Origin of the sequence: Megasphaera indica (assembly GCF_046614755.1) — a bacterium.
GTDB classification, from domain to species: Bacteria; Bacillota; Negativicutes; order Veillonellales; family Megasphaeraceae; genus Megasphaera; species Megasphaera intestinihominis.
On record NZ_JBKKJR010000019.1, the window covers coordinates 1 to 54,285 of the forward strand.

Consider the following 54,285-nt stretch of genomic DNA (forward strand, 5'->3'; position numbering starts at 1 on the left):
TAATGAATTCATCGCGTAACTCCTTTGAGATGATGTGTTTTAGCAGATTCATTATACTTCAAAGGTGTGGTTACGCGATATTTATTTGTTCAAAAAGTTGTAAACTGCTGTTTCATCATATAAGTAAAGCATTTTTGCTATTTTATTTTGACATATGACAAAACAATATGTATCATCATTTCAATCCATACCGTTCCATCGGGTCCTGGATGTTCTTGATCGGCGTCGACGTCAGGATGATGTCATCGACATAGGGCTCGTTGTGACGCACGACGATGACCAGGGACACGCCTTTCTGATAGGGACTGTCATAGTAATAGGCGTCGACGGATTTTTCTTTGTCCGGTCCCCATTCGACGCGGTCCGGCCGGCCATATAAGGCCAGGATCGTCGAGACGTGATAACCCAGGGTCGCCCCGCGGCCAGTATAGGCGTTATTCGTCAAGAGGAAGACTTTCTGCACGATATTGCGCCGGTCCACTTCGACGCCGTAATCGCCATAGAGCCAGAAGTTGCTGTTATTGCGCTTGACCAGGTTGGTCCACATGTTGTACTTGTTCGGCTCGAAAGGCTGGTTGAGACCGAAACCCATGAGGGTAAAGTCACGTTCGCCCAGTTTCATGCGGTCCGCCGGTTCGTCCCCCGTAATGTACGGCGGCCGCACGGGCATGAGGGCCACGCGTTCGATACGGCGGTTGCCGATGGCAAAGACGTACATGACATCTTTCCGCGGACTTTCATAAGTGAAGTAATAGACATTGGCATCGGCATCGCGCAGGACCGAATCGGGCAGGCCATATTGGCGCAGCAGCACTTCGGCCGGATATTTCAGGCGTACGTCCCGGCCGATTAGGATGTTCGTCCCAGCCGACAGGAACATCGATTCCGCACCGGGCAGGACGGCTTTGCGCGTATCGGCACTGTGGCGCAGGCTGTCAGCCGTCTTGTTGCGGAAAGTAAAGCGCATTTTCAAGTCCTTGTCGTTGTACTGCATGGTCGTATAGTGGGTGCTGCGGGAAAACTTCGCCGGCGGCCCAAAAATGCGCTTGACCTTGGCCGGGCTGTCGCCGTGATGGATGCTGCCGATGTAGAAATCACTGGCCTGCAGGGGCGGAATGGTCAGCGTATCCAGCGAATCGAGGAGGACGCAGTCATCATCCGTCGGTACATGGGCCATTTCTTTTTTGCTGTCTTTATTCTCTTTGCCGTCTTTATCGGATTTATCCGCTTTGCCGGTTTTGTCATCGGACTGGGGCGCGACGGCCTTGATGGCCTTATCGGCGTCCTTCTGGACAGACGGAACGGTCCCGGCTTTCCCGCCGGCATCCACTGCGGCTGCAGCGGCAGTCCCGGTCAGGGCCTTTTCCGGCTTTTCAGCTGGTGCCGCCCCCGTTGCCGGCCCCCAGGCCAGGCAGGCAGCGAAGACCAGCGCAGCCATGGCTGTACATTTCATAGCGTTCCTCCTTCGTAGGATTGAGAAAACGGAGCTGTCCAATGAAGACAGCTCCGTTTTACGTTGGTCGCAGGCCGTTCATCGTTTGTCGCAAGGGAGCAAAAATAACAAGCCATCGCGATGAACGATGAACGACGAACGAAAAACTTTTAAGTCAAAGGAATCGTGCATGATGGCAGAAACCTTCATGGAACCGTCCTTGTCTTATTTATGCTGTTCCGGGCGGCTCAACGGGAAGAGGAGAACGTCGCGGATAGACGGGCTGTTGGTCAGGAACATGACCAGTCGGTCAATGCCGATGCCCAGGCCGCCTGTCGGAGGCAGGCCATATTCCAGTGCGCGGCAGTAGTCTTCGTCCATCTGATGCGCTTCGTCATCGCCGCGTTCCCGTTCCTTCATCTGTTCGATGAAGCGGTTGCGCTGGTCGATGGGGTCATTCAATTCCGAGAAGCCATTGGCCAGTTCGCGGCCATAGATGAAGGCTTCAAAACGATAGGTCAAGAGCGGATTGTCCCGGTCCTGTTTGGTGAGCGGCGAGATTTCCAGGGGATGACCGGTGATGATCGTCGGCTGGATGAGGTTTTCTTCGACGAATTTTTCAAAGAAAGCGTTGATGATCTTGCCGACGCCATCGTACTGGCCGTATTCGACGTCGTGTTCGTCAGCCATCTTGCGGGCCGTTTCGACATCGGTAATGCCTTCAAAGTCAGCACCGTTGAATTTCTTGACGGCTTCGATCATGGTCATGCGGTCCCACGGCGGCGTGAGGTCGATTTCCTTGTCGATATAGGTCAATTTCATCGTGCCATAGAGCATTTCTGCCAGTTTGGAGACCATGTCTTCCGTAATGTTGATGACGTCTTCCAAGTCGCCATAAGCCTGGTACAATTCGACCGTCGTGAATTCCGGGTTATGCCGTGTATCGATGCCTTCGTTGCGGAAGCAGCGGTTCATTTCATAAACCCGTTCCAAGCCGCCGACGAGGAGGCGTTTGAGGTGGAGTTCCGGTGCGATACGCAGGTAGATGTCCATATCGAGGGCGTTGTGATGTGTCTTGAACGGACGGGCTGCAGCGCCGCCGGCGATGGTATGGAGCATCGGTGTTTCGACTTCCAGGAAGTGGCGGTCATCGAGGTATTTGCGGATGCCCTTGATGATCTTCGACCGTTTGATGAACGTGTCTTTGACTTCCGGATTGACGATGAGGTCGAGGTAGCGCTGGCGATACCGCGTTTCCTTATCGGTCAGGCCATGGAATTTTTCCGGCAGCGGACGGAGCGATTTGGACAAGAGGGTCCATTTTTCGACGCGGATCGTCGTTTCGCCCGTATGGGTGACGAAGACTGTCCCTTCGACGCCGACGATATCACCGATATCGAGGAGCTTGAATAAATTGTACGATTCTTCACCGAGTACGTCTTTGCGGAAATAGAGCTGGATTTCGCCGCTCAAGTCGCGGAGGACGCAGAATGCAGTCTTGCCGTGGCGGCGGATGGCCATGAGGCGGCCGGCGACGCTGACGACGATTTCATTCTTTTCCAGTTCAACGGCGTCATCTTTGACTTCCTGTGCATGATGATCCCAGTTGTATTTCTGACCGAAGGGATAGACGCCGGCGTCGATGAATTCCTGCATCTTTTCGCGGCGGACCTTCATTTGGTCATTCAATTTTTCTTCTTCAATAATGGGCGTTTCTTTTTCTTTCGTGTCCGACATGATATTCCTCCTAGGATTTATTCTGCATCAGGCGGCAAGATGCGGTATTTGATTTCACCTGCCGGTGCTTTGACGGTAACGATAGCCGGATTGGCAGCATCGATGACCTGGCCGAGGATGGCTTTCCCTACAGGAGATTCATTGGAAATGCGGCCGTTGAACGGATCGGCTTCTGCCGTACCGACGACGGTGTAATCGAAGCGGTCCCCCGTTTCGGCATCTTCCAGGATGACTTTGGAACCGAGGCGGACTTTATCCGAGCCATCATCAGTTTCCTTGATGATCTTAGCCGTGCGGATTTTGGCTTCCAATTCGGCAATACGGCCTTCGATGATGCCCTGTTCATTCTTGGCGGCATCGTATTCGGCGTTTTCGCTCAAGTCACCGAGGGCGATAGCTTCTTTGATGCGCTGAGAAATTTCAATGCGGCGGACCGATTTCAGTTCATTCAATTCATCTTTTAATTTCTGTAACCCTTCCTGGGTAATCAGCGTTTCGTTGGTCATGATATTCCTGCTCCTCCTGCGATATAATCACGTTTCAATATTATATCTTTAATTTATACCGTACTCTTAATTATATGCACATCCGTCCCTTGTGTCAATAAAACAGCTATGTCCCTGCCCGGCGCGCCTTGTCCATCATGTCGCGGACGATGGCTCGGAATTCGTCAGCCGAACCGGCCCGGTTGATGCGTTCGCGCAGGGCCGCCGAGCCATAGAGGCCGTGGGTATACCACGAGGCGTGGGAGCGCATCTCCCGGACGCCGATGTATTCGCCTTTATAGGCCAGCAGGGCTTCAAAATGGGACAGCATCTGTTCATAACGTTCCATGGCCGTCGGCGGCGGCAGGACTTCGCCCGTCGCCAAATAATGGCGTATCTGCGGGAAAATCCAGGGATTGCCCTGAGCGCCGCGGCCGACCATGACGGCACCGCAGCCGGTCTGTTCCATCAGGGCTGCCGCCGACGGGCCGTCGACGACGTCGCCGTTGCCGATGACCGGGATGGATACGGCATCGACGACGGCTTTGATTTTCTGCCAGTCCGCCTTGCCGCTATAGAACTGTTCCCGCGTCCGTCCGTGGACGGTGACGGCAGCGGCACCAGCCGCCTCAGCCCGTTTGGCCAGCTCCGGCGCCGTAAAAGAGGCGTCATCCCAGCCGGTGCGCATCTTGACCGTGACCGGGATGGACACGGCGCCGACGACGGCACGGATGACTTTTTCTGCCAGGGGCAGGTTCTTCATCAAGGCCGAGCCGTCGCCGTTCTTGACGACTTTCTTGACGGGACAGCCCATATTGATATCGACGATATCGGCACCGGCTTCTTCGACGACGGCCGCTGCCTGGGCCATGACGTCCGGGTCCGAGCCGAAAATCTGCATGGACAGGGGGTGTTCCCCATCTTCGATGTGCAGCAGTTCTTCCGTATGCTGGTTGCGGTAGCGGATGCCCTGGGAACTGACCATTTCCGCGCAGACCAGGGCCGCTCCATAGCGGTGGGCGATGACCCGGTACGGCGCATCGCAGACGCCGGCCATAGGGGCCAGGATGACCGGGGCATCGAGCTCGACCGTGCCGATGGCAAAGGGCTTAATGGTTGCGGTCATAAATGATTCTCAACCCTTCCAGGGTCAGCATGGGTTCGACGACGTCAATGGCATCCGTAGCCGGAGCGACGATGACGGCCAGGCCGCCCGTAGCGACGACTTTAGCCTTGCATCCCAGTTCCTTGCGCATACGGGCGACGATGCCGTCGACTTGGCCGACGAAGCCATAGAAGACACCGGCCTGCATACTTTCGATGGTATTGCGGCAGATGACCTTATCCGTGCGGACGACTTCGATACGCGGCAGTTTCGCCGTGCGCTGGACCAGGGCGTCTGTAGAGATGCCGATGCCCGGGCAGATGGCGCCGCCGAGGTAATTTCCTTTCTTGTCGACGGCACAGAAGGTCGTCGCCGTGCCGAAGTCGATGATGATGACCGGGCCGCCGAATTTTTCATACGCTGCAACGGCGTTGACGATGCGGTCGGCACCGACTTCACGGGGATTGTCGTATTTGATGTCCATGCCCGTCTTGACACCCGGTCCGATGATCAGCGGTGTCAGGCCGAAATAGCGCTGGCACATGCGTTCCAGCGTGGGCATGACCGGCGGTACGACCGACGAAATGATGATGGCATCGATTTCATCGGAGTTGACGCCGTTCAAATAAAAGAGGTTGCGAATGAGGACGCCGTATTCATCGGTCGTCCGGAGGCGGTTCGTCGATACGCGCCAGTGGTCCATGAGCTCTTTTCCCTTGAAAATGCCCAGGACAATATTTGTATTCCCTACATCAATGACTAATAGCATAACTTTATCTCCTGCCTACTTTAAGTTGATAATACGCCTATTATAATAACAGAGTTTGCCTGTCTTGAATAGTCTTTACGGCTAAATTAAGCCGGACGGACATGAATATCCCCTGCCATGACGACTTCCACGCCTTCTGGCGTCGCAACGAGGAGATTGCCGTTCTCATCGATATCGACGGCTTTGCCGGAAAAGGTCTTGTCGATGGATGTGACCGTTACGTCCTGGCCCAATATGCAGGACAGGGCCCGCCATTCGGCCAGGATCGGTGCGAACCCCTCACGGCAGACGGTCTGGTACAGCCCTTCGATTTCCTTCAGCAGCGTTTCCAGCAGGGCCAGCCGGCTGACGCGGACGCCTTCGCGGGCAAAACTGGTGACGATGGACTGCAAATCCTTAGGCAGGTCCTCGGCGGTGATGCCCGTATTGACGCCGATGCCCATGATGATGTAGTTGACCTTTTCTGCCGAACCGTTGAGTTCGGTCAGGATGCCCACCATCTTGCGGCCCTTGACCAGGATGTCGTTAGGCCACTTGATGCCGCAGTCCGTCAGGCCGTGATGGCGGATGGCCCGGGCCACGGCGACGGCAGCCATGAGGGTCATCTTGGAGACTTCCATAGGCGGGATGTTAGGCCGCAGAATCAGGGAGAACCAGACGCCCTTGGCAAAAGGCGACAAGAACGAGCGGTTAATGCGTCCCCGGCCTCCGGTCTGTTCTTCGGCGACGACGATGGTCCCTTCCGGGGCGCTTTCATCGGCCAGCTTCTTGGCGACATTATTCGTCGAATCGACGCGTTCCCGGTAGACGATATGACGTCCCACGACTTTCGTCGAAAGCCCTTCTTCGATAGCCTGTTCCGACAGCAGTTCCGGTGCTTCGCGCAGACAATACCCTTTCTTGGTATACGACTCGATGACATAGCCCCGCTGTTTGAGGACGCGGATATGCTTCCATACGGCCGTCCGGGAAATCCCGAGCTGCTCAGAAATCTGCTGGCCCGATACGAATTCGTCCTTGTGCTGTATCAAAAAATCGAGAATGTCTTGTCTCATAGCAATCACCTCTGCCGCTGCCCCTGGCAGCATCCATTCAAAAAAAAGCGCTACTCCCTAGCGCATAACTCACCTATTCTATGTAGAAATTGTAACATAAACGATAACCCTGTCAAGGGGAGGTTAGGGGTTAGGGGTTGGGGGTTGGGGGTTAGGGGTTAGGGGCTAGGGGCTAGGGGCTAACTGCTAACTGCTAAAAAAGCTTGCCGCACATGCGACAAGCTTTTTTCACTCTCTATTTTTCTTCGTCAGCCTTTTTTTCTTCTTCGTCCTTATCGGTCAGGCCTGTGGTCAGGCCGCCTTTGGGGACAGGGTTTCCCCAGGGGCTGATCTGTACTTCTGTCTGTTCGGCTTTGGGAGCTGCCGGTGCAGGTGCTTCTTCCTTGGCTGTCGGAGCGGCTTCGGAAACGGCTGCTGTGTCCGGTGTTTCGGCTTCTGCCGTTTCTGCCGGTATTTCAGCAGCTTCTTTTTTAGCGTCCTGCGGCCCTTCCAAGGTGCCGTATTTGACCAGGTTATCGACTTGCTGATGATTGATCGTTTCGACTTCCATCAGGGCATTGGCCATATTTTTCAGCGTATCCAGGTGTTCCCGCAGCATGTGGAGCACGTCGGCATAGGCTTCCGATACGGTGTCGTGCATTTCCTTGTCGATGAGTTCGGCTACGCTTTCGCCGTAGTTGCGTTCGTGGCCCAGGCTCTTGCCGAGGAAGACCTGGTCCTGCTGTTCGCCAAAGACCATGGGGCCCAGTTTCGGGCTCATGCCCAGGCGGGTGATCATCTGGCGGGCGATACGGGTGACGCTCTGAAGGTCACCGGAAGCGCCGCTGCTGATTTCGTTGAAGACGATTTCTTCAGCAGCCCGGCCACCGAGAGCGACGCGGATCTGGGCCAGGTAGTACGACTTCGTTTCATACGACCGGTCTTCTTCCGGCAGCATCATGGTATAGCCGCCAGCCCGGCCGCGGGGGATGATGGTGACCTTGTGGACCGGGTCGGCATCAGGCAGGAGATAGGCGATGAGGGCGTGGCCCGATTCGTGGACTGCCGTCAGGCGCTTTTCCTTATCGCTGATGACATGGCTGCGGCGTTCCGGACCGAAGCAGACTTTTTCGCTGGCTTCTTCCAGTTCAGCCATGTTGATGACTTTCTTATTAGCCCGGGCAGCCAGGAGGGCTGCTTCGTTGAGCAGGTTGCCCAAGTCGGCACCGGTGAAGCCCGGCGTCTTCTTGGCGATGACGTCGAGGTCGACATCCTTGCCGAGAGGCTTGCCTTTGGCGTGGACGTCGAGGATAGCCCGGCGGCCGCGCAGGTCCGGCCGGTCGACGGTAATCTGCCGGTCGAAACGGCCTGGACGGAGGAGCGCCGGGTCGAGGATATCCGGACGGTTGGTCGCAGCGATGGTGATGATGCCTTCGTTGGAACCGAAGCCATCCATTTCGACCAGGAGCTGGTTCAATGTCTGTTCCCGTTCGTCATGACCACCGCCAAGGCCAGCACCGCGCTGGCGGCCGACGGCATCAATTTCGTCGATGAAGACGATGCAGGGCGCATTCTTCTTGGCCTGTGTGAACAAATCACGGACACGGGAGGCACCGACGCCGACGAACATTTCGACGAAGTCGGAACCGCTGATGCTGAAGAAGGGGACACCGGCTTCGCCGGCTACGGCACGAGCCAGGAGGGTCTTGCCGGTCCCCGGAGGACCGAAGAGGAGCACCCCTTTGGGTATCTTGGCGCCAATGGCATTATACTTGCTGGGGTTGCGCAGGAATTCGACGATTTCCGCCAGTTCCTCCTTCGCTTCGTCTTCACCAGCAACGTCTTTAAAGGTAACCTTGATCTTACCTTCCCCGTGCATCTTGGCATGGCTCTTGCCAAAGTTCATGACCCGGCCGCCGCCGCCTTGGGTCTGCTGCATGATGAAGAACCAGACGGCAATGAGGACCAGGATCGGCAGGACTGCTGTCAGCATGTTCATCCACCACGAAGGCTGTTCGGGCGGTTTGGCGATGATGTTGACATCAGCATCGCGCAGTGCCGGCAAGAGTGCCGAATCGGTCGGGGCATAAGAAGTAAAAGAGGTTCCGTCTTTCAGCTGTCCGACGATAGCGTGGTCGGCTGTGATCTGGACGGCATCGACTTTTTTCTGCTGCACCTGACTCATGAAATTCGTGTAAGAAATTTCCGATTTATCTGTCTTACTGCTGGTAAAGGCATCTATAATCGATACGGCGACGATGATGATGAGTAAGTATAAACTTACATTCCGCACAAATTTACTCAAAATATGGCTCCTTTCACTTAGTTTATGATAATGCTTTTTTATTCCAACCAATACAGTCTTATATTACCACACTTCTTCTAAAGCAACAACTACTTGGAATATACTTCTTCTTTCAAAATGCCAATGTACGGCAGGTTGCGGTAGCGGCTGTCGTAGTCGAGGCCATAGCCGACGACGAAGGCATCGGGGATTTCAAAGCCGTTGTAATCGACAGGGACTTCGACCTGGCGGCGGGCCGGCTTGCTGAGGAGGGTTGCCAATTTGACCGAGCGGGCCCCCCGTTCCTGGAGCATGGGGACGAGATGGCTCAAGGTGACGCCCGTGTCGATGATGTCTTCGACGATGAGGACATCTTTATCCTTGACATCGTTATCGAGGTCCTTGCGGATCTTGAGGACACCTGACGACGTCGTCGACGAACCGTAGCTGGAGCAGCTCATGAAATCGAAGTAGACCGGGCCGTCGATGCAGCGGGCCAGGTCGGTGAAAAAGGTGACGGCCCCTTTGAGGATGCCGCACATGAGGATGGTCTTGCCGGCATAATCTTTAGTGATCTGCGCACCCAGTTCGCGGACGCGGGCAGCAATCTGTTCTTCTGTAAATAAAATTTCTTTGATATCCTGATGCATCTTGTTTTCCTCCGTGAAAAAGTGAATTACCCCTGCCGTCCCCTGCGGGGAACGGCAGGACCCAGGCAGAGGGCTGTCCGGGTCGTATAAGCACAGGCCCGGCCGCACTGGAACTGTTTTCCAGCTCCTTTGGCGGCCAGGTCCCGTATCGTTTCAACATAATGAAAAGGCAGGTCCTGACGAGAGCCCGTCGCCTCCTGCCACAAGCGGCGGATGAGGCGCCGCTGCATAGCCAGCGGCTGGGCCAGCAAGCGCTTCTTGTCTAAAGCCGGTACGTCTTCGGGAAGGACGAGCTGCCCATAGAGTGTTTCGGCAGCGTCGTCCAGAAAGGCTTCGTCGGCCCTGACGATATCGGCTAGGCGGTTCAGGTCCGCCGTAATGGCCGGGTTATAAGCCTGCAGCTGCGGCAGCAGGTCCAGGCGTATCCGGTTGCGGCTGTAGCGCCGGCTGTCATTGGTTTCGTCGTGACAGACCGGAAGGTCCCGGGCCGCGGCATAGGCTGCCAGCTCCGCCTTGGTCACCATAAGCAGCGGCCGGATGATGTCGCCCCGCCTGGGCGCCATGCCGCAGAGGCCGTCGAGGCCGCTGCCGCGCAGGAGATGGAGCAATACCGTTTCGGCCTGATCATCGGCGTGATGGGCCACGGCAATGCGTTCGGCCCCGCAGGCCCGGGCCGTTTCCCGCAGGATGCGGTAGCGTTCGCGCCGGCCTACGGTTTCTTCCGACGCCTTTTCCCGCCGGGCCAGGGCCGGCACGTCGACGTACTGCCAGGCAAAACCGCAATGGCGGCGCACGGCTTCGCGCCGTACCAGGCCGACTTCTTCATCGGCCGCCCGGCGGATGCCGTGGTGGACGTAGCAGGCCGTCAAGGTCAGCCTATATAACGGGGCCAGGCGGCTCAGTATATCCAGCAGGGCCAGCGAATCGGGCCCGCCGGAGCAGGCGACGACCAGGGCCCTTCCCGGCTGCCACAGGCCGTGCTGCCTGCCGTAAGCGTCTACGCGGTCGACGAGGTTCACGACTGGCGGTCCCGGGAGTTCCAGGCCGCATCATGGAAGGAATGGCGGAAAAAGACGCCTTCCATGAGATCCCGTTCGCTGACGGTGATGGCCGGGATGTGATAGCGCTGGAGAAAGGACTTGGCAATGAGCAGGCCGGCGACGATGATGTCGCTGCGCTTGGGCTGCAGGCCCGGTACGTGGCGCCGTTCTTCCGGCGTCATGGCCTGGAGGCGTTCGATATGACCGCACAGGGCATCATAGGAAACGCGATGGCCTTCGACTTTCTCTGCATCGTAGACGGCCAGCTGCAAGTCCATGGCCGCCAGAGTCGTCAGCGTCCCGCCGACGCCGATGAGCAGGTCCGGCTGGACCTGCATGGGCAGCCATTCCTGATAGCAGCGGTTTTCCAGATGGGCGACGGCCTGATGGCTCATAACTTCGCCCCGTGTAAAGCGTACCGCCCCCATGGGGTAGCTGTGGGACCAGCACAGGTCACCGCCGCGGCCGACGGCGACTTCACTGCTGCCGCCGCCGATGTCGATGACGGCTGCCGTCACATCGGGGCTGAGCGAGGCCGTAGCTCCAGTGAAGCTGAGCGACGCTTCTTCCAGGCCCGAAATGGCCCGGCAGTGCCAGCCGAAACGGGCCCGCACTTCTGCCAGGAAGGCCTGGCCGTCGATAGCTTCGCGGACGGCACTGGTGGCGACGGCACAGACCGGTACGCCTGTCAGCTGTTCTTTCCAGCCTTCCATGGCCGCAAAGGACGCTTCCATCCCTGCCGGTGACAAATGGTGTGTTTCATCGATATCTTTCCCCAGCCGCGTCGTCGCCAGTTCTTTCGGCGAAAAGATCCACGTGCCCGGGACTTCCTGCCAGCCCGTCATGAGTCGCAGGGAGTTGGAGCCGATGTCGATGACTGCATACTTCTGATACTCCATATCTGCTCCTTCCTGTAAACGTAAAAAGGCGCTGTCTTTGTGCAACAGCGCCCTTCTTTTTTACCTTCCGCTATTCAATACGCACTCAATCAGCATGGCGCGCACCGCGGCCGCCGCGTTTCGATTCCGTATTGCGCTTCAAATCCATCAGGCGTTCATCGCTTTCCTTCAGGAATTTGCTGAGCCGGTCTTCAAAAGACAGCGAGCCCGACGAACGGCGCGAATCAAAGCCGTTATGCTGGCGGAATTCATGTTTCTGCCGAAAATCGCGTTTCGGACGGAATTCTTTCTTTTCCGGCGCCGGCTGGGTCTGTTTGATAGACAGGGCGATTTTTCCCTTATCGTCTACAGACAACACTTTGACGTTGACCTTGTCTCGAACTTTCAAAAAATCATTTACATCTTTGACATACTCATTAGCGACTTCAGAAATATGTACAAGACCTACCTTCTTATCCGGAAGCTCTACGAATGCGCCAAATTTTGTGATTCCTGTAACGGTACCTTCCATCACACTGCCTATTTCGATTGTCATGCTGTTTTGATTTCCTCCTTGTAATATCAGCATTACTGCTAAACGTATAAAGCCATTATACTCATAAATGCCAAAAAATTCAATCATCAAAATACAAAATATAGGGAATCACGGCTTATAGGGAATTTCATCGGGCTTGGCCAGGCCGAACTGTTCGCGCGCTTCCCGGGCGATTTCATCGGGATCATTCAGCTTGTCACGCCGTTCGCGAAGGCGAAGATTTTCGTCCCGCAAGGTCTGTTCCTGCTGCAGGGTCCGGTTCATGTCGTCATGGATTTCCCACAGCCTGTAGAGGCGGACGCCGATGAGATAGAAGCCGGCGACGATGATGGCCACGAGAATAAGATTGTACCAGCTCATCTGCCGGAGCCGGATGAGCAGCCCTGTACGGCGCTTCCGGGGGACCTTACGGCGCTTCTTTCGGCGCCGGGGCTGGCGATACTGCTTGGTTTCCACCCAATCACCCTTTCTAAGAACAAGAGACTGAAAAAGTCTTACCCTATAGTATACCGTGCTTTGCTGGCAAGATAAAGTTTTTTTGTAAAATTCCTTTTAAAATGGGCGGCAGTTATATATAATAGAGGCACGACATTTTGTATCTTATCCGAGGGGGAACACGTATGCACTATGAAAAAATAACGACAGAAATCCTGGAAAAATTAAAGGCCATCGTCGGCCCGAAAGACGTCGTCACCGACGCCGACGCCATGCAGCCTTATTCCCATGACGAAGTGACCGACCCGGCTTACCATCACATGCCCGAAGCCGTCGTCTTTGCCGAAACGGCCCAGCAGGTCAGCGCCATCATCAAGCTGGCCAATGCCTGCCACTTCCCTGTCGTCCCCCGCGGGGCCGGCACGGGTCTGGCCTGCGGCGCCGTCCCGGAATACGGCGGCATCGTCTTGTCGCTGGAAAAGATGAACAAGATACTGGAAATCAATGAAGACGGCCTCTATGCCGTCGTCGAACCGGGTGTACGCACGTCGGACCTGCAGGAAGCGGCCGAAAAGAAAGGCCTCTTCTACGCTGGCGACCCGTGCAGCGGCGACTCGTGCTTCATCGGCGGCAACATCGCCACCAACGCCGGCGGCAACCGGGCCGTCAAATACGGGACGACGCGCCACCAGGTCTACAGCGTGGAAGTCGTCAACCCGACAGGGCGCATCGTCAACCTCGGCGCGCGCCTGCAGAAACAGTCGACAGGCTATTCCCTGGACCAGCTGGTCATCGGCTCCGAAGGGACCCTGGGCATCATCACCAAGGCGACGCTGAAGCTCCTGCCCAAGCCGAAGTACGCCCTCGACCTGCTGGCCATCTTCGACGACCGCCGCCAGGCCATGGGCGTCGTCACCAAAATCATCAAGGCCGGCATCACGCCGACGTGCGTCGAATTCATGGACAACATCACCATCAAGTCCGTCGAAAAATACCTCAATGAAAATCTCCAGGGCAGCGACAACGGCAACTACGTCATCGTCGAAGTCGAAGGGACCAGCGAAGACGACCTGGACGACAAGGCCGTCATCCTCGACGAAGTCTGCACGGAAAACGGCGCGTCGTCAGTCCTCGTCGCTGACCACAATAAGATCTGGCAGGCCCGCAAGGCCTTTGCCGAAGCCGTCCGCGCCGAAAGCCTCATCGTCTGCAAAGAAGACGTCGTCGTCCCTGTCGACCAGGAAGCGGCCCTCCTCGATGAAATCCTGCGCCTGGCCAAGAAATACAACCTGGTCACACGTATCGCCAGCCACGCCGGCGACGGCAACATTCACTTGAACATCCTCAAGAATGAAGATGCCACCTACGAAGACTGGGACCAGCGGGTCAAGGCCAACCAGCAGGAACTGTACAAATTCATTTATGCCCACGGCGGCCGCCTGTCCGGCGAACACGGCATCGGCTACAAGCGCAAGCATTTGATGGAAGAATTCACCGATCCCGGCGAACTGGAAATGATGAAGGCCATCAAGAAAGCCCTTGACCCGAACGACATCCTCAACCCGGGGAAAATCTTCGACGTCGACTAACTTGCAAAAATGAAAGTTACCGTGTATAATACATAACAGAACTGAATAAAACGTATATCTTCAGGGCAGGGTGAAATTCCCGATCGGCGGTATAGTCCGCGAACGCTACGGCGTAGGAGCCATTGGCTCGTGATTTGGTGCGATTCCAAAACCGACAGTATAGTCTGGATGGAAGAAGATGTGGCGTGCTGTTTCTGCAGCGTGCCTTTCCTTGCATGTCAAAGCCCTGTGCCTCATCGCCAGGGCTTTTTGAGTACCACCAACTATGGACAATACAGACTTTAAGGAGGTCTTTATTTTGACTACAGAAAAACGCAAATTCAACACTATCGAAGAAGCATTGGAAGAATTACAGGCCGGCCACGTCATCATCGTTACCGACGACCCGGACCGCGAAAACGAAGGCGACTTCATCTGCGCCGCCCAGTACTGCACGACAGAAAACATGAACTTCATGGCCAGCCACGGCAAGGGCCTGATCTGCATGCCCATGAGCATCGAATATGCCCATAAGCTCGGCCTGCCCCAGATGGTCAGCGAAAATACAGATAACCACGAAACGGCCTTCACTGTTTCCATCGACTACGTCGACACGACGACGGGCATCTCGGCTGTCGAACGCGCCCTGACGGCCCGCAAATGCGCTGAAGAATCGGCCCGTCCCGAAGACTTCCGCCGTCCTGGCCACAACTTCCCCCTCGTCGCCAAACGCGGCGGTGTCCTGACCCGCAACGGCCACACGGAAGCCACGGTCGACCTCATGCGCCTGGCCGGGCTCAAACAGGTCGGCCTGTGCTGCGAAATCATGGCAGACGACGGCACGATGATGCGCACGCCGGACCTCTGGAAAATCGCCGACGAATACGGCCTGAAATTCATCACCATCCACGATCTCCAGAACTACTGCCGCCGCCACGACAAACACGTCATCCGCGAAGCCGTCGCCAAGATGCCGACGAAATACGGCGATTTCAAGATCTACGGCTACATCAACGACCTGACGGGCGAACATCACGTCGCTCTGGTCAAAGGCGAAATCGGCGACGGCAAGAACCTCCTGTGCCGCGTCCATTCCGAATGCCTTACAGGCGACGTCTTCGGCTCCCGCCGCTGCGACTGCGGTGAACAGCTGGCCGCTGCCCTGACACAGATCAACGCCGAAGGCCGGGGCATCCTCCTCTACATGCGCCAGGAAGGCCGTGGCATCGGCCTCATCAATAAGCTCAAAGCCTACGTCCTCCAGGAACAGGGCTACGATACAGTCGAAGCCAATGAAAAACTCGGCTTCGCTCCGGACCTTCGCGAATACTGGATCGGTGCCCAGATTCTCCAGGACATGGGCGCTAAAGAAATCCGCCTGCTCACGAACAACCCGGAAAAAGTCTACGGCCTCGAAGGCTTCGGCGTCGAAATCGTAGAACGCGTCCCCATCGAAATGAAACCCCAGAAATTCGACGAATTCTACTTGGAAACGAAAAAGAATAAAATGGGCCACATCCTCCCCCATCTGCATTAAAAGCGAGTAAAAAAGGCGCTGTCGCATGAAGACAGCGCCTTTTTTAGCAGTGGCTCGTGGCTCGTGGCTCGTAGGGGTCGCCACGTGGGCGACCCGCCGGGTATTGGGCAACATTATCCCCAAGCTGGAAAATCACTCATATTCTGAAGCGGGCTTGCCACGTGCAAGCCCCTACAGATGTGACGCCTCGGGAATTTCTTTTTTAGTAGTCAGTGGTTCGTGGCTCGTGGTTCGTAAGGGCCGTCCTGAAAGCCTTTCTGGCCCACCAGGTACCGATTAGCGGGAGGCGCAGGGTAGCTGCCAGAACGGACAGCTTAGCTGGCGGCCCGCCGATTTCCTTAATGTTCCTGCAGCAAGGTGAATTTGTCCTTGTGGTAATCGATGAGGCCTTCTTTTTTCATCTTGCTCAGTTCGGCCGATAAGGCGCTGCGGTCGACGGAGAGGAAGTCGGCCATCTGCTGGCGGTTGAAAGGCAGGACGAAGGTGGCCTTCCCTTTTTGCCGGGCCATGTCGGACAGGTAGAGCATGATTTTCTGGCGCGTCGAGCGCTGGGTCAGGTAGCGCATCTTTTCCGTAAGGAGGCGGTTCTTTTCGGCCATCAGGCCCAGGAGGTTGCCTGTAAAACGAGCCTGGTCCGGCGTCAGGACCTGACCGGCATGGAGGATATTGCCGACATAGACCTGCATGATGACCGCATCCGAGGCAGCGACGACGTCGACCGTTGCCGGCGCGTCGGGCAGACAGGCAAAGGCTTCGCCGAAAAAGAAGCCAGCCGGGATCTGGGACAGGATATTGCGGTTCCCCCAGTAATCTTCCTGGATGATGTGGACCGCCCCTTCCAGGACCAGTCCGATATAGGGGACGGCATCGCCGGAATAAAAGAGGAATTCCCCTTTTTCATACTTCTTCTTGCGTACCTTCAAGCGCTGCAAGAGCGGCAGGACATCGGCTTCGGCGACGCCGTGGAAGAGCGGCGACGTTTCAATGAGGGAAAGATATTGTTCCATGGAAAGACCTCCAAAAAAAAGATGATAGTTGGAAAAACAACAGCTTATTTTTGCTCCATCGACTATACTTAGACCATAAAGGTCCCAAACCAGTTTGATGCATATACCACGATGGAGGAAATTATGATACGTAAAATTATACAGATTGATTCGAAAAAATGCAATGGCTGCGGCGCCTGCGCCACGGCCTGTCACGAAGGAGCTATCGCCATGGTCGACGGCAAGGCCCGCCTCATGCGCGATGACTACTGCGACGGCCTGGGCGACTGCCTGCCCCATTGCCCGACGGATGCCATCACCTTTGTCGAACGCGAAGCAGCTGCCTATGATGAAGAAGCCGTGAAACAGCACATGGCCGCCCAGGGACGGACCTACACCGGCCGCTGTCCCGGCAGCCAGGCCCGCAGCCTCGGCGAAACGCAGAAAAGGGCTGACGACGTTCCTGCCGGGCCGTCCATCTCCCGCCTGAGCCAGTGGCCGGTCCAGCTCAAGCTCGTACCGCCCCATACGCCTTATTTCAACGGTGCCAGCCTGCTCATCGCGGCCGACTGTACGGCTTATGCCTACGCCCGCTTCCACGAAGATTTCATCAAGGGCCGCATCACCCTCATCGGCTGCCCTAAACTCGACGACATCGACTACGCCGAAAAATTGACAGAAATCCTCCGCCAGAACGACATCCACGACGTCACCCTGGTACGCATGGAAGTCCCGTGCTGCGGCGGCCTGGAAATGGCTGCCAAAAGAGCCCTCGCACAGAGCGGCAAAGATATCCCCTTCGAGGTACGCATCATCAGCCTCGACGGGAAGATAAAAGGATAGTAAAAAGGTTTGCCGCGTAGCGGCAAGCCTTTTTATCGTAGGGGCCGTCCCAAAGGGCGGCCCGTTCTGGTTAGTTGTTAGCGGATGGTTTTAAATTTAAAAGTCTTCACTAAAAACTACAAACTGCAAACTTAACACTCAAAAAGAGGCTGTCTTAATGCGACAGCCTCTTTTGAGTTGTTAGCGGTTCGTCAATGTCTGCGGGGCGCCCTTTGGGCGTCCCCTACGAATACGAGCCACGACGCTCTTTACACATTCCATTCTTCTTTGAGTGTCGACAGGCACATGAAGGTCTGGGACGAGGCGACCGTCGGGATTTCGTTCAATACCTGCATGAGGAAGTGTTCCAGGTCATCCGGTGTCTTGACCAGCACTTTGAGCAAGTAGTCAAAGGCGCCGACGACGTGGTGACATTCCAGGACTTCCGGGTACTGGACGATTTTCGAGCGGAATTCTTCAACATCGCCAGAGCGTTCGAGATTGACCATAATGAAAGCCGTCACGTTGTAACCGGTCTTACGGCGGCTGATTTTGGCACCGTAGCCTTCGATGATGCCGTTGTGTTCCATCTTGCGGATGCGTTCGGCAACAGCCGGAATGGACAAGCCGACGACCTTGCTGATTTCCGTAGCCGAATCTTTGCCATTGTGTTTGAGTATCGTTAAAATTTTGTCATCGATATGATCCATATGTAGATACTACCCTCCATAATTTCTAAAATTTACATATCTATTATCTTACAAACGAATGAAAAAGTAAATAGACTTAAAGATATTAATTTTTTTTCTGCTATACTTTTTGCTTCTATGGAGGCTGGTTTATTCCGAATCGGAAAGATGGAAATCACTATTCAAGTCAGAGAAATTATCGGCAAAGCCCTGGGTCATGTAGACGGCATTGTCACTGCCTGTAATTTCACAGTTGACGCCTTCCATGCTGCTTGCCAGTTCCATCCCCTTCTGCGGTCCCAGGACGAAGACGATAGTCGTCATCATGTCACTGAGCATGCCTGCATGAGGTACGGAGCCGTCGATGACGACGGAGTCGCTCATGACGCCGGACCGGGCGGGATAGCCCGTGCGGGGGTCGAAGATATGGTGGTAGCGGACGCCATCCTGGATGAAATAGCGTTCATAGTCGCCTGATGTGGACAGGGCCTGGTTCTCAATGGATACGATGCCCAGGAAGCTCTTGTCATCGTCAGAGCGGGGATGTTTGATACCGATGCGCCAGGGCTTGCCCTTGGTCGTCTTGCCGACGGCATACATCGAGCTGGCGCCGAGGTTGATGAGGCCGCTTTCGATGTGGTGTTTTTCATAAATCTTGCGGATTTCATCGACAGCATAGCCTTTGGCCACGCCGCCCAGGTCGATGGCCATGCCCGGTTTAGCCAGCATGACGCTGTGGTCTTCCGGCCGCAGGAGGATGTCCTTATAGTTGACCTTCATCAGGGCCTGGGAAATCTCATCGGCTGACGGCACGTGCTGGTCGTCGTTGCCGATGCGCCATAAATTGGTCATGACGCCGACGGTGATGTCCCATTCGCCCTGGCTCTTGGCCGAATAATCCTTGGCGTATTCAATCATTTCATAAATGGCCGGGTCGACCTGGACGTATGCTTTGCCGGCAGCGGCATTGATACGGCTTACGTCGCTGTCTTCATTCTGTCCTGCCAGTTTGTCCAGCTGATTCAGGCGTTCAAAGCCTTCATCGACTGCTTCTTTGGCTTCTTTCCCGGACGCCCGCAGGGAGACCGTCGTATCCATGGCGACACCGCTCCTATCAAAAGAAGACTCCGGATGCAGACTGCATCCGGAGCAACTAAGGATGATGAGGAACGCCATGGTGAGAAGAACCCATACATACCGTTTCTTATCCATGTATTAACCTACGTTTTCTTCTTTCTTGAAAGAGCCTTTGATCATTTCGTTGATGGCACCAGTCGGGCACTTGGTCAGGCAGGTAGCATTGTCACAGGTGTGGCAGATGTCCTGGTTGACGACGGCCAGATGGTCGATGATCTTGATAGCCCCTTCTTCCTGGTGCGAGCAGTTACGCATGCAGGAACCGCAGCCGAGGCACAGGGCCTTGCAGTTCTTCATAGCCGGAGCGCCGAAATCTTTGGAGCTGCAGCTGATGCTGACTTTGGCACTGATCGGCAGGAGTTCGATGACGTGGTTCGGGCAGACAGAAGCGCATTTACCGCAGCCTGTGCAGAGCGTCTTGTTGACGACAGGCAGGCCATTTTCGCCCATGCTCATAGCACCGAACGGGCAGGCACGCGTGCAGTTACCGAAGCCGAGACAGCCGAATTTACAGAATTTCGGGCCCTGCTGGACAATCTTAGCAGCCGCGCAGTCATGAACACCTTTGTATTCATAAGCCAGTTTGGCAATGCCATTGCCGCCGCGGCATTTGATGTGAGCGTATTTCGGTTCCGTAGCTTCAGCGACTTTGCCTGTCAACTTAGCGACGACAGCAGCGACTTCAGCTTTACCAGGAACACAGAGGTTAGGCGGAACGTTCGGGTCGAGGACGACGGCTTCCGCATATTTTGCACAGCCGGCGAAACCGCAGGCACCGCACTGGCCCTGAGGAAGTGCTTCTTTTACTTCGCCGATGAGCGGATTTTCTTCCATGGCAAATTTCTTATCAGCACTTGCAAGGATAAAGCCGAAGACGATACCGATGCAAACCATGACGCCGACAGCATACATAGCTATCGTTGTATAATCGTACATAATCTAATTCACTCCTTTGCCTTAAATCATACCGGAGAAGCCGAGGAAGGCCAGGGACATCATACCGGCGACGATGAAAGCGATTGGTGTGCCTTTCAGAGCGTGGGGAACAGCGGCATAGTCCAATTTTTCACGGCAGCTTGCCATGAGAATCAGAGCTACGGCGAAGCCGAGGCCTGCGCCAACAGCAAAGACGATGTTTTCCAAGAAGTTATAACCGCTGGTGACACTGATGACCGGGACGGACAGGACGATACAGTTCGTAGCGATCAGCATGAGGTAAATGCCCCACATGTTATACAAGGTCGGCGATTCTTTCTTGATGACAATTTCCAGCAGCTGTACGAAACTTGCGATCAAGATAACGAAGGAAATCGTACGCAGGAATTCCAAATGAAGCGGTACCAGGACTAAGTTGTACAGGCACCATGCCAGGATAGTACTCATAGTGATGACGGCAGTGACGGCGAAGCCCATGCCGACAGAGGCGTTCAGGTTCTTGGAAACGCCGAAGAAGATACACAAACCGAGGAACTTGGTCAATACGAAGTTGTTAATCAAGACAGCCCCGATGAACAGCGTAAAGTATTCCATTATCCTTCACTCCCTTTCAGTTGTCTCTGTCTTTCAACATGTTCATTCCAGATTTTGAAACCAGCCATGATGAAACCGATGAGCATGAAGGCTCCAGGCGGCAAGGCCATGATCAGAGCCGGCTGATAGGACGGACCGAAGACAGGGATACCAAAGAAGGTACCGTTGCCGAGGATTTCACGGACGAAGGAAATGAGGAACATAGCAATGGTAAAGCCAATGCCCATGCCCATGCCGTCGAGGAAGGAAACGACGACGCCGTTTTTCGATGCAACCGATTCAGCACGAGCCAGGATGATAGCAAATACGACGACCAAGTCGAGGTATACGCCCAGGGCTTTGTACAGATCCGGAGCAAAAGCCTGTAAGAACAGCTGTACGCACGTTACGATAGTAGCGATACAGGTGATGTAAACAGGGATACGGACTTTTTTGTTGATCAGCTTGTGAATGATGGAAACGACCGTATTGTTAGCCGTGATGACGAACCATACTGTGCAGCCCATGGTCAGGCCATTGACGATGCTTGTCGTAACGGCAAGGCCCGGGCACAGGCTCAAGGCCAGGACGAAGTACGGGTTTTCTTCAATAATGCCTCTAGTAAATACTTTCCAAAGATTCATTATTATTTACCCCCTAACTCTGCTGCTTTCTGAACAGCCTGTTTAACGCCCAAAGTGAAAGCACGGGAAGAAATGGTAGCACCGGTCATGGCCTGGATTTTATCCTTTTCGCTAGCACTCTTGGTGACTTCCAAGTTTTCCAGTTTTTTGCCTTTGAACTGATCTTTAAACGGAGATTTAGCACCTCTGTCGCCGAGGCCCGGAGTTTCGTTGGCTTCGAGGACCGTGTAGTCCATAACTGTGCCATCCATGGAAACAGCCGTCAGCATCTTGATAGCGCCGCCGTAACCTTTCGGAGCCGTCGGAATGATATAAGCAACTTTCTTGCCGCCCTGTTCAGCGACGAAGGTATCTTTTTCGCCAGGGACGGGATCGAATTTTTCAGCCTGCGGAACGAGGGATTTCATGGAATCCTGTTTCATCTGTTCAGCTTTTTCATAGGCAATCTTGCCAGTAGCAGCATAGACGACGCCGATGATACAGCCGGAAACCAGGCAGGTCAGGATAAGGTTCATCGCAACCTTGAAGATTCCGCTTTCGTTTTTGTCTGCCATTTTATTTAGCCCCCTTTTTTACTGCGCCAAAGACGGTCGGTTTGACCAGACGGTCGATGAGCGGAGTCAAGGTATTCATGAGCAAGATGGAGTAGCAAACCCCTTCCGGATAACCGCCAAGGGTACGGATGAGGACCGTAATCAGGCCGCAGCCCAATGCGAAGATCATCTGGCCTTTCAGGGTAATCGGAGCCGTGACCATATCGGTTGCCATGAAGAAGGCGCCGATGATGAGGCCGCCAGCCATCATTTCAAAGATTGCAACGTTGACGCCATAGAAAGCACCCATGAGGACGCCGACGGTAGCAATCATGATGACCGGAACCTGCCAGTTGATGTAGCCTTTGTAGATCAGCCACAGACCACCGAGGATGAGGAGGACTGTCGACGTTTCGCCGAGGGAACCGTTGCGGAACCCGAAGAATAAGCTCTGATAAATCGTGCCCCAATCGTTGGTACCGAAGAGATTGAAGAGAGCATCTACGCCGCCGTGTTTGAAGACGTTCAGCGGTGTAGCCCCAGCGACACCGTCGATGACGGTCCCATTGAGCTGGGTCCAGGTCGTCATGGCGATCGGCCAGGAAACCATCAAACCAGCACGGCCGACGTGAGCCGGGTTGAAGATGTTGTAGCCAAGGCCGCCCATGGCCTGTTTACAAACGACGATAGCCAGGAAGGAACCGATGATGCTCATCCACCAGGGAAGGCTCGGCGGGCAGCACATAGCCAGGAGAAGGCCTGTGATGACGGCAGAACCATCTTTGATGGTGACGCGTTTGTGCATCATTTTTTCCCATAAGAATTCAAATACAACTGCCGAGACAATTGCGACGATGATATTGACGAGAGCATTGACACCGAAATAGTAGACGCCGAACGCAGCAGCCGGTACAAGGGCGGCGACGACATTCCACATAATCTTAGGAATGGTTTCGTTACAGCGAACATGCGGTGAAGATGCTACGGTAAGTTTAAATTCCTGCATGTCTTTAGCATCCTTTCCATTTGTTTGTCCTTTAGCTTCTGGACTCATGATATCCCTTCTTCCAATTAGTTCTTGGCTTTCTGTGCTTCAGCTTTAGCCTGCGCTGCGCGCTGGATAGCTTTGCACTGGCCTTTCGCATTGCGGATATACTGGACAATGTTACGTTTTGCCGGGCAGGTATAAACACAGCTGCCACATTCGACACAGTTCATGACGCCGTATTCCATGCATTTATCCCATGCCTGGCAGGACGAGAAGATGCTGAGCTGGCTCGGAATGAGGCCCATGGGACATGCTTCTACGCAACGGCCGCAGCGGATGCACGGAGATTCTTCGCCGACCTGGCATTTTTCCGGAGAGAGAGCCAGGATACCGGAAGCGCCTTTGGTGATCGGCACATCGAGCTGATACTGGGCCAGACCCATCATCGGGCCGCCGGCAATCAGGCGATCCGGCTGTTTGGAGAAGCCGCCGCAGTAGTCGATGGCTTCCTGGAAAGTCGTACCGATACGGAGACGGAGGTTCTTCGGTTCTTTGATGCAGTCACCGGTAACGGTCGTAAGGCGTTCGATGAAGGGGATGCCCTGGCAGACAGCATCGGTGATGGCAATGACCGTACCGACGTTGCTGACGACGCAGCCGACGTTCATAGGAAGTCCACCCGGTTCGACCTGACGGCCTGTGCAAGCTTCGATCATCATCTTTTCAGCACCCTGGGGGTACTTCGTCTTACAAGCGAGAACCGTAACTTCAGGAATATCTTTGAAAGCTTCGGTCAGGTTCTGGATGGCTTCCGGCTTGTTGTCTTCAATGCCGATGAAGGCCTTCTTGACGCCGAGGACTTTCATGCAGATCTGGACGCCCGTGACGAGTTTGTCCGTCGTTTCCTTTTCGACCATGGCACGATAGTCACAAGTCAGATACGGTTCACATTCGGCACCGTTGACGATGAACGTATCGACCGGTTTGTTCGGAGCCAATTTGACGTGAGCCGGGAAAGTAGCACCGCCGCAGCCGACGACGCCGGCTTTCTTGATGAGTTCCAAGATTTCCTTGCTGTCGAGCTGTTTCCAGTCGTGAGCCTGGGGAATCCCTTCTGCCCATTCATCTTTGCCATCTGCTTCGATGACGACAGCCATGCATTTGACCATCATGTTGTGCGGCATAGGCGCAACTTTGATGACTTTGCCGGACGTAGATGCATGGATGTCGGCATGCAAGAATGCGTCACTCGTCCCGATAAGCTGGCCTTTCTTGACCAGGTCACCGACTTTGACGGTCGGCGTACAAGGCGCACCAAAGTGCTGGCTCATGGGAATGACGACTTGAGCCGGTACTGCCGGGGTTTCTATGGCTTTGTCTTTTGCATAGATCTTGCCATCGTCAGGATGGACCCCACCTCTTTTAAAGGTATTCAACATCAAAAATCACCTCATTATTATATAATGAAAAATAATAAAAACATGAATCATGCTTTCAATCGCTTACATTATATCATTATGTAGCATATTATTCAATGTGAAAATCAGAGCAAAGTTACACATTTAACTTATTTTTATGACCTGCCGGGCGCAGGAAAAAGAAGTCAAAAATTGTCCGGATACAAAGAGATAACGTAGTTTACATTTCCGTATACGTCACCCGTTTTGTATAGTATAAAGGCCGTTCTTACCCTATTTTATAAGGATGCATAATAACAAAAAATAGTTTATCTTTCATGTCGCCATAACTAACTTTTATCGTATTTTGACGGCTCTAGAACAACTTGCCATACGTTCAATAAATCACATATATATGCATCCTATATGCGTCTGCTGCATAGACGTGAAAAAGGCGCTGTCTTATGACAGCGCCTTTGGGAGTATTAAGTTTGCAGTTTGTAGTTTTTAGTGAAGGTTTTTAAATTTAAAGCCATCTTCTACAAACTCCGTACTACAAACTATAAATTAAAAGGGGCCTTGCATGATGGCAGAACCCTTCATGCGGCGGCCCCCACTAATTATTCCCCTTTCAATTCCAAAGCCGTTTTGATCAGGCCTTTGAATAACGGATGGGCTTTGGTCGGGCGAGATTTGAATTCCGGATGGAACTGGCAGCCTACGAACCAGGGGTGATCCTTGAGTTCGACGATTTCTACCAGGCGGTCGTCCGGCGATGTGCCGGAGAGGACGAGGCCGGCGTTGACCATTTCCGTGCGGTATTTGTTGTTGAATTCCCAGCGATGGCGATGGCGTTCGTAAATGAGGTTGGTGCCATAGACTTCATGGGCCTTCGTGCCTTCGGTCAGCTTGCAGGGATAGAGGCCGAGGCGCATGGTGCCGCCTTTATCGGAGATGTCGACCTGGTCGGGCATGAGGTCGATGACCGGGAATTTGGCATCTTCATGGAATTCCGACGACGTAGCGCCTTCGAGGCCGACGACGTGGCGGGCGAATTCCATGACAGCGCACTGCATACCCAGGCAGAGGCCGAGGTAAGGCACGTTGTTTTCACGGGCATACTGGACGGCGCGGATCTTGCCTTCGACGCCGCGGTTGCCGAAGCCGCCGGGGACGACGATGCCGTCGATGCCTTTGAAGACTTCTTCCATCGAGAGGTTCGGGTCTTCCAGGGTTTCCGAATCGATCCAGTGGATATTGACTTTCGTCTTATAGGCGATACCGGCATGGTTCAGAGCTTCAGCGACGCTGAGGTAAGCGTCGTGGAGAGCGACGTATTTGCCGACCAGGGCGATTTCCAGAGTCTTTTCCGTATTGTAAATGGCATGGACCATTTTCTTCCAGTCTTCCATATCGCAGGGACGATTGGGCAGGTCGAGTTTTTCCAGGACGATGCGGTCCATCCCTTCTTCCGACAAGAGGAGGGGTACTTCATAGATGCTGTTCAAGGTCTTGTTTTCGATGACGGCATCTTTGTCGATGTCGCAGAACAGGGCCAGCTTTTCTTTCATTTCGTCCGACAAGGGGCGTTCCGTCCGGCAGACGATGATATCCGGCTGGATGCCGATGCTGCGCAGTTCCTTGACGCTGTGCTGGGTCGGTTTGGTCTTCAGTTCGCCGGCAGCGCCGATATACGGTACGAGGGTGACGTGGATGTACAAGACATCATTGCGGCCGACTTCCTTCTTGATCTGGCGGATAGCTTCCAGGAACGGCAGGCTTTCGATGTCGCCGACAGTACCGCCGATTTCGGTGATGACGATGTCCGCATTGTCATCGTCGCCGACGCGGTAGACGCGGTTCTTGATTTCATTGGTGATGTGCGGGATGACCTGGACAGTATGGCCCAAATAGTCGCCGCGCCGTTCTTTCTGCAGGACCGACCAGTAGATCTTGCCGGTCGTGACGTTGGAGTTCTTGCCGAGGTTAATGTCGATGAAGCGTTCATAGTGACCGAGGTCGAGGTCCGTTTCCGTGCCATCGTCGGTGACGAAGACTTCGCCGTGCTGGTACGGGCTCATCGTGCCCGGGTCGATATTGATATAGGGGTCAAACTTCTGGATCGTGACCTTGTAGCCGCGGTTCTTCAGCAAACGGCCCAGCGATGCTGCTGTAATGCCTTTCCCTAACGAAGAAACGACGCCGCCTGTGACAAAGATGTATTTAGCCATATTTCCTCCCTGTTGAGCTTCTGCTCATCGAATCAAAAATCAATCAATAACTTTTATTTTATTATATTACATTTTTTCAGGAGCAGAAACCCCTAAAATAGCCAAACTGTTGGCGATGGTGATGCGGACTGCCGTGACCAGGGCCAGACGGGCTCTTTCCAGATCCTTGTCTTCCTGGATGATGCGGCAGTGATTGTAGAACGTATGGAACATACCGGCCAGTTCGTGGACGAAGTGGGCAATGCGGTGCGGTGCCCGTTCGCGGGCGGCACGCTGGACTTCTTCCGGGAAGGCGGCCATCTTCTTGATGAGTTCCAGTTCGTATTCGTTGGTCAGCGTATCCCATTTGACGTCGGACCAGTCCGTGCTGAGGTCGGCACCGGCTTCCTTTGCCTGACGGTAAATGCTGTAGATACGGGCATGGGCGTACTGGATATAGTAGACCGGGTTTTCGTTGCTGTGCGATTTTGCCAGGTCCAGGTCGAAATCGAGCTGCGTATCCAGGGAACGCATGATGAAGAAGTAACGGGCTGCATCGGTACCGACTTCCTCGATGAGTTCGTTCAGCGTAATGGCCTGGCCCGTGCGCTTGCTCATCTTGACCGGTTTGCCGTCGCGGAAGAGGCTGACCATCTGCAAGAGGAGTACTTCCAGCTGATTGACGTCATAGCCGAGGGCCGCCATGGCCGCTTTGACGCGGGCTACATATCCGTGGTGGTCGGCGCCCCAGATATTGATCATCTTCTTGAAACCCCGGTCGTATTTATTCTTATGATAGGCAATATCGGCAGCCAGATAAGTCGGTACGCCGTTGTCGCGGATGACGACGCGGTCTTTGTCGTCGCCGTAATCCGTCGATTTCAGCCACAGGGCGCCGTCCTTTTCATAAATCTTGCCCCGTTCTTCCAGGACCTTGCAGGCTGCCTGGATGGCATCGGGATGGAGGGTCCGTTCGCTGAACCAGTTATCATAATGGACATTGAAATGGGCCAGGTCGCGTTTGAGGGCCTTGAGCTTTTCGGCATAGGCCCGGTCCTTGAAGAGTTCCAGCCGTTCTTCTTCAGGCATGTCCAGGTATTTGTCACCGTCCTGGTCGATGATGGCCTGGGCCGTTTCGATGATGTCGTGGCCGTGATAGCCGTTTTCCGGGATTTCTGCCGGCTTGCCCAACAGTTCCAGGTAGCGGGCATTGACGGAAGCGGCCAGGTTGTTCATCTGGTTGCCGGCGTCGTTGATGTAGTATTCGGCCTGGACGTTATAGCCCGCAGCCCGCAGGAGATTGACCAGGGCACTGCCATAAGCGGCGCCGCGGCCGTGGCCGACGTGGAGCGGCCCTGTCGGGTTGGCGCTGACGTATTCGACCTGGATCGTGTCTTCTTTGCGCAGCGGTGCATGGCCATAGGCATCGCCGGCAGCCAGGATCTGTTTGAGCGTATCGTAAATGACGTCATTCTTCAAGAAGAAGTTGATGAAGCCGGCACCGGCGATTTCCGCATGGTCGAGCCAGGGATAATCCATGCCGTCGACGATGGCCTGGGCAATGAGTCTCGGTGCTTTATGGGCGACGCGGGCCGACTGCATGGCAATGTTGCTGGCGAAGTCGCCGAATTCCTTCTGCGGCGGTACTTCCAGTGCGACGTCGGGATAGTCGCCGGCTGGAAGAGTGCCGGCTGCAATAGCCTTGTTCAGGGCTTCCGTAATGCCCTGCTTCAATAAATTCTTCATTTCCATTACGCTTGATCCTCCTGCACGGTTATGGTTAATTGTGTATAATTGGCACTGACGCCTTCGATATGGACGTCGTAGCCCAACTGAATCGTACCGACTCCATCGAGCAAGTCGGCGCGGCATTCATAGGTCTTCATCTGCACGTCGAACGTGCCGACCGGTGTGTCATACTGGGAGCGCGTCACTTTTCCCTTGCGGAATTCCTGACGCTGGCGGAGCTTCCCAAGGCGCAACAATAAGACGGACCCTCCGGGTAACACCTTGATGACCGTCGTAACGCCCTTCATTTCCGTCAGCTCGCTTTCTTCGTAGACGATGTACTGCGTCCCGTCCTTGACGTAAAACTTGCCTTCGGAAACGAGCTCCATTTTCAGCTCTTCTCCCTCTTTGTTACGTTGGATACTTTTTACACTTACTAAGACAGGTTTCAATGTATTCCACCTTTCCTATCACAAATCCAATGTTACTATTATATAACAAGTGCCGGGAAAAAGAAATACTTTTTTTCACTTCATTTCAATCAGAAAAGACCAATACTTCTTGGGCATATAACTGCGGCGCAGGGCCTCGTTGCGGCGCGACGGGATGGCGATGGTCCGGTAATAATCCTGCCAGACTCCTTCGATAGCTTCTTCATCGGCTGACAGGTCCGGTGCGGCGGCGGCCCGGGGGATGGTCACCACGACGGGCTGACGGCCGTCATAGTAGACGCCGAGGCTGCGGCCCGTATCGTGTAGGACCCAGCGTTCGGCCGGGAAGCGGCGGACGAAATGCGGCGCCATGACGGGAACGACGCAGCACGTCGGCTGCAGCTGGCAATAGAGCATGCCGTCAGACAGCTCCCGGAAGCGGGCCAGCCCCAGGAGCTTATGGCGTTCATTACCGGTCCGGCGGGCCCACTGGCGGACCGTCCAGATGGGTTCCTCGCTGAGATGGTGTAGAAACTCGTGCTTATACCGGAACGCCCGGCGCAGATACTGCAAGAGGGCCAGGCCGCGCCCTTCCTCTTCGGCCAGGAAGGCATAGTATAAGTAATGGCAGGGCTTGGGCCCACATTGGGCCAGAAGGGCGTCGAGGATGCGCCGGACCTTGCCGTCATCGACCGGGACGAAGCGCTGCTCAGAAAAGACCAGGCCCAGCCGGCTGTCCGGGCAGATATCTTCGACCTGGGCCAGGCCGTCGTGCCAGGCGTCGAAGACGGCCGACAAATAGCCAAAAAAAGTTCCATCATAACTGTAAATCATCGCTACCGCTCCTAAAACAGACTCATCGGTTCATAAGCCGTCTGGGCTGACGGCCGGGCCAGGAGCAGCTGGCGGATGCGGACCGGGTCCGTCGTCGCTCCATAATATTTTCCCTTGCAGGTAATGAAATACTGGGCCCGCTTGAGGACGATGCCCAGGCGGCGCAGCGTGTCATACGACAAGAAAGCCTGGCGCCGGGCCGCACAGATGCGCCGGGCCGAGGTGACGCCGATACCGGGGACGCGCAGCAAAGCGTGGTACGACGCCCGGTTGACTTCGACCGGAAAAAACTCCGGATGGCGCAGGGCCCAGCAGGCCTTGGGGTCCAGGTCGAGGTCGAAATCAGGCGCCTCGTCAGTCAATATCTCATCGGCTTTGAACTGGTAGAAGCGCAGCAGCCAGTCAGCCTGGTAGAGGCGGTGCTCCCGCAGGAGCGGCGGCTTGGCGATGGCCGGCAGGTTCGGGCCGGTCACGGCCGGGACATAAGCCGAATAATAGACGCGCTTCAATTCCACCTTATCGTATAAGGCCTGGCTCAGGCGCAGGATCGTCCGGTCGCTGTCCGGCGTCGCGCCGACGATGAGCTGCGTCGTCTGGCCGGCCGGGACGAAGGAAGGCGCCTTCTTATGATGTTTCTTCTCTTCCCGCCGTTCCAGGATGCCCTGGCGGATGTGCCCCATGGGAACGAGGATGTTTTCCCTCGTCTTCTGCGGCGCCAGCAGGCGCAGACTCGGCGCCGACGGCAGTTCGATGTTGACGCTCAGGCGGTCGACGTAGCGGCCCAGTTCACGGATGAGCTGGGCACTCGTCCCGGGGATGCCCTTCATGTGGATGTAGCCGTTGAATTTCTTTTCGTCCCGCAGGATGCGGGCCGTCCGGATGAGGAGCTCCGTCGTATAGTCCGGCGAACGATAGACGCCGGAACTGAGGAATAGGCCTTCGATGTAATTGCGCCGGTAAAAGGCGATGGTCACGTCGGCGATCTCTTCCGGCGTCAAGATGGCCCGTTCCGCTTCCCGGCTGGCCGCGTTGACACAGTAGGCACAGTCGTAGATGCAGCGGTTGGTCATGAGGATCTTGAGGAGCGACACACAGCGGCCGTCAGCCGACCAGGTATGGCAGATGCCACAGACAGCCCCATTGCCGATGCCCCCGGCCTGGTTGGCCCGCCGGCTGCCGCTGGACGAACAGGACACGTCGTACTTGGCCGCGTCGCTGAGAATATGCAGTTTCTGTTGAATCCGGTCCCAATCCATGATAAAGCCCCCCTCTTTCCCTTTATCATAGCATAAGGCCGGCCCTATTGCAAACGTATGTTTTGATTGGCCGGTCGCCAGTCGCAGGGCACATCTGTCTTTCGTAGGGGCTCGCACGTGGCGAGCCCGTCCGGAATATGAAAATTTTCTCGCCACTAGGCAAAAGCGGGCGCCCCACGTGGGCGCCCCTACATTTGCGGACGGCGGACTGCGAACAGCGGGCGCCCCTACATTGCCGCCTGCGATTGGCGAACGGCCTACATCAGAAAAAGGCTTTAAATTTAAAGCCATTCGCTAACCACTAACTGCTAACTGCTAGCCACTTAAAAAGGCTTGTCGCACATGCGACAAGCCTTTTTATTTACATATGTAATCCTTCGCGTAATTTTTCAAAGATTTTCTGTTCGTCTTCGGTCAGGTCGCGGCCCAGGTCGATGTGGAGTTCTTCCCCATTGCTGCGGGCCTTGTCCTGTTCGTGCTTATCGCCGCTCTTGGCGCTGTCGTCACGGATGATCACGCTTACACCACCTTAGATCAAAGTTTTCGGATCGGGATAGTCTTTAATGCTTTCAGCCAGTTTATCGGCCAGTTCGTCGAGTTCACATTCCTGGTCGTCACGGAGAGACGATTTCATATCCATCGTCGGTTCCAGGAGTTCGCAGCATTTGAACTGATTTTCGACGTAGTCGACCATGGTCTTATAGGCAGCCGATGCCCAGCTGTGGCAGGCAATGACGCCGATCGTGCGTTTCTGGAACATGAGGGTCTTCAAGTCGTGGAGGAAGTTTTCCATGGGCAGGAAGAGGTTCAGGTTGTACGTCGGAGCTGCCAGGACGAGGTGGCTGTATTCCCAGGCTTTAGCCGTGATGTACGACGAATGGATCTTGGCGACGTCGTAGAGGCGGATATCCTGGATGCCGCGCTGGCTCAATTTATGGGCCAGGACGCAGGCAGCCCGTTCAGTGTTGCCATAGATGGACGAGAAAGCGATGACGACGCCTTTCTTTTCCGGTACGTATTTAGCCCAGTGGAGGTATTTGTCGATGATATACTTAATCGTAGCCGGCGTGCGGAATACGAAGCCGTGGAGCGGGCAGATGAAGTCGATAGGAAGGCCCGATGCCTTCTTGAGGACGTTGACGACCTGCGGGCCGTATTTGCCGACGATGTTGACATAGTAACGGCGGGCCGAATCGAGGTAGTTTTCTTCAAAGTCGACCTGGTCTGCATAGACGTTGCCGACCGTACCGAACTGGCCAAAGGCATCGGCACTGAAGAGGACGTGATCCGTCAGGTCATAGGACATGATGACTTCCGGCCAATGGACCATCGGCGCTTTGACGAACTGCAGGGTATGTTTGCCCAGAGCCAGCTGGTCCCCTTCCTTGACGGCGACATAGCGGTCTGTCATGGGATGGCGGAAGAACTGTTCAAAGAGCTTGAAGGTCTGCGGCTGGCCGATAATCTTGGCGTCCGGATATTTTTCCAGGAGAGCCAAAGCCGAGCTGGCATGGTCCGGTTCCATATGCTGGAGGACGAAGTAGTCCAGTTTACGGCCTTTGAGCAGGTATTCAACGTCTTCCAGGAATTCGTCACGGCACGATTTATCCATGGCATCGACGACACAAGTCTTTTCGTCATTGATGAAATAGGAATTATACGTAACGCCTTCGGGAATCGGGAAAATCCGTTCAAACAATTCCGTACGGAAATCGTTGCAGCCCATCCAATAAATACCATTTTTAATTTCTTCTACACAATGCATACTGATATGACCTCCTTAAAAAGTACAAGCAGCATTCACGCTGTAATGTCAATTCTCATACCCATATCATACCATCTTTTGGACAAATAGGAAATACTAACAAGAAAAAAAGTTAATTAAAAATCCTTATTGTTTATTTGTTTTTTACCCGTATCGCGATTGTTATCGGACGACTGGCGGCTCTTCGACGAATCGGAACTCTTGGTCGTATTCGTCGACTTATCGTCAGACCGGCTGCGGGTCGTGCTCTGGGACTCAGAAGCCGATTCACTGCGCCGCGTTTCCTGAGAGGAGCTGCGGCTCGGCGCCGATGCGCCGATGGAATCCGCTTCGGCTACGACATTGTCGATGAGCTGTTCCAGGACATCGCGGTCGGCCTGGGACAGGTTGGTGCTTTCACTGAGCATGTCCTTGGCCTGCTGGGCCAGGCTCTGGGCCTGGGAACGAGCCGAGCTGCGGCTGATGGAGCCGTTGCGGTACTGGACCTTCAAATTGCGCAGTTCATTGGAAATGTCATTGGCCTTGCTGCGGATGCGGGCCGCTGCCATTTCGCCGCTGCGTTGCTTACGGGCATCGGCATCTTGCAGGCGCTTGTCTTCTTCCCTGTTTTCCAGCAGTTCTTCCTGCTGTTGTTCGGCCACTTTATCCAGCGACGCTGCCGTCACATGGGTCCCGACGTAATATTCATAGCCCATGTAGCCCAGGATGATGATAGGGATACAGAGGAGCATCATTTCCAGTTTGCGCATATGTGCTGCCCGTTTCCAGCTGATGACGTTCTTGCGGCGGTGTTCCATGATGAGGACGATGATCAGGACCAGGACGACCAGGAACAGGGCGATATAGATGAACAATTTATGCCAGACTGTGGCCTGGAGCTTGATTTCCGTCGGATTGGAATTGGACAGGTTCCATAAATAGGTACTGCCCTGGTCATCGGCTTTATCGCTGTTGCTGACGACGCGGGTCCCCGACGGGAAGGAGACGATGTATTCCAGGTCGACGCCATTTTCCGGCATCGGCGCGCCTAAGCGCAGGGTCTGGATACTATTTTCATCAAAATTATAATCAATGTAATAAGTCGAACAGATGAGGCCATCGTGGGTCTTGTGGACAATATGGTCGACAGAGCTCTTGCTGGCTCCATCCTTGGTGATCGTTTTCATAGCCCGGAAGCCTTCGCCATTATCGTTGTTATAATCCATAATAGTATAATTGCGCTTCTGGAATTCATCGGCATCGGCTTTTAAATCTTTCTGCCCCTTAGCCGAATCGGAGACTTTCAGGATATCCTGTGTTTCGCTGCCATCGTCGTGGATGATGGTCTGCGCCCGGAACCCCGATAAGAGGAAGAACGCTGCCAACAGCATGACTGTCATAGCAATCTTGGCAATTCTCGCGTACGCTTTCATAAAATCCTCGCTTTCTTTCTGTGCCATCATTCTTCTTTCGGCGGTACCATGCCGGTATCGACGAGGTGAGGCCGGTCAAATAAGGTCTGGGCCTCTTTTTCCTGGCGGGCCTTGGCCATGGTGGCGCCATTGCTGATATTTTCCAACGGGATTCCATTGACGAAGATGCCTTCGATGACGCCTTCGCCCCGCTTCATGCGGATGCTGGCGATGACGCTGTCATCGGGCTGGAGGTTGTAGATGCCATCGGTCAGCTCCGGTGCCATGCGATAGCGGTCAAAGCCAACCTGGAACTGGACAAAGCCATCCTGATAGGACACGACGGTGGCCTGCATATAGTCGCCGCCGACGAAAGGCTTCGACGCCGAAGCTCCCTGGATTTCCATGAGGCCCGACGTATCCCGTGAAATATAGACGTAAATCTGCTGTCCCTTTTCAGGCGGCGTATCGTCCTTCCACTGCGTCGTGTCTTCGGGAAAAACGACGCGGACGTAGTCCGTCCCAAAGGCGGATACTTCCAGCCGCGGGACGCAGCGCCACTGATAGGGGATGCCATCGACGGCGATGTTATGCCAGCGCCAGCCCATATAGGCGACGACGGCGAACTGGACGAGAACGACGAAGACGAAAAAGATCCAGCGATAACGGCCATCCAGTGAAAAGGAAAAGTGGAATCCCTGCAAAGGCAATGGAAATTTCATTTCATATCGCCTCCTTGGTGAGACCACGGCGAGTGGGTAAAGTATTTTTTCCGTTTCGGTGCCGGCTTCATCGAGCTCCACGGCGATTCCGTAACCCGCGGCTTTTCTTCCGCTTCCGGTTCCTGAGGAACAGCCATTTGCTGGGGCACGGCTTCCGTCTTTTCATGGACTGTCGGCGTGACCGGCGACGCCGGCGTTTCCGGCGTTTCTTTCTTTACGTCATCAGCGGGTGCCGTGAAAGTAAATGCCGGCGGTGCTTCTTCCGGCTCGGCCGGGACAGGCGGCGCTTTGGGCAAATCGTCGGCCGTCTTTTCCCCTGCCGGTTCGGCAGGCAGTCCCAATTCAGCCGGCGACGGGATGCGTACCTCTTTCATCCACTCGGCCAGGGTGTCGGCATCGCTGGCGGCATCCTGAGCCTGCCAGGACGGTGTCTCTTTAGGCGGAAGTTCGTCCTGTTTTTCTTCGCCTTCACGGCGGACGCGCGTCGACGAATGGCGCAGACCTGCCCGCCGGGCAGCGCGCAAGGCGGCAGCCGCCTTATCCTTGCGGGTCCGCTTGAACTGGAAGATGATCAGGGCCAGGACGACGATGGCCAGGAGCGGTGCCAGCGGGGAGAACTGCGTCCCGAAAATAAAGGCCAGCACCAGGCTGATGAAGATGACGACGCCAAATTTCATATGGAGGCTGTGTCCCGGCTTGAAGCCCTGAGACGTTTCAAAGAAACCTAAGACGACCATGTACAGCGACGAAAGGACCAGGGGAATCGACGAATAGAGCCCGGCCCGGACGAGGATCGTTTCAAAAGCCAGGATAAATGGGACCGCCAGGTACAGGCCCGGTCCCCACAAGCGATTCTTTACGGTCTGGGCCATGAGGGCGATCATGACGGCAAAGAGGACGAGCGTCACCAAGGCCGTGACCCAGTGAAAGGCATGGACCCGGGCGATGCCATCCCAAGCCGCAGGCAGGCAGGAAATGAGCAGCGAGCCGGCAGCGGCAAAGCGGCCGAACCAGCGGAAGGGTACGCCCCAGGACTGATGGATGTCGATGGAATAACCGACGAGCATGATGGTGACGGCCAAACTCCCCAGCATGAGGAAAGGGATATAGTCCGTCGACCTGGCTGCCAGGCCAAAAGCAGCAAAGACGGTAATCGTCATGACCCAGGAAAAAATAGACAGGCGCCGTTCATCACGCATGGTGATGAGGGTATCATAAAAGGGCACGGCCAACAGGAGGAAAATCCACAACAGCGCCGTCCCGCCCAGCGTATTCAGTGGCCCGCCGGCAGCCGTCCAGTACAAGAGAGCCAGGTCATAGACGACGAGGGCCGCAATGGACCGCAGCAGATAGACGACGGGCAGGCAGAGGATGGCGCAGACGGCGACGTAGGCCGTCACATCCCAGCCGATATAGAAAGACTGCTCGGCCATTGCCAGGACGGCAAAGACGCCCAGGCAATGGACTAGGGCCACGCCTTCGGCGACGAGGCTCCCCTGCCGTTCCTGGAACATGGCAGCGCCGACACCGATCTGAGTAAGCAGGAGCAGGCCACAGGCCAGGCCCATGCGGACCGTAAGTGATACATAGTACCAGAACTGGGAAAGGCCCCAAATCAGGGCGATACCGGCAGCGGCCAGGCCGATGACGGCCAGCAGGGCATATAAAGGCAGGGTCGTCAAAAGAGGATTCCTTTGTTCGTCCCTGCCGTAAGATTTTCGTATTTTTTGCTGGGATTCTTCACTGATCCAGCCCTTAGAAACCCAGCCAGCGACCTTGCGGTCGAGCCATTCGTTGGTATTTCGTTTCATACTTGCCTCCCAGGCACCTATCCCGGAACGAGGCAGTCCGGGACCCTATACTCATGAATAGGTTTTGTGTAATCAGGCAAAAAAAGGCATACCTGTGTACCCAGTATACCACAAAAAGAACGATTCCCCTATGGCGTAACGTAAAATTTTCAGAAAAAAGGCGCTATCCTATGAAGACAGCGCCTTTTTTCTGTAGGGGCGCCACGTGGGGCGCCCGCTTCGGGACATGTAAAATTTTCCAATCAGTTTGCTAGATGAATCATCCAAATTCCTAACGGGTCGCCCACGTGGCGACCCCTACAAACTTCATACTACTTTTTAGTGGTTAGCGGCTAGTGGCTAGGGGGCAGTAACGCAGGTCATCTCTCCGCGAACTACGAACCACTAATTACTTATTTAACGATCAATACAGGGCAGACGGAATGGGTGACGACGTAGCTGCTGACGGAACCCATGAACAAGCCTTTCAACGGCCCGAGGCCGCGGCTGCCCATGACGATGAGGTCGGCATTGTACTTCTTGGCTACCGACAAGACGGCCGGTCCCGGAGAACCGACTTCAAAGACACTCTTGACTTCGATGCTCTGGGGAATGGATTTGGCGAATTCGTCGAGGATACCTTTCCCTTCTTCTTCCATGTCCAGTGCGACCTGTTCCGTTACATAGCCGCTGGCATTGGGAATCTGGTCGAAGTTAGAAATGACCGATACGATATTGGCGACATAGACCAGTGTAATCGTAGCCCCTAACGACGAAGCGATGACGACGGCATGTTCCAGCGCACGTTTCGAGTTAACCGAACCATCCGTCGGCACGATGATGTTATTATATTTTTTCATATGAATCCCTCCTTATTAAGGCCTGTTCTTATCCTTAACATATATATTCGCCATGACTTTTACGGATTCCTTCTTTGTCATCCAAAATTTTTTCAGAAAATGTCTGCTTTTTATTTTTATAAAATTATTTAGCCTATACTTAAATGACTATGCGAAATCCGAAAAATGAGTATAAACTTTCATGTCTCTATGCTATAATACTGAATATGATTGTAAAATTTTTAAGTTTCTCTGCAATCAGATAATAAGAAAGGTGGTTTTTATGACACATGAACTCGTAAGTGCGACCTTGCCCGTATGGAGTATCATCCCATTCGCCGGGATGCTCTTATCCATCGCCATCGTCCCCCTCGTCCGTCCGGAATGGTGGGAAAAGCACATGCTCGGCGCTGCGTTCGCCTGGTCTCTTTTATTCCTCATCCCCTTCGCCGCTGCCTATGGCGTCGGTGAGTCGTGGTTCCGCCTGCTCGAATCGGTGCTCCTCGACTACATCCCCTTCATCGTCCTCCTCTTCGGCCTGTTCGTCGTCGCCGGCGGTATCGCCGTCCGCGGGACCTTAGCCGGGACGACGAAAATCAACTGTCTTCTGCTGTTCATCGGCACCTTCCTGGCCAGCTGGATCGGTACGACCGGGGCTGCTATGCTGATGATCCGTCCCCTCATCCGGGCCAATGCCTGGCGCAAAAATAAAGTACACCTCATGGTGTTTTTCATTTTCCTCGTCGCCAACATGGGTGGCTGCCTGACACCCCTCGGTGATCCTCCCCTGTTCATGGGCTTCCAGCGCGGCGTTCCTTTCACGTGGACCTTCCATCTCCTGCCCATCCTGGTGCTCAACTTGGTCCTCATGTTCGCCCTCTTCGCCTTCTTAGACAAACACTTCTATAATAAGGAAGTAAAAGAAGGCCGGACTCCGCTCGATTTAATCGATGAAAACGATAAACAGCCTCTCCGCCTGGAAGGCGCTCACAACCTCATCTTCATCGTCTTGATCATCATCGGCGTCCTGGCCAACGGACTCCTGCCGGATATGTTTCCGGCTTTCGCCAATGGTGCTGGCCTGCACATTTACGACGAAATCGTCTTCCCCTATGCCACACTGGCAGAAATCGTCATCATCCTCGTCGCAGCCTTCCTCTCCATCAAGACGACGAAGACGTCGACGCGGGAACTCAACGAATTCACGTATGCTCCGATTTTGGAAGTAGCAAAACTCTTCATCGGCATCTTCATCACCATGATCCCGGCTCTGATCCTGCTCAAGGCCCATGGCGCTGAACTGGGCCTGTCCCATCCGTGGCAGATGTTTTGGGCAACCGGTGCCTTGTCGTCTTTCCTGGACAACACGCCGACATACCTGGTCTTCCTCCAGACTGCCGGGGCTCTCGGCGCCACCCAGGGTATTACGACCTCTGTCGGGACCGTATCCCAAATCATGTTGGAAGCCATCTCGGCAGGTGCCGTCTTCATGGGCGCCAATACGTACATCGGCAATGCACCGAACTTCATGGTCAAATCCATTGCTGAAGAAAACAAGATCAAAATGCCGAGCTTCTTCGGCTACATGGGCTGGTCCGTCGCCATCCTCATCCCGCTGTTCATCATCGACACCGTCGTTTTCTTCCTGTAAGTTGTGGTTAGTGGCTCGTGGTTAGTGGTTAGTGGTTAGTGGCTCGTGGCTAGCGGTCCCATGGACCGCATTTGTAGGGGCGTCCCAGCGGGCGGCCCGCCTCTTCTTTGTTGGAACTCCAAAAAAGGGCTGTCGCATTAAGCAAAAAAGCATAATGCGACAGCCTCTTTTTTTTGAGTTTGAAGTTGAAAGTTTGATTAAAGAGATTAGGACCTCGCATGATGGCAGAACCCCTCCTGTAACAGCGCCTACTAACCACGAACCACGAACTACGAGCAACAAAAAAGCTGTCGCAAATGCGACAGCTTTTTTAACTGGTGATCCATCCGAGATTCGAACTCGGGACACCCTGATTAAAAGTCAGGTGCTCTACCAGCTGAGCTAATGAATCATGGCTGGCAGGGGTAGCTGGATTCGAACCAGCGCATAGCGGAGTCAAAGTCCGGTGCCTTACCACTTGGCTATACCCCTATGGGGCGAGTATAGGGATTCGAACCCTAGCGTAACGGAGCCACAATCCGCCGTGTTAACCACTTCACCATACCCGCCATATTAGATTATCTGCGTCGGCCGCGCTGTATTAACGCCGTCAACGTAGATAATCTTACCATGAGTCGCTCACAAAGTCAAGCACTTTTTCAAACTTTTTCAGCGTTCTTTTTCACCGTACAATAAATCTTTGACGAAATTCGGCAGGACGAAGGCGCTCTGCTGGATGCCTTCGTTATAGTACCGCGTCGGGAAGGTCCGTTTGCGGTTCGGCTGCCACGTAAGGGGATCGTATTTCTTCGAGCCCATGGTGAAACAGTGCATGCCCGACGGATAGAGGGGGATGAAGGCCGTGTACAGGCGGGTGATGGGGAAGATGTCCGACACGCAGTCGAAGATATCCTTGACCAGCTTGCGGTGCATGAACGGCGATTCGGTCTGCTGTACGAAGAGGCCGTCGTCTTTGAGGGCCCTGAAGGTATCCTTGTAGAAATCATACGAGAACAGGCCTTCGCCGGGACCGACAGGGTCCGAGCAGTCGACGATGATGACGTCGTAGTAATTTTCTGCTTCCCGCATGAACGCGATGCCGTCGCCGACTTTGACAGTCAGTTTCGGGTCGCCTTCGATCATGGCCTTGGCGATTTCCGGGAAATACTGCTTGGATAATTCGATGACCTTGCCGTCGATGTCGACCATGGTGACCGATTCGACTTCCGGATGGCGGACGGCTTCCCGGGCAGCGCCGCCATCGCCGCCGCCGATGATGAGGACTTTCTTGGGATTGGGATGGAGGAACATGGGGATGTGGACGATGCTTTCATGGTACATGAATTCATCTTTGATGGACGTCTGGAAAACGCCGTCCAGGACGAGCATACGGCCGAATTCCTTGGAATCGGCGACGATGATATCCTGGAACTGTGAATAGCCGCGGTAGAGGATATCCGACACTTCCGTCGTCAAATCCAGGTAGGGGGACTGATGTTCCGTTACGAATTTTCTCATGACAAGGCTCCTTTATCATATAAAGTATAGTTTTCATTAAGACATTGGCACTTTTATTCTACCATATTTACCACCATTTGTCGTAACTCATTTTGGGTCGTAAAAAAATCCTCTGCCCCACCCCTTACAGAATAAGAGGAATATGGTACAATATAAAGTAGACTCTTTATATATAGTCTTTATCATATAGAAATTTATAAGAAAGAATCGGTTGGTAAACCGATAGGGTGACAAAACATGAAAAATCTCTTACATATCGGCATTGACATCGGCTCGACGACGGTAAAAATCGCCGTCCTCAATCATGCCAAACAGTGCCTCCACGCATGCTATGTCCGCCACTATACGGATATACGCCAAAAAGTCTGGGATTTACTGCAAAACGCCTATGAAATCTTTGGCGACCGTCAAATCACCATGGCCATCACCGGCTCTGGCGGCATCGCCCTGGCAGACTACCTGCACATCCCCTTTTTGCAGGAAGTCATCGCCGGGACCAAAGCCGTCCGCACGTACTATCCCCAGTCGGACGTCATCATCGAACTCGGCGGCGAAGATGCGAAGATCACCTACCTGACCGGCGGCAACGAACACCGCATGAACGGCAACTGCGCCGGCGGGACCGGAGCCTTCATCGACCAGATGGCGACCCTCCTCGACACCGATGCCGGCGGTCTCAATGAAATGGCCAAGAAAGCCGACACGATCTATCCCATCGCCGCCCGCTGCGGCGTCTTCGCCAAGACCGACATCCAGGCCCTGCTCAACGAAGGGGCCAGCAAGGAAAACGTCGCGGCGTCGGTCTTCCAGTCCATCGTCTTCCAGACCATCACCGGCCTGGCCTGCGGCCGCCCCATCAAGGGGACAGTCTGCTTCCTAGGCGGCCCGCTGACCTACTTGTCCCAGCTTCGGGAACAGTTCGCCAAGACGCTCCACTTGACACCGGAACAGGTCATCGCCCCGGAAAACGCCCAGGTCTACGTGGCCATCGGCGCCGCCCTGGGCAGTATAGACACGAAACCCGTGTCCTTCATGAACCTCATGGGCCAGCTGAAGAGCGTCGACGAATCGACGCTGGCCAAATCGGACCGCGTCGAACCGCTGTTCAACAATCAGGCTGAGCTCGACGAATTCCGGGCCCGCCACAGCCAGCATACCGTCCCCCAGGCGGACATCACCACCTACAGCGGCCCGTGCTACCTGGGCATCGACGCCGGCTCGACGACGATTAAAGCCGTCGTCCTCAGCGAAGACATGAAGATTCTCTATTCGCACTATCAGAACAACGAAGGCAGCCCCTTGGCGGCAGCCAAGAAAATCGTCGCCGAAGTCTACCGCCGCCTGCCGGAAAAGGCCTTCATCGCCAAGGCCGGCATCACGGGCTACGGCGAATCGCTGCTCAAAGAAGCGCTGCACCTCGACCTGGGCGAAGTCGAAACCATTGCCCACTATCAGGCAGCGTCCCACTTCTGCCCGGACGTCGACTTCCTCCTCGATATCGGCGGCCAGGACATGAAATGCAGCCGCATCAAAGACGGTCATATCGAAGATATCCTGCTCAACGAAGCCTGCTCGTCGGGCTGCGGTTCCTTTCTGGATACCTTTGCCAAATCCCTGAAAATGTCCATCCAGGACTTCTCCCAGGCCGCCCTGCTGGCCAAGAGCCCCATTGACCTGGGCTCGCGCTGCACGGTCTTCATGAACTCCAAAGTCAAGCAGGCCCAGAAAGAAGGGGCCACGCTGGCCGACATTTCCGCCGGCCTTTCCTATTCGGTCATCAAGAATGCCCTTTATAAAGTCATCAAAGTCAAAGATCCGGCCAAATTAGGAAAGCACATCGTCGTCCAGGGCGGTACTTTCTACAACGACGCCGTCCTGCGGGCATTTGAAAAACTCTTGGGCCGCCACGTCATCCGCCCGGCCATTTCCGGCCTCATGGGGGCCTTCGGCATGGGCCTCATCTGCCGCACGGCCTACCACGAAGACCATGCCAAATCGACCATCGTCAGCCCGAAAGCCCTGGAAGAATTGCAGGTCACGACGTCCATCCGCCACTGCGGCTTGTGCACCAACAACTGCCTGCTGACGGTCAACACCTTCAACGACGGCCGTTCCTTCATCACCGGCAACCGCTGCGAACGCGGTGCCGCCGGCTCGACAGCAGCCCGCAAGAAGCCTCTGCCCAACATGTACAAGGTCAAATATAACCTGCTCTTCGGCTATAAGCCCGTAGAAAATGCGCCGCGCGGCACCGTCGGTATCCCGCGGGTCCTCAATATGTACGAAGACTATCCCTTCTGGTTCACGTTCTTCACCAAACTCGGCTACACCGTCGTCCTCTCGGACCCGTCGTCGAAGGCCCTGTTTGAAAAGGCCATGGACACGGTTCCGTCGGACTCGGCCTGCTACCCGGCCAAACTGGTCCACGGCCACATCGAGAACCTACTGGAAAAGGGCGTCGACCGCATCTTCTATCCGTGCATCCAGAACGGCCCCAGCGAAGGCAGCAAGGACAATACCTTCAACTGCCCCATGGTCATGAGCTATCCCGAAGTCATCCGCAACAATATGGGCGAACGCCTGGCCGAAACCAATACGCCTTACCTCTGCCCCTTCCTGCCCCTCCACGACAAGAAACGCATCGGTAAACGCCTGGCCGAAGAATTGAAGGCCTGGAACCTGCCGGCTCACGAAGTAAAAGCCGCTGCCGCTGCCGCCTGGGACGAAGAAGAAGCATATAAACAGAAGATATACGACATTACCAAAAAAATCCTGGATACCCTGGAAAAGACGGGCCAGCGGGCCATCGTCCTCTGCGGCCGTCCGTACCACATCGACCCGGAAATCAACCACGGCATCCCGGAACTCATCAACAGCCTGGGCCTGGCCGTCCTTACCGAAGACGGCGTCGCTCCCCTGGGCCAGTTCCCGGGCCACCTGCGCATCGTCGACCAGTGGTCCTACCATTCGCGCCTCTACCGGGCTGCCCAGTACATCACACAGCATCCGAACCTGGAACTGGTCGAACTCAATTCCTTTGGCTGCGGCCTTGACGCCATCGTCGCCGACCAGGTCCAGGACATCCTAGCCCACGGCCACAAGATCCATACACTGCTCAAGATCGACGAAGGCTCCAACCTGGGTGCCATCCGCATCCGCCTGCGCTCGCTGCTCTTCGTCATGAATCACCGTCCCAAAGAAGACCATGTCGTCGAACCGTATTCTTACGAAAAGACGATTTTCACCAAGGAAGACGCCAAGCAGAACGTCATCCTGGCTCCGTCGATGACGCCGATTCATTTCCCCTTGTTCAGTGCCGCCTTTGAACATGAAGGCTACCGCGTCGAACTCCTGCCCCACCAGGGCCAGAAGGCCATCGACACGGGCCTGGCCTATATCCACAACGATGCCTGCTATCCGGCCATCATGAGCCTGGGCCAGATCATTACGGCCCTTAAATCGGGCAAATACGACCTGGACCACACGACAGTCATGATTTCCCAGACCGGCGGCTGCTGCCGGGCGACGAACTACATCGGCATGATCCGCAAAGCCCTGAACGACGCCAACATGTCCCAGGTCGCCATCTTGTCGCTGAACCTCAAGGGCATGAACAAGCAGCCCGGTTTCCAGCCCGGCATCGGCTTCTGGCACCGCCTGGTCATGGGCATGATCTACGGCGACGCCCTGCAGCAGGTCCTCTACCGCACGCGGCCTTACGAAAAGGTCAAGGGGACAGCCGAAGCCCTCTTCCACAAGTGGCAGAAGAAATGTGCCGAACAACTGAAGAAAGCCGATTTCAAATCATTCAAGAGAAATATCCGCGACCTCATCGACGAATTCGACCACATCGACATGAGTGAAACCATGAAGCCGCGCATCGGCCTGGTCGGTGAAATCTACGTCAAGTTCCACCCCATCGCCAATAACCACATCGTCCGCATGATTGAAGAAGAAGGCGGCGAAATCATCGTCTCCGGCCTGGCAGACTTCTTCCTCTACGGCCAGCTGGACAACCAGTTCCGCCATAAATACCTGTCAGGCAGCTGGAAGGATTCCTTCCTCAGCAAGACTGCCGTCCGCCTCCTGGAATGGTACCGCAAGCCTTACGAACAGGCCGTCGCCAAGAGCCGCCATTTCGACCCGATCACATCCATTTACGACATTGCTGACGAAGCGAAGAAATACTTGTCCCTGGGCCATGAAGCCGGTGAAGGCTGGTTCCTCACGGGGGATATGATCGACCTCATCCACCGCGGCGCCAAGAACATCGTCTGCCTCCAGCCCTGGGCCTGCCTGCCGAACCACGTTACGGGCAAAGGCATGATCAAGACCTTGAAAGCCGCCTTCCCGGAAACGAATATCGTCGCTATCGACTATGACCCCAGCGCCAGCTCGGTCAACCAGGCCAATCGCCTGAAGCTGATGCTGACGACGACCTTTGAAGGCATCCGCGAACCGGTACAGGAAGATACCAAGCCGGTCATGCCCTTCATGAGCGGCGTCCGCATCAACAGTTCGCTGGAAAAATAGTCTCTATACAAAGGGGGTATGTATCATGAAAAACATCTTGGTTCCTATTGACGGTTCCAGACCGTCGCACAACGCCTTGCAGCATGCCATCGACATTGCCAACGTCTATAATGCTGAATTGACCATCGTCAACATCACCAATGCCGATGCCGTCCTGGACTCGTTCGACGTCTTTGAAGACATGACCGACGAAAAAGTCAAGGACCTGACCCAGCTGGCCAAAGACAAGAGCGGCTACGTCCTGGAAAAGGCAATGGAAGCCGTTCCGGAAAACCTGATGGTCCACACGGTCCAGCTGGTCAGCACGCCGGAAATCGGCATCCTCAGCGAAGCCGACAAATGCGACGCCGACCTCATCGTCATGGGTCGCCGGGGCAGCCATTCCCTGTCAGAACAGCTCCTGGGCAGTGCCAGCACCTACGTCCTGGCCCATGCCAAATGCCCGGTCCTCTTGGCACACAATAAGAAAGAAGGACCGTACCGGCGCATCCTCGTCCCGGCTGACGGCTCGGAAGAATCACTGAAAGCCGTCCGCTACGCCGTAGAATTCGCCAAAGCCGACGGCGCATCGGTCACGGTCTTCCACGTCGCCAACATGCGCGACCTCATCGCTGAAGAAACGGCACTGGACCAGAAAAAACGCGGCCTCGAAGACTTGACCGACCGCCTGCGCCAGAGCGCCGACCGCGTCTTCGCCCTGTGCAAGGCCGCCATTGCCGACCATAAAGGCGGCGTCGACATCCACTTCGTCGCCAACATCGGCCGTCCGGGCCCGACAATCCTCAAAAAAGCCGAAAAAGACGGCTCGGACCTGCTCATCATGGGCAGCCGCGGCCGCAGCGGCCTGGCCTCGATCCTCCTGGGCAGCGTCAGCCGCTACATCACGACCCATTCGGGCCTGCCCGTCATGATTGTGAAGTGAGGAGTTCGTGGCTCGTGGCTTCGGCCTTCGGCCTAGTGGTTCGTGGTTCGCAGGCCGAAGCGGTCCCCTGGACCGTATGTAGGGGCCGTCCTGCTAAGGCGGCCCGCCCTGAATGATGGGGATAACGCAGACCGCAACGGTCCCTTGGACCGTATGTAGGGGCCGTCCTGTCAAGGCGGCCCGCCTCGAATGACGGGGATAATGCACTCCGACTACACCCGAATACATAAAAAGGGGCTATCGCATTAAGCAAAAACACTTAATACGATAGCCCTTTTTCATTGAAATTTCTGAGAAAAAGCAACCTCTCAGTCAGCGTTGCTGACAGCTCCCCTATAAAGGGCGCCAGGGCAGGCCGTACAGGACGGCTCCTGCATTGCGGAGTGCGACCTGCGACCTGCGGGCCGCCCTTTGGGCGGCCCCTACAGTTGCATAGCCATGTAGAGTTTTTCGGCGGTCATGGGCAAGTCGCGCAGCCAGATGCCCGTAGCGTTATAGATGGCGTGGGCAATGGCCGGTGCCGGCGAGTCGATGACCAGTTCGCCGATGGACTTGGCGCCGAAAGGCCCGTTCGGTTCATAGCTCGGTTCAAATTCGACGTTAATCTGGCCCAGGTCCATGCGCGTCGGCATACGGTACTGCATGAAGGAGTTATTCTGCAGGCGGCCCGACGGCGTATACTGGATATTTTCGGTCAGGGCCATGCCGATGGCCTGTACGATGCCCCCTTCGGTCTGGACTTTGGCCAGGGCCGGATTGATGACCGTACCGCAGTCGACGACGGCGTCATACTGTACCAGGGAGATGTGCCCCGTTTCCGGGTCGACGTCGACCGTTGCCGCACCGGCCATATACGGCGGCGGACTGGTCGGCGAATAACACGATTCCGTCGCTTCCAGGGCGATGTCATTCATGAACATGGCGTCATTGCCCAAGTCCTTGAGGGTGATTTTCTTCCCAGTAGACAAGTCGGTAATGGCTTTGCCGTCGAATTCCAAATCGTCAACGTTAGCTGCGCCGAGCTTGACAGCTGCCCGTTCTTTCATGCGCTGTATCAGGCTCTGGCAGGTCTTGACGACGGCATTGCCCGTGAGGTATGTCGTCGACGACGCATAGGATCCGCTGTCGTACGGCGATGTATCCGTATCGACGCCATAAGTAACGACATTGTCGACAGGGCACATAAGACATTCCGCGGCAATCTGGGCCAGGATGGTATCGCAGCCCGTCCCCATATCGGTAGCGCCGATATTGAGGGAATAGAAGCCGTCGTCATTGACCTTGATGGTGACCGAAGCAACGTCGACATTGGAAATACTCGACCCCTGCATGGCCGTCGCAATGCCGATGGCCCGGATATGGCCGTTGGGCAGGACCTGGCGCGGGCAGTCGTCCTTCCAGCCCGACATCTGGACGACCCGTTCCAGGCATTTATCCAGCGTACAGCTCAAGGCCGTTTCATTGAAATAGGCCGGCAGGACCTGGCCCTGGCGGACCATATTCTTCAGGCGCAGGGCAACGGGGCTCATGTGCAGAGCCGCAGCCAGTTCGTTGACGGCCGTTTCCAGGGCGAACAGCCCCTGAGTCGCACCGTAACCGCGATAAGCGCCGGCTGCAATGGTATTGGTATAGACGCAGGTATAGCTGAAGCGGATGGCTTCGGCTGCATTGTATAAAGGAATCGACTTATGGCCTGACAAGGTGACCGTCGTCGGCGTGTGTTCGCCATAGGCGCCGGCATTCCATAAGGAATCGAGGAAGATGCCGCGGATATGGCCGTCCTTGCTGGCGCCGAGGACGACGCGGATCTGCGATTCATGACGCGGCGTCGATACGGTCATCGATTCTTCCCGGCTGTAGACCATATAGGCCGGCTTCCCCGTCAGCCAGGCAATATAAGCCGGATAAACTTCCATGACAGCCGTCTGCTTGGAACCGAAACCACCGCCGATGCGCGGTTTGATGACGCGTATCTTCGATTTAGGGATTTCCAGGGCGTTGGCGACGATGCGGCGGACGTGGAACGGTACCTGTGTCGAGCTGACGATGGTCAGTCGGCCAAAGGCATCCTTATAGGCATAGGCCCGGAACGTTTCCATAGCGCCCTGCTGATTCTGGCGCGTATGATAGGTCCTGTCGATGACGATGTCTGACGAAGCCAGGACGGCATCGACATCACCGTGTTCATCACAGGCCTGGGCGACGAGATTGCGCTTGTTGTCGCCGCCGACATCGACCAGGGGCTTCCAGTTGTCTTCGGGATGGACGACAATATCATTGTCCAGGGCTTTGGTAAAATCGAGGAGCGGTTCCTGGACTTCGTATTCGACGCGGAGGACGCGCAAGGCCTTGTCGACGGCGTCTTCACTGGTACCGGCGACGAGGGCGACGGGATCGCCGACGAAGCGGATCTGCTTATCCAGGATGAGGCGGTCATACGGGCTCAGTTCCGGATAGGTCTGACCGGCAATGGTGAAACGCGACTGAGGCACGTCTTCAGCCGTGACGATGCAGACGATGCCCGGCACCTTTTCGGCAGCGCTCTTATTCACCTTCTTGACGATGGCTCTGGCATGGGGACTGCGCAGGGCCTTGACGATGAGACAATCCTTGGGCCGCAGATCATCCGTATAGACCGGCTGGCCCGTGACCAGGGCCTGAGAATCCTTCTTGGCGACAACGTGATTGATAGCTTTGTATTCCATTATGCCCGGACCTCCTTCCCCTTGGCTTTGAAATAGGCCTTGATAGCCCGCATATGGCTCATGTAGCCCGTGCAGCGGCAGAGATTGCCTGACAGGAATTCCTTGATTTCCTCTTCTGTCGGCGCATCCAGCTTGCGGACCATGGCCAGGACGTTCATGACGAAACCGGGGTTGCAGAAGCCGCACTGGTCGGCGCCTTCGCGGCCCATATAGAAAGCGAATTCTTTGGCTTCATCCTGCAAACCTTCGAGGGTCGTCACATGGCGGCCGTCGATGCGGACAGCCAGCAGGGCACACGACAACATAGGCACATCGTCAATCCAGACCGTACAGAGGCCGCAGTTCGTCGTTTCACAGCCGCATTTGACGCTGTAACAGCCTTGGCTGCGGAGAAAATCATAGAGCATCAGGCCCGGCGCGACGTCAGCCGTCGCCTTCTTGCCGTTCAGCCAATACGTAATGGTCATCACTGGTCACCTCCCAGAACTTTTGCCAATAAGCGCCGGCAGAGGACGACAGCCATATCCTGGCGGTAATCGGCGGAACCGCGCATATTGCTTTCATAAGTCATGGAATGGGCAATTTGTTGGGCAGCCCCTTCCAAGCCCTGGCGGCGCACATCAGCTGCCGGCAGACGGACGACTTCTGCCCGGGCCGGGCGGGCGCCGATGGCACAGCGCACATTTTCTGCGTCAGCCGATACGGCCACGGCGATGACAGGGAAGTCCGTTTCATTGAGGCGCAGCGAATCATACGCCGTCTGGCAGGCCTTTTTCGGGATGATGATGTGAGTCACGATGTCTTTCCCCGGCCCGGTCTGACCGAAATCGGCCAGGCTGACGATGCCGCCCTTGTACAATTCGACCTGGGCATCCAGGGCCAGGAACAGCGTCCAAATGTCGGAAAAGCCGAAGCGCCCGCTGATACTGCCACCAACGGTCGCCATATTGCGGAACTGGGTCCCGACGATATGGCGGACCGCTTCCTTCATGGCGCCCTGAGTAAAAGCGGCCAGCCCATCGTGGCCTTCGAGCTGCCCTAACGTGACCATAGCACCCAGGCGGAAAGAGTCCTCCCCTTCTTCGATCTGGTCCAGCCCCAGCGCCGACAAGTCGATAGCCTGGGCAATGCGCCGCTGCGGCGACAAGCGGAGCCAGCAGCAGCCGCCGAGGACGACAGCGGACCGTTTCTGGTTAAGCTCCCACGCTTCTTCCAGAGAGGCCGCTTTCGTATATTGCGCAATATTCATAAAAAACCCTCCTTTGCAGGGCAAAAATAAATTTTATGCATAGCCCATCAAGTTTATTATACCAGCAAAAAAGGGCAGCTCGCAAGAGACTGTATGAGACATAAAAAAAGGATTTGTCGCACGTGCGACAAATCCTTTTCTTGTAGGGGCGACCACGTAGGGCACCCTCTCTGGAATATGTACGATTTCCCAATCAGCTTGCTAGGAAAGCCATCCAAGTCCCTAACGGGTGCCCATGGGCGACCCCTACAAACTCCGTACTATAACTATAAAGAGAAAGGCCCTTGCATTATGGCTGTATTTTGAAAAGTTTTTCTGTATTTGCTTTGGCATGGGCTGTCAATTCTTCGACAGATACGCCCATATACCCGGCCAGGGTCTGTGCCACATAGGTGATGTTGTTGGGCACATTGGTCCGGGGCAGGTGGAAACCCCGCGGCGTCAGGTACGGTGCATCCGTTTCGATGAGGACCCGGTCCAAGGGCAGGATGGATACAGCATCGCGTAAGGGAGCCGCCCGCCGTTCATCGCAGATCCAGCCGGTAATACCGATATAAAAGCCTAAATCGAGCATCTTTTCCAGCGTCTTCTTGTCGCCCGTATAACAGTGGACGACCGATTGCGGGCAAAGCCCTTCATGCCCCTTGAAACAAGCCAGGAAGTCATCAGCTGCGTCCCGTTCATGAAGGAACATGGGCTTACCTAATTCTTCCGCCATGGCAATGAGGGCTTTGAAAAAGTGGAGCTGGTTCTCTTTTTTAGAATACATGCGGTCGTAATCAAGACCCGTTTCGCCAACGGCGACGACTTTCGGATTCGTCGTGACGATGCGCCGGATTTCCTCCAAATCCTCCTCCGTCGCTTCATCAGCCACGTGAGGATGGATACCGGCCGTGCCAAAAGCCGTGTGATTGCGGACAAACTGATTGACCAGACGGTTCTCCCGGGCCTCCGACCCAGTCAGGATACAGCAGATACCGTCCGCCGCCGCATCGGCAATGATTTTTTCCGGTTTGGGAAAAGACCGGGTAAATAAATTGAGCCCAATATCATAATATTTTATATCCATGTCAGACACCTCGTGAAAATAAGATTCCACGAATATTGTACCAAAAAACCAGGCCGCTGCGTAGCTTAAAAAAAAGCTTGTCACACAACGACAAGCCCTTTAAGGTTGTTAGCGGCTAGCAGTTAGTGGTTAGCGGATGTTTTTTAATTTAAAGGTTTTCTGCCTTTTTCCCATCCTTCTTGCTAGCCTTTCATCAGGCCATCTTCGTATATTCCTTCTCCTAAGTTACACATGACTGCTAAATCCCCCTCTCCTTCTTGTGTCAAATCAATTCCAAAATCATTATGCAGGGTCGTAATCTTTTCACTGGCGTTCTTTGATGATACCCATTTTGCCTCATTGTACCAAATTTTGTTTTTTTGTACAATCCACATTCATGGCAAAAAAAGAGCACCCAGGAAATTTTCCTAGGTGCTCTCTGTCCAGTAATCTGGCGGAGTGAGAGAGATTCGAACTCTCGCAGGCCTTACGACCTCTAACGATTTAGCAAACCGTCCTCTTCAGCCTCTTGAGTATCACTCCATGCGTCAACTGACTATGTCAGTATACTACGATGGAGCGATATTGTCAAGTTATTTTTTCAATATATCTTCTACGGCCTTGGTTTTATTGTTCATCATGTTCGTATAGCCCGGTCGGATATCGGCTTTCAAGACGACTTCAGCCCGCAGGCCCTGGTCCGTCAGGTATTGCGTCGCTTTTTTGACGACTGCCATGACATCGTCCCATTCGCCTTCGATTTCGGTGAACATGGAATTGGTCCGGTTCGGCAAGCCTGATTCCCGGATAATGCGCACGATTTCAGCGACATAAGGAGCGAATTCATCGCCAGTTCCGCACGGGGCAATAGCTACAGCAATTAAGGTATTCATGATATTATGCCTCCTCTACAGTCAATGGGTTCTGGGCAATCGCATCGGGCGTTGCCACATAGAGTTCGTCGATGAAATCCGTCTGGAAAGAACCTGTCCCTTTGGCATGAGCTGCGGCCCGTGTACCGGCCAGGTTATAGACGGCAGAGCCGGTAATGGCGGCGATGAACGGATCTGCTACGGCTGCATAGACGGCCATGACACCGCCGAGGGAACAGCCTGTCCCGGTAATGCAGGGCATCATTTCCGAACCGCCCTGGGAAAAGACGAGCTGCCGGCCATCGGTAATCAAATCTTCTTCTCCCGAAATGGCTACGGCTCCGCCAGTCCAGCGGGCTACAGCGACGGCAGCCGGAGCGGCAGAACGAACGGAATCGGTAGAATCGACGCCGCGAACGTCCGAAGTATCAGAACCGCCTTCTAAGCCCCATAATCCGGCCAAGGCAATGATTTCAGACGCGTTGCCCCGGATAATAGACGGTTTATAGGCCTTGAAGGTCGTCAAAAGTTCCGTCCGCATTTGTCCCATGCCAATGGCCACGGGATCCAGGACCCAGGGTTTGCCTTCTTCATGGAGTACGGCTGCTGTTTTTGGCAGTGTTTCCGCATAAATCGGGAACAACGTCCCTACGTTGATATACATAGATGCACCGGCTTTGGCCATACTGACGCCTTCGTCCGGTAAATAGACCATAGCGGCCGAGCCGCCGACAGCCAGCTGGGCATTGGCGACGAAATTAATGGTCACCGTATTCGTAATAGACGGCGTCAGCGGATTCGATGCCTTAGCCAGTTTCGCGGCTTCCCGAACGGCATCGCGGATTTCAGATTCAGTCATATTATTACCACCTTTGTCATTTTGCTGTTTCTATTATAGACGTTCTGTCAGGGAAAGGCCAGGAAAATTTGAGGCATATCCATGTGGGAATCCCGTAAAATGCTGTTCGGAGAAAACGCTATTCGCAGACCGCAGTTAGCAGCTAACGGTCAGCAGTTAATTGTCCGCAGCCTTGCGGACTACACCGTAGGGGCTTGCACGTGGCAAGCCCGCTATGACTATGTGAGCATAACGTATACTAATATATGTGCGTGTTTTCCTGCATCACCTGTCATGTATGCCGGATATACCATTATTCCCGAATGGGCGCCCCACGTGGGCGCCCCTACTGAGTCCGAGTCCGTCATGTATGGCGTATACACCATGATTCGTAGGGGATTGCACGTGGCAAGCCCGCTATAACTATGTGAGCATAACGTATGCTAATATATGTGCGTGTTTTCCTGCATCACCTGTCATGTATGATGGATATGCCATTATTCCGAACGGGCGCCCCACGTGGGCGCCCCTACCAGCTGCTAGCGGTCAGCAGTTAGCAGCCGCAGTCCTACGAGCCATCATTCTGAATAGGCTGTGGTCAAATATCACAGCGGGCCGCTCAAGGCTCCCTTTATAGGGGAGCTGACCGCCAAAGGCGGTCTGAGAGGTTAAAGATCAGCCCCTACACACAAGGCCGATGGCCGTTTTTTTTTGCGTATTGCAGAATTGTGGCAACCGACATCCATCTCATCGCCCGTATGCGATATCGTAGGGGACGCCCAAAGGGCGTACCGTTATGGGAATTCCGCAAAATGCTGTGCAGAGAAAACGCTATTTGCAGGCCCCAGTCGGGGCGTTTTTTACGAGCTGAGGGTTACTCGAAGCGATGTTGTCAGTTTGAGTTTGTCGCGGCGGAACGCCGCATTCTGACTCCGAAAAAAAGCCGTGGCTCGTAAAACCATGCCTCATGGACCTGTTATGTATATCACCATTTATTCGCGGCGGGCCGCCCTTTGGGACGGCCCCTACGATGCGGCCATAAGGCCGCAAAAACAAGCCACGAACCACTAACAACGAACAACAAAAAAAGCACTAGCGGTCATCCCACCTCTCCTGCCGAATCCAGGGTATCTCTGTCTGACCGCATACTTTCACTCCATCAGGTCACGAGATTCGGCATAAGCGACTCACACGGTTTTGCGCGTCGCAAAGCTCCTTCATTCATCATTCATTACGTGTACATCACTATTACAGGCGGGCCGCCTTAACAGGTCGGCCCCTACAATCCCCAGGGGACCCTGGGAGGATAGGAAGCCGCTTCGTCCCACATCGCTTGTCATGTATGATGGGTACCCCCCATTATTCCGAACGGGCGCCCCACGTGGGCGCCCTTGCTAGCTGCTAACTGCTGACGGCTAACAACAAAAAAAGCACTGGCGGTTGTCCCACCTCTCCTGCCGAATCCAGGATATCTCTGTCTGACCGCATACTTTCACTCCATCAGGTCACGAGATTCGGCATAAGCGACTCACACGGTTTTGCGCGTCGCAGAGCTCCTTCAAAACCGGTTCCCCGCTTATCCCAGGGAACCCTGGTCGGATAGGAAGCCGCGCATTTCCCACGAACCACTAACAACGAACAACAAAAAAGCACTGGAAAATTCCAGTGCTTTTTTCACTAATCAGCGGCTTCCTATCCTCCCAGGGGGCCTCCCCCCAAGTACTTTCGGCGTTTGCGGGCTTAACTGCTGTGTTCGGCATGGGAACAGGTGGATCCCCGCAGCTATCGC

Annotated in this window: 45 protein-coding genes, 4 tRNA genes, 1 rRNA gene and 1 riboswitch; of the genes, 6 read left to right on the forward strand and 44 right to left on the reverse strand. The window is 54.9% G+C overall.

Going from position 1 to position 54,285, the window contains the following annotated elements; genetic code table 11:
- Positions 1-175: 175 nt before the first annotated feature.
- From ACFCTO_RS09385 to ACFCTO_RS09440, 12 genes are all read right to left on the reverse strand, one after another.
- Entirely contained in the window at positions 176-1,453 is a 1,278-nt protein-coding gene (locus tag ACFCTO_RS09385; RefSeq protein ID WP_499876784.1) for a hypothetical protein, read from the reverse strand.
- Positions 1,454-1,657: 204 nt separating this feature from the next.
- Positions 1,658-3,169 (reverse strand): lysine--tRNA ligase, encoded by a 1,512-nt coding sequence (gene lysS / locus ACFCTO_RS09390; protein WP_499876785.1) that lies wholly within the window; start codon positions 3,167-3,169, stop codon positions 1,658-1,660.
- A gap of 17 nt (positions 3,170-3,186) precedes the next feature.
- A complete protein-coding gene (gene greA, locus ACFCTO_RS09395; protein WP_020311496.1) occupies positions 3,187-3,675 on the reverse strand; it encodes a transcription elongation factor GreA in 489 nt (162 codons plus the stop codon).
- Positions 3,676-3,781: 106 nt separating this feature from the next.
- Entirely contained in the window at positions 3,782-4,780 is a 999-nt protein-coding gene (dusB, locus tag ACFCTO_RS09400) for a tRNA dihydrouridine synthase DusB (RefSeq protein WP_302485023.1), read from the reverse strand.
- The gene (locus ACFCTO_RS09405; RefSeq protein ID WP_370837083.1) at positions 4,764-5,528 is read right to left on the reverse strand and encodes a type III pantothenate kinase; all 765 of its coding nucleotides are present in this window, start codon (positions 5,526-5,528) and stop codon (positions 4,764-4,766) included. The genes dusB and ACFCTO_RS09405 overlap by 17 nt, the downstream gene beginning before the upstream one ends.
- Before the next feature lie 86 nt (positions 5,529-5,614).
- Positions 5,615-6,583, reverse strand: coding sequence for a biotin--[acetyl-CoA-carboxylase] ligase (locus tag ACFCTO_RS09410; RefSeq protein ID WP_499876786.1), 969 nt, complete (start codon positions 6,581-6,583; stop codon positions 5,615-5,617).
- A 235-nt stretch (positions 6,584-6,818) separates the two neighbouring features.
- Positions 6,819-8,867, reverse strand: a complete 2,049-nt coding sequence (ftsH, locus tag ACFCTO_RS09415) for an ATP-dependent zinc metalloprotease FtsH (RefSeq protein ID WP_499876787.1) — start codon at positions 8,865-8,867, stop codon at positions 6,819-6,821.
- A gap of 89 nt (positions 8,868-8,956) precedes the next feature.
- Positions 8,957-9,496, reverse strand: a complete 540-nt coding sequence (gene hpt, locus ACFCTO_RS09420; RefSeq protein ID WP_020311501.1) for a hypoxanthine phosphoribosyltransferase — start codon at positions 9,494-9,496, stop codon at positions 8,957-8,959.
- Positions 9,497-9,522: 26 nt separating this feature from the next.
- Entirely contained in the window at positions 9,523-10,515 is a 993-nt protein-coding gene (gene tilS / locus ACFCTO_RS09425; RefSeq protein ID WP_499876788.1) for a tRNA lysidine(34) synthetase TilS, read from the reverse strand.
- A complete protein-coding gene (locus ACFCTO_RS09430) occupies positions 10,512-11,435 on the reverse strand; it encodes a Ppx/GppA phosphatase family protein (RefSeq protein WP_292261776.1) in 924 nt (307 codons plus the stop codon). Before ACFCTO_RS09430 ends, tilS begins: the two co-directional genes overlap by 4 nt.
- Positions 11,436-11,520: 85 nt before the next feature.
- A complete protein-coding gene (locus ACFCTO_RS09435) occupies positions 11,521-11,970 on the reverse strand; it encodes a S1 domain-containing RNA-binding protein (RefSeq protein WP_370843114.1) in 450 nt (149 codons plus the stop codon).
- Positions 11,971-12,078: 108 nt separating this feature from the next.
- Positions 12,079-12,426 (reverse strand): FtsB family cell division protein, encoded by a 348-nt coding sequence (locus tag ACFCTO_RS09440; RefSeq protein ID WP_020311504.1) that lies wholly within the window; start codon positions 12,424-12,426, stop codon positions 12,079-12,081.
- A 164-nt stretch (positions 12,427-12,590) separates the two neighbouring features.
- Between ACFCTO_RS09440 and ACFCTO_RS09445 the strand changes: the two genes are divergently transcribed.
- Positions 12,591-13,994 (forward strand): FAD-binding oxidoreductase, encoded by a 1,404-nt coding sequence (locus ACFCTO_RS09445; protein WP_292261768.1) that lies wholly within the window; start codon positions 12,591-12,593, stop codon positions 13,992-13,994.
- Between the two features lie 52 nt (positions 13,995-14,046).
- A riboswitch (FMN riboswitch) is annotated at positions 14,047-14,178 on the forward strand.
- Positions 14,179-14,292: 114 nt separating this feature from the next.
- Positions 14,293-15,510 (forward strand): bifunctional 3,4-dihydroxy-2-butanone-4-phosphate synthase/GTP cyclohydrolase II, encoded by a 1,218-nt coding sequence (locus ACFCTO_RS09450; protein ID WP_292261767.1) that lies wholly within the window; start codon positions 14,293-14,295, stop codon positions 15,508-15,510.
- A gap of 338 nt (positions 15,511-15,848) precedes the next feature.
- On the opposite strand, the gene ACFCTO_RS09455 is transcribed toward ACFCTO_RS09450, so the two are convergent.
- On the reverse strand, positions 15,849-16,517 hold the full coding sequence (locus ACFCTO_RS09455) for a Crp/Fnr family transcriptional regulator (RefSeq protein WP_292300892.1): 669 nt from the start codon (positions 16,515-16,517) through the stop codon (positions 15,849-15,851).
- Positions 16,518-16,640: 123 nt separating this feature from the next.
- Here ACFCTO_RS09455 and ACFCTO_RS09460 point away from each other — a divergent pair, with 123 nt between their 5' ends.
- The gene (locus ACFCTO_RS09460; RefSeq protein WP_292262233.1) at positions 16,641-17,339 is read left to right on the forward strand and encodes an ATP-binding protein; all 699 of its coding nucleotides are present in this window, start codon (positions 16,641-16,643) and stop codon (positions 17,337-17,339) included.
- A gap of 248 nt (positions 17,340-17,587) precedes the next feature.
- Here the strand turns inward: ACFCTO_RS09460 and ACFCTO_RS09465 are convergent, their stop codons facing one another.
- The 19 genes from ACFCTO_RS09465 to ACFCTO_RS09555 all read right to left on the reverse strand — a co-directional run bounded on the left by ACFCTO_RS09465 (position 17,588) and on the right by ACFCTO_RS09555 (position 37,202).
- Entirely contained in the window at positions 17,588-18,028 is a 441-nt protein-coding gene (locus ACFCTO_RS09465) for an Lrp/AsnC family transcriptional regulator (RefSeq protein WP_499876789.1), read from the reverse strand.
- 129 nt (positions 18,029-18,157) lie between these two features.
- A complete protein-coding gene (locus tag ACFCTO_RS09470) occupies positions 18,158-19,105 on the reverse strand; it encodes an FAD:protein FMN transferase (RefSeq protein WP_020311508.1) in 948 nt (315 codons plus the stop codon).
- Between the two features lie 117 nt (positions 19,106-19,222).
- Positions 19,223-20,080, reverse strand: coding sequence for an RnfABCDGE type electron transport complex subunit B (gene rnfB, locus ACFCTO_RS09475; protein ID WP_020311509.1), 858 nt, complete (start codon positions 20,078-20,080; stop codon positions 19,223-19,225).
- 21 nt (positions 20,081-20,101) lie between these two features.
- The gene (locus ACFCTO_RS09480; RefSeq protein WP_020311510.1) at positions 20,102-20,674 is read right to left on the reverse strand and encodes an electron transport complex protein RnfA; all 573 of its coding nucleotides are present in this window, start codon (positions 20,672-20,674) and stop codon (positions 20,102-20,104) included.
- The gene (gene rsxE / locus ACFCTO_RS09485; RefSeq protein ID WP_020311511.1) at positions 20,674-21,297 is read right to left on the reverse strand and encodes an electron transport complex subunit RsxE; all 624 of its coding nucleotides are present in this window, start codon (positions 21,295-21,297) and stop codon (positions 20,674-20,676) included. Before rsxE ends, ACFCTO_RS09480 begins: the two co-directional genes overlap by 1 nt.
- A 2-nt stretch (positions 21,298-21,299) precedes the next feature.
- The gene (locus ACFCTO_RS09490; protein ID WP_292299306.1) at positions 21,300-21,851 is read right to left on the reverse strand and encodes an RnfABCDGE type electron transport complex subunit G; all 552 of its coding nucleotides are present in this window, start codon (positions 21,849-21,851) and stop codon (positions 21,300-21,302) included.
- 1 nt (position 21,852) lies between these two features.
- A complete protein-coding gene (locus tag ACFCTO_RS09495) occupies positions 21,853-22,884 on the reverse strand; it encodes an RnfABCDGE type electron transport complex subunit D (protein ID WP_499876790.1) in 1,032 nt (343 codons plus the stop codon).
- 17 nt (positions 22,885-22,901) lie between these two features.
- Positions 22,902-24,257: an electron transport complex subunit RsxC gene (gene rsxC, locus ACFCTO_RS09500; protein WP_014015125.1), complete on the reverse strand. Its 1,356-nt coding sequence runs from the start codon at positions 24,255-24,257 to the stop codon at positions 22,902-22,904.
- A gap of 578 nt (positions 24,258-24,835) precedes the next feature.
- Entirely contained in the window at positions 24,836-26,446 is a 1,611-nt protein-coding gene (gene pyrG, locus ACFCTO_RS09505) for a CTP synthase (protein WP_020311515.1), read from the reverse strand.
- Positions 26,447-26,512: 66 nt separating this feature from the next.
- On the reverse strand, positions 26,513-28,177 hold the full coding sequence (gene argS / locus ACFCTO_RS09510; protein WP_292300299.1) for an arginine--tRNA ligase: 1,665 nt from the start codon (positions 28,175-28,177) through the stop codon (positions 26,513-26,515).
- On the reverse strand, positions 28,177-28,605 hold the full coding sequence (locus ACFCTO_RS09515; protein WP_226884957.1) for a YwiB family protein: 429 nt from the start codon (positions 28,603-28,605) through the stop codon (positions 28,177-28,179). The genes argS and ACFCTO_RS09515 overlap by 1 nt, the downstream gene beginning before the upstream one ends.
- Positions 28,606-28,680: 75 nt before the next feature.
- The gene (locus tag ACFCTO_RS09520) at positions 28,681-29,418 is read right to left on the reverse strand and encodes a TIGR03915 family putative DNA repair protein (protein ID WP_292300300.1); all 738 of its coding nucleotides are present in this window, start codon (positions 29,416-29,418) and stop codon (positions 28,681-28,683) included.
- A gap of 11 nt (positions 29,419-29,429) precedes the next feature.
- Positions 29,430-30,674 carry a putative DNA modification/repair radical SAM protein gene (locus ACFCTO_RS09525; protein ID WP_302485016.1) on the reverse strand — a complete coding sequence of 415 codons (1,245 nt, stop codon included), beginning with the start codon at positions 30,672-30,674 and terminating at the stop codon, positions 29,430-29,432.
- A 361-nt stretch (positions 30,675-31,035) separates the two neighbouring features.
- A complete protein-coding gene (locus ACFCTO_RS09530; RefSeq protein ID WP_014015129.1) occupies positions 31,036-31,191 on the reverse strand; it encodes a hypothetical protein in 156 nt (51 codons plus the stop codon).
- A 12-nt stretch (positions 31,192-31,203) separates the two neighbouring features.
- Positions 31,204-32,439 carry an FprA family A-type flavoprotein gene (locus ACFCTO_RS09535; RefSeq protein ID WP_292300303.1) on the reverse strand — a complete coding sequence of 412 codons (1,236 nt, stop codon included), beginning with the start codon at positions 32,437-32,439 and terminating at the stop codon, positions 31,204-31,206.
- Between the two features lie 116 nt (positions 32,440-32,555).
- Positions 32,556-33,851, reverse strand: coding sequence for a hypothetical protein (locus ACFCTO_RS09540; protein WP_292300990.1), 1,296 nt, complete (start codon positions 33,849-33,851; stop codon positions 32,556-32,558).
- Positions 33,852-33,877: 26 nt separating this feature from the next.
- Positions 33,878-34,552, reverse strand: a complete 675-nt coding sequence (locus ACFCTO_RS09545; RefSeq protein ID WP_292300989.1) for a hypothetical protein — start codon at positions 34,550-34,552, stop codon at positions 33,878-33,880.
- On the reverse strand, positions 34,549-36,363 hold the full coding sequence (locus ACFCTO_RS09550) for a DUF2157 domain-containing protein (RefSeq protein WP_499876791.1): 1,815 nt from the start codon (positions 36,361-36,363) through the stop codon (positions 34,549-34,551). Before ACFCTO_RS09550 ends, ACFCTO_RS09545 begins: the two co-directional genes overlap by 4 nt.
- Positions 36,364-36,755: 392 nt before the next feature.
- Positions 36,756-37,202 carry a universal stress protein gene (locus tag ACFCTO_RS09555; protein ID WP_292300986.1) on the reverse strand — a complete coding sequence of 149 codons (447 nt, stop codon included), beginning with the start codon at positions 37,200-37,202 and terminating at the stop codon, positions 36,756-36,758.
- Positions 37,203-37,464: 262 nt separating this feature from the next.
- Between ACFCTO_RS09555 and ACFCTO_RS09560 the strand changes: the two genes are divergently transcribed.
- Positions 37,465-38,832: a sodium:proton antiporter gene (locus tag ACFCTO_RS09560; protein WP_292300984.1), complete on the forward strand. Its 1,368-nt coding sequence runs from the start codon at positions 37,465-37,467 to the stop codon at positions 38,830-38,832.
- Positions 38,833-39,147: 315 nt separating this feature from the next.
- Here the strand turns inward: ACFCTO_RS09560 and ACFCTO_RS09565 are convergent.
- The 4 genes from ACFCTO_RS09565 to speE form a co-directional block, all read right to left on the reverse strand.
- Positions 39,148-39,223, reverse strand: a tRNA-Lys gene (locus tag ACFCTO_RS09565).
- Positions 39,224-39,228: 5 nt separating this feature from the next.
- Positions 39,229-39,303 (reverse strand) — tRNA-Gln (locus tag ACFCTO_RS09570).
- 1 nt (position 39,304) lies between these two features.
- Positions 39,305-39,380: transfer RNA gene (locus tag ACFCTO_RS09575), tRNA-His, on the reverse strand.
- 100 nt (positions 39,381-39,480) lie between these two features.
- Entirely contained in the window at positions 39,481-40,329 is an 849-nt protein-coding gene (gene speE, locus ACFCTO_RS09580; RefSeq protein ID WP_292300475.1) for a polyamine aminopropyltransferase, read from the reverse strand.
- Positions 40,330-40,566: 237 nt separating this feature from the next.
- On the opposite strand from speE, the gene ACFCTO_RS09585 reads away from it, so the two are divergent.
- Together ACFCTO_RS09585 and ACFCTO_RS09590 are read left to right on the forward strand one after the other, a co-directional pair.
- Positions 40,567-44,862: an acyl-CoA dehydratase activase-related protein gene (locus tag ACFCTO_RS09585; RefSeq protein WP_499876792.1), complete on the forward strand. Its 4,296-nt coding sequence runs from the start codon at positions 40,567-40,569 to the stop codon at positions 44,860-44,862.
- A gap of 25 nt (positions 44,863-44,887) precedes the next feature.
- Positions 44,888-45,784, forward strand: a complete 897-nt coding sequence (locus tag ACFCTO_RS09590; RefSeq protein WP_292300479.1) for a universal stress protein — start codon at positions 44,888-44,890, stop codon at positions 45,782-45,784.
- 422 nt (positions 45,785-46,206) lie between these two features.
- Here the strand turns inward: ACFCTO_RS09590 and ACFCTO_RS09595 are convergent, their stop codons facing one another.
- From ACFCTO_RS09595 to rrf, 8 genes are all read right to left on the reverse strand, one after another.
- A complete protein-coding gene (locus ACFCTO_RS09595; RefSeq protein ID WP_499876793.1) occupies positions 46,207-48,489 on the reverse strand; it encodes a xanthine dehydrogenase family protein molybdopterin-binding subunit in 2,283 nt (760 codons plus the stop codon).
- Entirely contained in the window at positions 48,489-48,956 is a 468-nt protein-coding gene (locus tag ACFCTO_RS09600; RefSeq protein WP_292261612.1) for a (2Fe-2S)-binding protein, read from the reverse strand. The genes ACFCTO_RS09595 and ACFCTO_RS09600 overlap by 1 nt, the downstream gene beginning before the upstream one ends.
- A complete protein-coding gene (locus ACFCTO_RS09605) occupies positions 48,956-49,738 on the reverse strand; it encodes an FAD binding domain-containing protein (RefSeq protein ID WP_292300485.1) in 783 nt (260 codons plus the stop codon). The genes ACFCTO_RS09600 and ACFCTO_RS09605 overlap by 1 nt, the downstream gene beginning before the upstream one ends.
- 289 nt (positions 49,739-50,027) lie before the next feature.
- Positions 50,028-50,807, reverse strand: coding sequence for a TatD family hydrolase (locus ACFCTO_RS09610; RefSeq protein ID WP_292302472.1), 780 nt, complete (start codon positions 50,805-50,807; stop codon positions 50,028-50,030).
- Positions 50,808-51,238: 431 nt separating this feature from the next.
- Positions 51,239-51,329, reverse strand: a tRNA-Ser gene (locus tag ACFCTO_RS09615).
- A gap of 50 nt (positions 51,330-51,379) precedes the next feature.
- Positions 51,380-51,679, reverse strand: coding sequence for an MTH1187 family thiamine-binding protein (locus ACFCTO_RS09620; RefSeq protein ID WP_014015147.1), 300 nt, complete (start codon positions 51,677-51,679; stop codon positions 51,380-51,382).
- 4 nt (positions 51,680-51,683) lie between these two features.
- Positions 51,684-52,517 (reverse strand): hydroxyethylthiazole kinase, encoded by an 834-nt coding sequence (gene thiM / locus ACFCTO_RS09625; protein WP_292300529.1) that lies wholly within the window; start codon positions 52,515-52,517, stop codon positions 51,684-51,686.
- Between the two features lie 1,658 nt (positions 52,518-54,175).
- Positions 54,176-54,285 (reverse strand): 5S ribosomal RNA (rrf, locus tag ACFCTO_RS09630); the annotation flags it as partial.

Bases quoted from the DNA above. Each gene is read 5' to 3' on its own strand.
- ACFCTO_RS09465 (WP_499876789.1), bottom strand. From the start codon at position 18,028: ATGGATCATATCGATGACAAAATTTTAACGATACTCAAACACAATGGC.
- ACFCTO_RS09545 (WP_292300989.1), bottom strand. From the start codon at position 34,552: ATGAAATTTCCATTGCCTTTGCAGGGATTCCACTTTTCCTTTTCACTG.
- ACFCTO_RS09435 (WP_370843114.1), bottom strand. From the start codon at position 11,970: ATGACAATCGAAATAGGCAGTGTGATGGAAGGTACCGTTACAGGAATC.
- hpt (WP_020311501.1), bottom strand. From the start codon at position 9,496: ATGCATCAGGATATCAAAGAAATTTTATTTACAGAAGAACAGATTGCT.
- ACFCTO_RS09590 (WP_292300479.1), top strand. From the start codon at position 44,888: ATGAAAAACATCTTGGTTCCTATTGACGGTTCCAGACCGTCGCACAAC.
- greA (WP_020311496.1), bottom strand. From the start codon at position 3,675: ATGACCAACGAAACGCTGATTACCCAGGAAGGGTTACAGAAATTAAAA.
- thiM (WP_292300529.1), bottom strand. From the start codon at position 52,517: ATGACTGAATCTGAAATCCGCGATGCCGTTCGGGAAGCCGCGAAACTG.
- ACFCTO_RS09540 (WP_292300990.1), bottom strand. From the start codon at position 33,851: ATGAAAGCGTACGCGAGAATTGCCAAGATTGCTATGACAGTCATGCTG.
- ACFCTO_RS09405 (WP_370837083.1), bottom strand. From the start codon at position 5,528: ATGCTATTAGTCATTGATGTAGGGAATACAAATATTGTCCTGGGCATT.
- rsxE (WP_020311511.1), bottom strand. From the start codon at position 21,297: ATGAATCTTTGGAAAGTATTTACTAGAGGCATTATTGAAGAAAACCCG.
- ACFCTO_RS09460 (WP_292262233.1), top strand. From the start codon at position 16,641: ATGATACGTAAAATTATACAGATTGATTCGAAAAAATGCAATGGCTGC.
- ACFCTO_RS09600 (WP_292261612.1), bottom strand. From the start codon at position 48,956: ATGACCATTACGTATTGGCTGAACGGCAAGAAGGCGACGGCTGACGTC.
- ACFCTO_RS09490 (WP_292299306.1), bottom strand. From the start codon at position 21,851: ATGGCAGACAAAAACGAAAGCGGAATCTTCAAGGTTGCGATGAACCTT.
- ACFCTO_RS09525 (WP_302485016.1), bottom strand. From the start codon at position 30,674: ATGGATTGGGACCGGATTCAACAGAAACTGCATATTCTCAGCGACGCG.
- ACFCTO_RS09605 (WP_292300485.1), bottom strand. From the start codon at position 49,738: ATGAATATTGCGCAATATACGAAAGCGGCCTCTCTGGAAGAAGCGTGG.
- ACFCTO_RS09520 (WP_292300300.1), bottom strand. From the start codon at position 29,418: ATGATTTACAGTTATGATGGAACTTTTTTTGGCTATTTGTCGGCCGTC.
- argS (WP_292300299.1), bottom strand. From the start codon at position 28,177: ATGGAAATGAAGAATTTATTGAAGCAGGGCATTACGGAAGCCCTGAAC.
- ACFCTO_RS09470 (WP_020311508.1), bottom strand. From the start codon at position 19,105: ATGGATACGACGGTCTCCCTGCGGGCGTCCGGGAAAGAAGCCAAAGAA.
- rsxC (WP_014015125.1), bottom strand. From the start codon at position 24,257: ATGTTGAATACCTTTAAAAGAGGTGGGGTCCATCCTGACGATGGCAAG.
- ACFCTO_RS09455 (WP_292300892.1), bottom strand. From the start codon at position 16,517: ATGGAACAATATCTTTCCCTCATTGAAACGTCGCCGCTCTTCCACGGC.
- ACFCTO_RS09595 (WP_499876793.1), bottom strand. From the start codon at position 48,489: ATGGAATACAAAGCTATCAATCACGTTGTCGCCAAGAAGGATTCTCAG.
- ACFCTO_RS09555 (WP_292300986.1), bottom strand. From the start codon at position 37,202: ATGAAAAAATATAATAACATCATCGTGCCGACGGATGGTTCGGTTAAC.
- ACFCTO_RS09480 (WP_020311510.1), bottom strand. From the start codon at position 20,674: ATGGAATACTTTACGCTGTTCATCGGGGCTGTCTTGATTAACAACTTC.
- ACFCTO_RS09385 (WP_499876784.1), bottom strand. From the start codon at position 1,453: ATGAAATGTACAGCCATGGCTGCGCTGGTCTTCGCTGCCTGCCTGGCC.
- ACFCTO_RS09585 (WP_499876792.1), top strand. From the start codon at position 40,567: ATGAAAAATCTCTTACATATCGGCATTGACATCGGCTCGACGACGGTA.
- dusB (WP_302485023.1), bottom strand. From the start codon at position 4,780: ATGACCGCAACCATTAAGCCCTTTGCCATCGGCACGGTCGAGCTCGAT.
- ACFCTO_RS09445 (WP_292261768.1), top strand. From the start codon at position 12,591: ATGCACTATGAAAAAATAACGACAGAAATCCTGGAAAAATTAAAGGCC.
- pyrG (WP_020311515.1), bottom strand. From the start codon at position 26,446: ATGGCTAAATACATCTTTGTCACAGGCGGCGTCGTTTCTTCGTTAGGG.
- ACFCTO_RS09430 (WP_292261776.1), bottom strand. From the start codon at position 11,435: ATGGAGTATCAGAAGTATGCAGTCATCGACATCGGCTCCAACTCCCTG.
- ACFCTO_RS09610 (WP_292302472.1), bottom strand. From the start codon at position 50,807: ATGGATATAAAATATTATGATATTGGGCTCAATTTATTTACCCGGTCT.
- ACFCTO_RS09495 (WP_499876790.1), bottom strand. From the start codon at position 22,884: ATGAGTCCAGAAGCTAAAGGACAAACAAATGGAAAGGATGCTAAAGAC.
- ACFCTO_RS09550 (WP_499876791.1), bottom strand. From the start codon at position 36,363: ATGAAACGAAATACCAACGAATGGCTCGACCGCAAGGTCGCTGGCTGG.
- rnfB (WP_020311509.1), bottom strand. From the start codon at position 20,080: ATGTACGATTATACAACGATAGCTATGTATGCTGTCGGCGTCATGGTT.
- ACFCTO_RS09535 (WP_292300303.1), bottom strand. From the start codon at position 32,439: ATGCATTGTGTAGAAGAAATTAAAAATGGTATTTATTGGATGGGCTGC.
- ACFCTO_RS09620 (WP_014015147.1), bottom strand. From the start codon at position 51,679: ATGAATACCTTAATTGCTGTAGCTATTGCCCCGTGCGGAACTGGCGAT.
- speE (WP_292300475.1), bottom strand. From the start codon at position 40,329: ATGAGAAAATTCGTAACGGAACATCAGTCCCCCTACCTGGATTTGACG.
- lysS (WP_499876785.1), bottom strand. From the start codon at position 3,169: ATGTCGGACACGAAAGAAAAAGAAACGCCCATTATTGAAGAAGAAAAA.
- ACFCTO_RS09560 (WP_292300984.1), top strand. From the start codon at position 37,465: ATGACACATGAACTCGTAAGTGCGACCTTGCCCGTATGGAGTATCATC.
- ACFCTO_RS09410 (WP_499876786.1), bottom strand. From the start codon at position 6,583: ATGAGACAAGACATTCTCGATTTTTTGATACAGCACAAGGACGAATTC.